Here is a 57,671-nt window from a genome sequence, read left to right as displayed (position 1 = left end):
CAGATTCTTAGTTTGTCATAGATTGGGTCGTCTTTGTCAATCTTGCCATCATTATTGGAATCATAAATGCTCAAGTCTTTGAATCCATCACCACTTTGTGTGCCAAAAAGCTCACTGCCATCATTGATTTTACCATCGCCATTTTTATCAAGTGCCAAGAATCCAGAACCTTTTTTGAGTGTGGAGATTTGGTCAGGAGTGCCATCGCTGTCCAAATCAAAACGCATTTTGGTATCGCTAAGCTCTGTGCCACTGCCCTCATAATCAATCACAAGCGGGTCAATGACTTTTTTATTTACATCTTCAGGGATTTTGGTAGCATTTGAGCTACTTATTTGTAGATTTTGCATAAAGCTTTGAGAAACGCTAATGCTTAAATCTAAGCTTTTTTCTATTCCATCGCTTCCTATTATTTTACCAGAGATTGAAACCTCTAAACTTGTTGAGAATCCTTGAGAAAGACTGATTCCACTTCCTATGATTTGACTTGCAAAGTTTTTGTTATAGAGCAAATCAGACATTGTGATTGTTGTGGTTTGTGATGAACTTGTGCTATTGTTTGCGCTTGGGAATAATTGTTCCCAAGTTTTCATCATTTCATCTTGAATTTCTGAAATTTTACTCAATGCCCGATTTAAAATAGTTTTTTGAAAATCTCCCAACCTATCACCAAGCAAAGAGTTGCTAGCTACGATACTAGTCGTGCTTCCTCCTGCGTCTTGATTAATAGTTGATTGTGGAACACTATTTGCTTGATTGTTTGTAAGCTCTTCTTTAACAGCACTCCATTGCGTGGTAGTATATGAGGCTTGCAAAGAAGAGAGACTAAAACTTGCTTGCATTTTTTCTCCTTTTTATAAATTAATACTGACTATATCGGCTGTTTTTTAAAAAACTAAAATAAATTTTTTATAAATTTTATCAATTTTAAAATCTTTAAGAATTGTAAAAATGTTTTAAGAGTTGATTTTGCGTTACTTATAAAAAAATTATTAAATATAAAACTTAAAAAAAATTTTTAATTCTATAAGATTATATTAATTAAAGTTTTAATACAATGCCGATGTTAAATTTCACAAAAGGAGAATAAAATGTCTTACACACAAGATGTTATTGAAAAAGTCCAAAGACTTTATCCCGACCAAGTAGAGTTTCATCAAGCAGTTAAAGAAGTGTTGGAATCTATTGAGCCTGCACTAAAAAAAGATAAAAGATATGAAACTTATAAAGTTTTAGACCGTATTGTAATTCCAGAGCGTCAAATTAACTTTCGCGTAACTTGGGAAAATGATAAAGGTGAGATTCAAGTTAATCGTGGTTATCGTATTGAGTTTAGCTCTTTGCTTGGACCCTATAAAGGAGGCTTGAGATTTCATCCTAGTGTAACAGAAGGCATTATTAAATTCTTGGGATTTGAGCAAATTTTTAAAAATTCTTTGACAGGGCTTGCAATGGGTGGTGGCAAAGGTGGAAGCGACTTTGACCCCAAAGGCAAAAGTGATAGAGAAGTGATGCGATTTTGTCAAGCGTTTATGAATGAATTGTATCGTCATATTGGAGCACATACAGATGTGCCAGCAGGAGACATTGGAGTAGGTGGGCGTGAGATTGGTTATTTGTTTGGACAATACAAAAAACTAACGAATCGCTACGAGGGTGTTTTGACAGGTAAATCTTTGCTTTGGGGCGGAAGTTTGGTGCGCACAGAAGCAACAGGCTATGGAAGTGTGTATTTTGCACAAGAAATGTTAAAAAATAGCAATTTTGGAGAGCTAGAGGGCAAAACTTGCTTAGTTTCAGGAAGTGGAAATGTTGCGATTTATACGGTAGAAAAACTCCAACAACTTGGAGCAAAACCTGTAACAATCAGTGATTCTAAGGGTATGATTTATGATGAAAAAGGCATTGATTTAGCGTTATTAAAAGAGATTAAAGAAGTAAGACGTGAGAGCTTAGAGTCTTATGCTAAAGAACGTAGCAGTGCAAAATGGACAAGTGTAAAAGAATATCCAAAAGATTCTAATCCATTGTGGGCAATTCCAGCATTTGCGGCATTTCCAAGTGCAACGCAGAATGAAATTAATGCAAAAGATGCAGATAATTTACTTAAAAATGGTTGTAAATGTGTAAGTGAAGGTGCAAATATGCCTTCAACAATTGAAGCAGTGCATAAATTCTTGAATGCAAAAATTTGTTATGGTCCGGGCAAAGCAGCAAATGCTGGTGGTGTAGCGACAAGCGGGCTTGAAATGAGCCAAAATGCAGCAATGACTGCTTGGACTTTTGAGGAAGTGGATAAAAAATTGCATAATATTATGAAAAATATCTATGCAAATGCAAGCGAAACTGCAAAAGAGTTTGGCGAGCCTACAAATCTTGTGCTTGGAGCAAATATCGCAGGATTTAGAAAAGTTGCAAATGCAATGATTGAGCAAGGTTTATAATAGCTTTTCTTAGCCAAAGAATGATATTTTGAAGCTGTTAAAAATTTCTCTCTTTATTCTTATTGGTTGGAATCTCACTTTATATGCGGAGATTCCGCACTTTAAACCCTATGCACAAAACTTAATCTCCAAAGGAGAATTAACACAATTTGTAATGAGTGAGAAACTAGATGGCGTGCGTGGGATTTGGAATGGCAAAAACTTAAAAACTCGCAAAGATAACCTTATTCAAGTCCCGAAGTTTTGGCTTGTGAATTTTCCTCCTTTTGTTCTTGATGGCGAATTGTGGCTGACTTACAATCACTTTGAAAAAATTTCAAGTATTGTAAGGGATTCTGTCTCTGATGAATCCAAATGGCAAGAGATGACTTATCAAGTTTTTGATGTGCGTGGGGTTTGTGAAAAATGCTCTTTAAGTGAGCGTTTAAATTATTTGGAAAATTATTTAAAGGATTTTCCGAATCCTTATATTAAAATTATCCCCCAAATTCCCATAAAAAATCATCAACATTTAGAATCTTATTATCAAGAAATCTTAAGCAAGGGTGGGGAGGGTGTAATCTTGCGTAGGAATTCTTTCTCTGATATTGGTTACAAGCTGAAACCTTTTGCGGACGCAGAATGTATCGTGAGAGGTTATACACAAGGCAAAGGAAAAAATATTAATGGAATCGGTGCAATTTGGTGTGAGGGTGAGGTTTTAGGAGAGAAGAAATATTTTAAAATTGGTTCGGGATTTTCTTCTGCAATGCGTCTCAATCCTCCTAAAATAGACACAATAATTACTTATAAATATCAAGGCTATACCAAAAATAAACTTCCTAGATTCCCTATATTTTTAAGAATCAGAGAAGATGGAATCTAAACAAGTCTTTTGATGATTGTGAATGAATCTTTTAGAGTGCTTAAATTTTTTTGCAAAATTTAATGGAAATGATGTAAAATACACTTTTTAAATATCTTTAGGATTAATTTTGAGAATCAAGAATTTCTTATTTCACAGCTTTGCGCAAATCTTTTTTCCTATTTTTTTAGTATTATTTTTTATTGCTTCAGTAGTAATTTTTATCCGCATTGCAAGCGTTACTTTTGTTATTAAAATCAGTTTTTTTGAATTGCTCTCCCTTTATTTTTATACACTTCCTACAATGATTTTTTTTGTGATACCGCTTAGTTTTTTTATTGCTTGCGTGCTTGGATTGTCTCGCCTTAGCTTTGATTATGAATTACCTGTTCTATTTGCACTTGGAATGAATCCGCAAGTGATTATTAAGATTTTTTTGCCCATTGCATTGTTGGCTAGCTTTAGCCTTTTGATTTTATCGTTAGTCTTGACACCTTTAAGTGATGTGGCGTATCGGCAGTTTTTAGAAGAGCGCAAAAATAGTATCAATATCAATCTGCAAGCAGGTGAGTTTGGACAAAAGCTTGACAAATGGCTTGTTTATGTGCAAAAAGGCAAGGAAGACACAAATGTTTATGAAAATATTGTGCTTTTATCCCTTGCAAAAGAAAACAACAAAGAAAATCAAGGATTAATCTTTGCAAAAGAAGCGAAAATCGTTAATTCAAATGGCACAATGGAAGTTATTTTAGAAAATGGCAAGGTTTATCGTAAGCTGGGTGAATATTTTGAGAGAATCGGATTTGAACAATTGATTTTAAGAAACGCGATTCAAGCTTTTGATGGGGCGAAGTTAGGGCTGATAGAATACTGGCAGCAAGCATTTTATTCTAATAAAAGACAAGAAAAAACAAAAAGGAATCTTAGTATGTCTATCTTGCTTTCTCTTTTTCCTTTGATGAGTCTATTTTATTATCCATTTTTAGGCATCAAGAATCCTCGCTATCAGAAAAATTATACAATTTTACAGGCAATGGCGATTGTAGGATTATTTTATGCTTTAATGTATCTTTGCGCTAGTTATATTCCTTTGTTTGGTCTTGTGCTGTTGCCACTTGTTTGGATAGTGGTTGGTTATTGGCTCTATTGGCACTATATTAAACGATTCTATTAGTTTATTTAAGCTATATAAAAGAATGGGTTTTGCACAAGATTCTATCAAGATTGCAATGCGGATAGCTTACAATGGAGGGGCATTTTTTGGGTTTCAAAGCCAAAAAGATGTTTTGAGTGTTAGTGGAACAATAGAAGCTGCATTGCAGAGTGTTGGAATCTTTAGTAATTTTGTTGGAAGTGGGCGCACAGATAAGGGAGTGCATGCAAGTGCGCAAGTGATTTCTTTAGAGATTCCATCTTATTGGCACAATTTGGAGCTTTTGAAACAGCATTTGAACGCAAAACTTTTCCCCTTTATTAAAATCAAGCAAATTTGGATTGTTTCGGAGGATTTTAATGCGCGATTCTCTGCTAAAAGAAGAGGATATTGTTATGTGTTAAGCAAGCAAAATTCTCCCTTTTTAAATGCTTTTAGTTTGCCTTATTCTATTCAAAATGTTGCATTATTCAAACAAGCTTTAGAGATTCTTGTGGGCACTTATGATTTTAGGGCTTTTATGAAAGTGGGCGGTTGTGGCGATGAGGATATAAACCTCCAATGCAAAGAATACAAAGCAAAATACAAGGAAATAAAAGGGCGGAGTGTGCGCACAATATATAGGACAAGGTTGCTAGAGAGGAGGCATTTTTGGATTTTGTCTTTTTGGGGAAATGGATTCTTGCGCTCGCAGATTCGTTTAATGGTTGGATTTTTGCTAGAAATTGATAAAGGGCATTTGGGTTTAGAGGAGCTTAAGGCACAATTAATGGGTAAAAAAATTTATAGAATCCCTGTCGCACCCAATGGATTATTTTTGACACGCGTAGATTATAAATAAAAGGGATTGACCTTAAGCATAAAAGTTTCAAGCCAAAGTTATTTTGGCTTGAAAGCAAGAATCGCAAATTATAATTCTGGTTTAGGTGTTTTATCTGTAGCAATAGGTAGTTGTGGATAAATAACTTGTGGTTTTTCACCGCTTAGGCTTTGCAAGAAAGTTGCAATTTGTTTAGCTTCTTTGTTGCTGATATTGATTCCAAGTTGAATGCTCCCCATTTCTTTGATTGCGTCAGTTAAGCTCCAAATTGCTCCATTATGGAAGTAAGGCGCAGTTTCAGCAATATTTCTTAAAGTAGGTGTTTTAACCATACCATTTGCATCCCCTTTGAAATCTCCTAAATCCGCAAATTTATATTTTCCTGCGACCTCAAAAGATTGCATACTTCCACCAAGATTTACGCCTGTATGACATGCAGCACAACCTTTGTCTAAGAAAACTTGCAAACCTTCTTTTTCTGCTTTACTAAGTGCTTTGTCATCACCATTTAAAAACGCATCGTAGCGAGAAGGAGTGATTAATGTGCGCTCAAAAGTTGCAATTGCATCTGCGATATTATCGAAAGTTACTCCACTTCTGCCATAGATTTTTTTAAATTCTGATTGATATTCTGGTAGAGAAGAGATTTTTTGAACAGCAAGTTTCGCAGGTGTTGCCATTTCTGGTTCTGCTTCAATAGGTCCTTTGGCTTGGTCAGCTAAATCTCCTGCGCGTCCGTCCCAAAATTGTGCAGAGTTTAGCACAGAATTATAAACTGTAGGTGAGTTGAGATGGTGTGGATTGGCTACCCATTTGTGTCCAACTGCTGCAGAAATTCCGTCTGCGCCACCTAAGCCCAAGTTATGACAGGTATTACAAGAAATCAAACCACTTTTAGAAAGACGAGGTTCGAAATAAAGTTTTTTACCTAATTCTGCTTTTTCTTGAGAGAATGCACTAAACTTTACCCCATACTCTTTAAGCATAGCTTCTATGCCCGCTTGGTCTTTTGGTAGTGGCACTAATCCACTATCTTTTGCTTGACTAAGAAGGTCAGCTGCACTAAGTGTGAGAGTGGAAGCAACTAAGATTGATGACAATGAGACAATAAAATGTTTCATTTAAACTCCTTTTTGAAAGTATTGCATTGATTGATAAGACAATCAAAAAATTTTATCTTATATAGACTTTTGAAAATATTAATTAAAGAATAAAAATTTTCTTTTGTAATTTATGGATTTTAGGATAAGAAAGCGGAATATTCATAAATTTAAAAAGTTGGCTTTAAGAATAAGAAATTTGGAATCTAGGAAAGTTCCTAAATTCCAAATAGAATCAAACTAAAGTGTAATCTTCAATGAGATTGAAGTTTAAATAGCGGTAGATTTGGGATTCTTTCCCTTCTATTTTTTTAGGAATCAAATCTAGATATTCTTGTTTAGTTGGAATCTTGCCTAATAATGCACAGATAGCCGCTAATTCCGCACTTCCAAGATAGACTTGCGCACCTTTGCCCATACGATTGTCAAAATTTCTAGTAGAAGTTGAGAAAACTACTGCTTCATCTCGGACGCGTGCTTGATTTCCCATACATAGACTACAACCCGGAATCTCAATCCTTGCCCCTGCCGCTCCAAAGAGCGAATAATACCCCTCATCTACTAATTGTTTTGCGTCCATTTTGGTAGGTGGTGTTACCCAAAGCGTTGTGGGTACCATACCTTCGTCTTTCAATACTTCCCCTAGTGCGCGATAATGTCCAATGTTTGTCATACAGCTTCCCACGAAAACTTCATCAATTTTGTGTGGTCGTTTGGAATCTGCTAGAATCTCGCTTAGTGTAGCAACATCATCGGGGTCATTTGGGCAAGCCAAGATTGGTTCGGTAATTTCGTTTAGATTAATTTCAATCACAGCAGCATATTCGGCATTGGAATCTGCTTTGAGAAGAGTTGGATTGTCAATCCAATCTTGCATTCTTTTTGCTCTACGTTCTAATGTTTTTGCATCTTGATAGCCTGCCTGAATCATTGCATTAATAAGAGTAATGTTGGATTTTAGATATTCAATAATAGGCTCTTTGTTGAGAGCAACGGTGCAGGCTGCCGCACTTCTTTCTGCGCTTGCATCACTTAATTCAAAAGCTTGTTCTACTTTTAAATCTGGCAAACCCTCAATTTCCAAGATTTTTCCGCTAAAAATATTCTTTTTGCCCTTTTTTTCCACCGTGAGCAAGCCTTTTTTGATTGCATAATAAGGAATCGCATTGACTAAATCACGCAAAGTAATGCCGGGTTGGAGTTTGCCACTGAAGCGCACGAGTACGGATTCAGGCATATCTAATGGCATAGAACCTGTAACAGCGGCAAAAGCAACTAATCCACTTCCAGCAGGAAAACTAATGCCAATAGGGAATCTCGTGTGAGAATCTCCTCCTGTTCCCACAGTGTCTGGTAGCACCATACGATTCAACCACGAGTGAATTACTCCATCCCCGGGACGCAATGCAACACCTCCGCGACTACTCATAAATTGTGGCAAACTAGCGTGAAGTTTGACATCTGCAGGTTTTGGGTATGCTGCGGTATGGCAGAAGCTTTGTAATACAAAATCTGCACTAAATCCTAATGATGCAAGTTCTTTCACTTCATCTCTTGTCATTGCTCCTGTGGTATCTTGACTACCAACGGTTGTAACAAGTGGCTCACAATAAGTTCCGGGTAAAATTCCTTCTACTCCGCAAGCGCGTCCTACCATTTTTTGTGCCAATGTAAAGCCTTTTGCGTTAGACTTTGGAGTTTGTGGTTTAGCAAAAATTTCTTCTTTTGGCATTCCTAGTGCTTCTCTTGCTTTTGCAGTAAGTCCTCTTCCAATAATGAGATTGATTCTGCCACCCGCGCGAATCTCATCGGCTAAAGTAGTGGGCTTGAAATCAAATTTAGATACAACAGCACCATTTTTGTGGATTTCACCTTTGAAAGGATAAATTTCAATTACATCTCCCTCGTTTAGCTCTGTTACAGGTGCGATGATTGGCAAACAACCACTATCTTCACAAGTATTAAAGAAAATTGGGGCAATCACTCCACCAATGACTAATCCCCCAGCTTTTTTATTGGGAATATAGGGGATTTCGCGCCCCATATGCCACACAAGTGAATTGCAAGCAGATTTTCTTGAGCTACCTGTGCCGACAACATCTCCAACATAGACAAGCGGATGTCCTTTTTTCTTGAGTTCCGCGATTCTACCAAAAGCATTTTGTGTGCGACTTTTTAGCATTGCTTGTGCGTGCAATGGAATATCACTACGCGTAAAGGCATCTCCTGCTGGGCTTAAGTCGTCCGTGTTTGTCTCGCCATCTATTTTGAAAACAGTTGCAGTGATTTTTTCTTCTAATGCGGGTTTATTTAAAAACCACTCTGCATTTGCCCAAGATTGCAAAACTTCCTTTGCAAAAGTGTTACTTTTTGAAATCTCTACGATTTCATTAAAAGCATCATACACAAGCAAAGTATGCTTAAGTGCCTCTGCTGCTGTTTTTGCGGAATCTTTGTCGCTAGATTTTAGGGCTTTGATAAGCGGTTGAATATTGTATCCTCCAAGCATTGTGCCAAGTAGTTGAATCGCAGATGTTTTAGAGATTCCCTCTACATTGATTTTGCCCTCTACAATAGAATCTAAAAATTCTGCTTTGACTTTTGCTGCCTCATCTACTCCGGGATTAACGCGATGGGAGAGCAACTCTATTAATTCTTTTGTATGCTCACCTTTTTTGAGCAATTCAATAATTTCTAAAGTTTGTTCTTTGCTCAATGGAAGTGGTGGAATATTTTGTTTCGCACGCTCATTGACTAATTTATTATATTCTTCAAAAAAACTCATTTGTTCCCCTTGTTAGTAATGTCAAATCTAATAATACAAAATTTTCCATTCAATTATGCACATTTAGATAAATTTTTTTTAATCTTTTTTAGTGAATTGTGTAAAATCGTTAATTATTTTAATTTTATTTTAATTTTTAATATAATATAAAATATATGAAATAATAAAATATGATAAGTAAGCCTTAAAGGAGATTCAGTTAATGCTGTATTACAGAATTATTATTTTAATAAATTTACTTTTTAAGGATAGAAAATGAAAGTGATTCATTCCATTGCAGAAGTGATTGGTAAAACTCCCCTTTTGAAAATGCGCACATTGTCCAATGAGGCAGGGGCAAATATTTATGCTAAATGCGAATTTTTAAATCCTAGTGGTTCGGTCAAAGATAGAATCGCACTTGGTATGATTGAAGAAGCGTTAAAGAGTGGCACGATTCATCAAAATACTACAATCATTGAGCCAACAAGCGGGAACACGGGAATTGGACTTGCGTCTATTTGTGCAGCAAAAGGTATTAAGTTAATCCTTACAATGCCAGAATCTATGAGTATTGAACGTAGAAGATTAATGGCGGCATTGGGCGCAAAACTTGTTTTAACCCCAAAAGAGCAAGGAATGAAAGGAGCAGTTAATCGTGCAGCAGAATTACATAAAGAAATTGAAAATTCATTTATTTTGCAACAATTTGAAAATTTTGCTAATCCTAAAAGCCATCGTGAAACCACTGCATCAGAGATTTTAAACGCGCTAGAAAAAGTAGATGTACTTGTTTCTGCTGTGGGCACAGGGGGGACATTAAGCGGTGTAGGTGAGGTGTTAAAGAAAAAAAATCCAAATGCTAAAATTATCGCCGTAGAACCCATTAACTCTCCTGTGCTTAGTGGTGGGCAGCCCGGAGCACATAAGATTCAAGGAATTGGAGCGGGATTTGTTCCAAAAATTTTGCAAACAGATTTGATTGATGAAATTTTGAAAGTAGATGTGGAGTGGGCGATTGCAGAATCTCGTAAAGCGGCGTTGCAAGAAGGAATCTTGATTGGAATCTCAAGTGGTGCAAATTTATGGGCGGCAAGGGAAATAGCCAAAAAATATCCAAATGCCAATATTGTAACATTCCTTTGCGATACTGGTGAGAGATATTTAAGCACGGATTTATACGAAGTAGGGGAGTAATCTCTTGAAGACTTCAAAAAGTATCCTTGTAAGTTAAACCAAATTTGCTTTAAAATTTTTGCTGTTTGTAATGAATATTAGTAACATTGTTAATTGAAATTTTTAACTTTTTTAATTATTTATTGACAAGAAAAAGCAAATTTGTTAGTCTTTAAAGACACTAACTAAAATTAGGAGGATATTATGAAAGAAGTTCAAGAGGTAAAGGTTTTAGTGGCAGATCCTTCTGCATTAGGTCTGTTTGGTTTAGCAGTGATTACATTGGTTGCTTCTTCTAGCAAGCTTGGAATTACCTTAGGAGTTTCTTTGGTGATTCCTTGGGCAATTTTTCTTGGTGCGACAGCACAACTCATTGCGTGTTTCAATGATTTCAAACATAATAATACCTTTGGAGCAACTGCTTTTGGGGCGTATGCGCTTTTTTGGTATGCAATGGGAATGACTTGGTTAATACAAAATGGAGTTTTTGGTGAGAAGTTAGTAAGTAGTGCTGATGCAAAACAATTGGGATTTGCTTTTGTGGCTTATTTGATTTTTACACTATTTATGACGATTGGCGCGTTAAGAACACATAAAGTTTTATTTCTCATTTTTGTTTTGATAGATTTTTTGTTTATTGGCTTATCTTTGGATTCCTTTAATATTCTATCTGGGTTTGCACATAGCTTGGCAGCTTATTCTGAATTTGGTATTGCTTTATTATCGTTTTATGGCTGTGGGGCTTCTGTATTGAATATTCATTTTGGCAAAGTTGTTTTGCCTGTGGGAAAATTCCAATAATCCCAAAAATACACCATAAAGAATCCTTGAGTAAATTTTTACTTAAGGATTCAAGCTTCTTTGAAATAAAAATCTTTTGGAATACTTTTTGCTTGGTTAAGTTTTAAAAATAAGGAATTAAAGTTTCGTCAAGGATAGACTTTCTTAAAAAAGAGGTATAAAATGTCTTATTCATATTCAAAACAATTTGGTGTGCAGTCTTATGTAGCAGGTGTGAATTATTCAGATTGGATGAAAGAAGCTCTCAATCCAGAAAATAAATCTGGCGAAAATAAGCGGTTGAGTATTACTTCAAGTCAAGAAGATTATTTTAAGAAGCAAAGATTAATTCAGGAAGCAATAGCGCAACTGCAAAGACAAGGTAGTGTAGATGCAAAAATTGCTAAAGAAGTAGATGTAGAATCTCTCAAAAAAAGCTTAAAAGACGCAGAAAATGGGGAATCTAATGCGCTTAGTATCGGGGAGGGTTCGGAATCTAGCGAAGCAAGAAAGCAAAGCCAACTAAGCGCAAAAACCCAAAATGCAGCACTCAAATCCGCTGTAAATGTGCTAGACAAGCAGCAAAATGCGATTCCTAATGTTTTACAACAAGCAACAAGCAATGATGCAGAGGAAGCCAAAAAATCAAAACAAATCATAGAGCAAAGTATAGAAAACGAATCACTTACAAAAAAAATGGCAGATAGAACAAGTGGAGGACTTTTTGATAAGCATATTTTCACGACTTCTTCTGTGCCTCCAAGCAATCTAAGCGAACAAGACAAAGTTGCTTATAATCCTTTGGAAATTCAAGCAGAATCTGCGGTACAGGATTCCACTACAAGCGGAACACAAGAATCTTTTGCGGTAGAATTTACAGATGAAGTAAGCGGCAAGCAGGTGCGTGTACCATTGACACAAGAAAATGCACAAAAGCTAACAGAGCAGTTTGGAAGCCTTGAATCCGCAAGTGATTATGTTAAGGGATTCTACTATGATGCAGCCTACAAAATGGGCTATCTTAGCAGTGATACAGATGGTGATGGCAAGATTAGCTTAGAGGAGGGTGTGAATCTCAAAACTCTTGTGAGCTTGATGAATGGGAACTATTCTTCTGTATCAGAGCAGTTTGGTGGCAATGTAGAAATGCAAAAGAAATTCTTAGAACAAGTAGGATTTATTGATAATTTGAGTGATTTTATCAATCATTCTATTGCGCAAGATAGTAACTTTGATGGCGGTTTGAGCTTAAATGAGATTCTTAACAACACAAATGAAGCAGTTTTCCTAAAAACCGCACAAAGTGCTAATACTAGCAGTGTAGAAGTGCTACTGATTCAGAGCTTTAAAATGGAATTTAATAGGGAATCTTTGAATGATACTCTGCTCAATCTTGGGGCAAGCGCAGAGGATTCTGCAAAAATTCTTGATAGCAGAAAGTTAAAAGATATGCTAGACGAGAATTTCTTGGAATCACTAGATGAGGAGTCGCGTGAAAATTGGCTCAAAAGCGAAGTTTTGTTGAAAAATATGCTAGAGAGTGTCTAATAAGCTACAGCTCTTGTGGCTTGAATCCATATTTTGTAATCTACATATAAAATCCAAGCTTACTTTGTTATGGTATTCTCTTGCAAGGAATAGGGATTCTAACCTAGAATCCCACAGATTTTTTATTTCGCAACAATGCTAAAGATTCTGCCACCACGATTAATTAACATTCGTTTGGTTTGCCCTTTATAACGATTCATAGCCTCGTGGAAGCTTTTGATGTCTTGAATGATAAAGCTTTCAATTTGTATAATAATATCCCCATTGCTAAATCCTAATTCCTCTGCTCTGCTGTTTGCTTGAACATTTGTAATCAATATGCCTTGAACATTGTTTGGGATTCCATATTTGGATTTTGTTTCCGTGCTTAAGGCACTGATTTCAAGCCCAGCAATCCCACTATTTTCTTTTACATTGCTTACTTGTGCTTCGTTGGGTGCTTTGGCGAGTGAGAGACTAAGAGTTTGTTCCTTTTTGTCTCTAAGGATTGTGAGTGTTACCTTTTCTTTTGGATTGAAAGTTCCAATGATGTTTTTTAAATCCGCTGCACCCTTGATTTCCTTGTGATTGACTTTGGTAATCAAATCCCAAACCTTTAAGCCGCTTTTGTCTGCGGGTGAATCTTTTTCAATCGCAATGACAACTGCACCCTTTTGATTTTTATAAACCTCTTGTAAGTCTCCACTGACATCTTGAATGCTCACACCCAAATATCCGCGCTCAATCACTCCATCTTCAATTAAGGCTTTGGAGATTTTTTTTACCATTTCAGAGGGAATCGCAAATCCGATTCCGTGATTTCCACCTGTGCGAGAAAGAATTGCGGTATTGATTCCAATCAAGCCCCCGCGACTATCTACAAGTGCGCCACCGCTATTACCCGGATTAATAGAGGCGTCTGTTTGGATAAAATTTTCATAATCATTGATTCCGATTCCATTTTTGTTGAGTGCAGAAATAATACCCTGCGTAATACTTTCGCCCACACCAAAAGGATTTCCAATCGCAAAGACAACATCGCCTACTTGTAAATCATTGCTAGAAGCAAATTTTAAAAATGGTAGATTTTTTGCATTGATTTTGATAATAGCCAAATCACTTTTGGAATCTTTACCAATCACTTTGGCTTCGTATTCTTTGTTGCTTTCGGGCAAAGAAACAAGGATTTTATCTGCCCCGTCAATCACATGGTTGTTTGTTACAATATAGCCATCATTGGAGATGATTACTCCGCTCCCTAAGCTTCGTTCTACGCGGTCTTTTGGAATCATCGCACCAAAGGCATCTCCGAAAAATTGCTTGAAAAATGGGTCATTTAGCAAGGGGTGTCCTTGAATATTGGGTGCTTTGACTTTCTTTTGTGTGGAAATATTTACCACTGCATTTTTGGCTTCCTTAATGGAATCGTAATAAGAATAGATTTTTGTTTGTGAAATATCCGGAGTTACTCTCTCGTGGATATTTGGTAATTCTGCAACTTCAAAGGCAAAAACATTGCCTGCAAGTAATGTGCTTAAAAGTAAAGTTTTAGCATTCATTTTGTATCTCCTTTTTTATTTGGATTCTAGTCTTTAATCTTTTTATTTTAATGAGCAAAAGTTTTATTTTTTCAATACTCATTAAAAATTTATGTTGAAATTATGGCAAAAAAATGTAAATCAATAAATAATAAAGAAAATATCTAATGAAAAATTAAAGTTTGCGTCTCGTATAATCCCTAACTTCTTGGTCTAAGGCAATCATTTCTTCTTTGCTTTTAAAATGGATTTTATTAAAGGTTTGCATAGAATCTTGCACAATTTGTGTCATTGTGCCAAAAGAAATAGAATCTTGCAAAAAGGCTTCTACGGCGATTTCATTGGCGGCATTTAGCACTAAACCAAGCTTAGGATTCTCCAATAATACAGATTTGAGATTCCATAGGGGATAGCGCGCACTTTCAATCTTTTGGAGTTGATAATTTTTGTTTTGAAAGTCTAGTTGCGAAATAATAGAATCTGGAATTGCTTTGTTGGTGTGGAATGAATGTAAAAAAGATTCAGGTAACCCAAGTCCAAGCTGTATTGCATACGCAATAGGTAATTGCATATTTGCATTGGCAAAATGTGCCACAACGCTGCCGTCCCAAAACTCTACAAGAGCGTGAATGTGGGAGTTACGCTCTATAAAGGCATCAATGTTTTTGTTTCCAAAGAGCCAATAGGCTTCTAGAATTTCAAAAAGTTTATTAACCATCGTTGCCGAATCAATTGTGATTTTTTTGCCCATTTGCCAATTTGGGTGTTTTAGGGCATTGAGTGCATTTTGATGCGGAATCTCGTTTAAATCCATATCGCGAAATGCCCCACCGCTTGCAGTGATGTAGAGATTCCTAAAAGGACGAGAGGTTTTGGGGAATCCCAACAAATAACTAAGACTAAAATGTTCGCTATCAATGGGGATAATTTTTGAAATATCAATCAATTCCCCGCCAGCTACTAGACTTTCTTTGTTGGCTAAAGCGACTTTTTTGCCACAATGGATTGCACAAAGTGTCGGTTCTAAACCTAAAAATCCTGTGAGTGCATTGAGGACTAATTTGGATTTAGAATCCAAAATTGCTTGGAGGATTCCTTCTTTGCCGATATAGATTTTTCCTTGGAATGCAGGAGTAATTTTAGGAATATCTTGTGCATCGGCAATCGCAATGGCTTTAGGGTGATGTTCTGAAATCTGTTTGTTTAAAAGAGAAATATTTTTTCCTGCGCCTAGCACTTCAATTTCTAAACAGAATCGTTTGGCGATTTCTAAAGCATTGACGCCAATAGAGCCACTACAACCAAGAATAATCATAGGTTAATAATTTGTAAAAGAGTATAAAGAATGATGACAGCAAAGAAATAGCCATCTAGTCGGTCAAGGATTCCGCCGTGTCCAGGCAGAATAGAGCCACTATCTTTTACCCCTGCCTTGCGCTTTAAGTAGCTTTCATACAAGTCGCCAAATACGCTTGTAATGCTTGTAATAAATGTTAGGATTAAAGAAGCAAAGAATCCACAAACCCCAAGCCCAATCAATGAGCCAATGAGGGTTGCAATTCCAACCCCAACAAGCACCCCCTCTTTGGTTTTATTAGGAGAAGTGGGGCAGAAAGCGGGATTGCTAAAAAGTTTGCCTCCTAAGAGTTTGCCTCCAAAATAGGCAAAACTATCCGTGAGCCCTACGATGACAATCAGCCAAATTAAGGCATTAATGGAATTGTCCAAATAGAGTAAATATAAGAAAATAAATGGAATCGTAGGATAAATAAAGGGCAGCATTTGCTCTATTGCTCCCTTTTTAGTATAACTTTGGTATGCTCCCAAAAGCACCAAAATGCAAAAAACACCAAGCGGAGATTCCAAAAGATAGACACTTAACCATATTATAAGCGCAAAGGACAGGAATAGGGGGCTTGGAGTTATTTTGTTGCAGAGTTTATAGGATTCATAAAAGCCAATGATAAAGGCTATTCCAAGCACTGCCCATAAGAGCAAAGGGTGATGAAAGAAAATAATCAAGAGGATTGCAACAAGTATAAAAAATGCTGTATAAAGACGTGTTGGCTCAATAAACTTCAAATTTTTGGGCATAAAGATTCCTGAAATTTCTTAAAATCTAAATTAATTTAAGCTTTGATTATAGCTCAAAAAGCTTTTAAAGTGCTTGAAAATATATTTCTTTGTGATTTTTGTCGTGCGATTCTGCTTGTAAAATCGTAAGGGAGCAATCACAGAGGATTGCCGATTCTATGTCTTATTCTGCGGAAATAGTAATATTTAGAATCTTATCGCCTTGTTGGATAGAATCTAGCACCGCAAGGCTTGCCTTATCGTTAGGAGCAATTTGTCCAAAGATAGTGTGTTCTCCGTCAAGATGTGGTTGCGGTGCAAAGCAAATAAAAAATTGACTTCCTCCTGTATCTCTTCCCGCGTGCGCCATAGAGAGCGAGCCTTTGAAATGCTTGTGCGGATTGTTTTCTAATTCGCATTTAATATGATAGCCCGGTCCTCCGCGCCCGTTATTTTCAGGACAACCACCTTGTGCGACAAATCCACGAATGACGCGGTGAAAATTTAAATGATTATAGAATCCGCTTTGGGCGAGACTTGTAAAATTTGCCACCGTGTTGGGTGCTTCTTTGGGAAAGAGTTTGAATTTCATTTCCCCTTTTTCTGTTGCAATGGTTGCATATTGCATTGAGTTAAATTCTTCTTGTGTTGGATTAAATTCTTTTAATTCCATTTTTAAATCCTTAGTGTAAAATTAAATTTTTTATTGTAGTATTTTAAGCATTAAAAATTGCAAAAGGACAAGTATGGCAAAAATTATCTTTATCGTGCTTTTGGCATTGAGTGCGAATGCAAAATATCCGCAATGGTTACAAGATAGCGTCAAAGTCGTTGCAGAGTTTGAACAACCCAATCGGTATATACCAAGCTATGTTGAGGGCTATGGCTTTGTGATAAATTATAATTTAGTCCTTACAAGTGCGAAGATTGTTTTTAATAAGAAAAAAGCAGACGAGATTACGCTCTACCACACAGAAGTTTTGGGACAGCCGATTGCTTGTTTGAGCCACGCTAAAATTTTGGCATTAGATGATAATTTAGATTTAGCTGTGCTAGAAGTGGAGCGATTTACGGATATTTATTGCAATATTTTGCCTACACCAAATTTTCGTGAATTGAGTTTCCAAAAAACTTATTTTAATCTCTTTAAAAAACCTATCCAAACCTCTTTGCAAACACTTTTAGGGGAGAATTTGAAAATCTCTTATTTTAGCGAACAAGATTGGTCAGAATTTCTACGTAGTAGAATCGCATTCAGAGACTTTTTAGATTTTTCCAAAGAGGAAAAAGAAAAAATGCTAGGTATGCCATTGTTTATAGAAAATGATTTTTTGGGCTTAAAGGTAAAAGAGTTCCCCAATGCTTCAAGTGAGAGCTTAAAAGTAGGAATTCTAACACACAAGGAAATTTTGGATTTTTTGTGCAAATTAGAAAATGAAACTTTAGTTTTCAAAAATAAAAAAGATTTGAAAGAATTTTGCAAACAACCTTAAAAAAATTCAAGCTTCATTAGCAAGATTAAAGTAAAATAAAGATAAAATCGCGAATTTCAAGCAAGTATAAATATAAAGAAAAGGGAAGGAATGTCAGACCTACTTAATCAAGATATTCAAAATGTTAATATAGAGGATTCCATTAAAGAAAGCTATTTGGATTATTCTATGAGCGTTATTGTAGGACGCGCATTGCCTGATGCAAGAGACGGATTGAAACCTGTGCATCGTAGGATTCTATATGCGATGTATGAACTAGGTGTTACTTCAAGAGTTGCTTATAAAAAAAGTGCAAGAATCGTAGGAGATGTTATCGGTAAATACCATCCACACGGAGATACCGCAGTTTATGACGCATTAGTTCGAATGGCGCAAGATTTTTCTATGCGATTAGAGCTTGTAGATGGGCAAGGAAACTTCGGAAGTATTGATGGTGATAGTGCGGCGGCAATGCGTTATACTGAAGCAAGAATGACGCAAGCAGCCGAGGAGTTACTCCGTGATATTGATAAAGACACCGTGGATTTCTTGCCAAACTATGATGACACTTTGCAAGAGCCAGATATTTTGCCAAGTCGCTTGCCAAATTTATTGATTAATGGTTCTAATGGAATCGCAGTAGGAATGGCGACAAACATTCCGCCCCACCGCGTAGATGAGATTATAGACGCGTTAGTTTATTTGATTGATAACCCCAAAGCTCCATTAGAAGAGGTTTTGCAGTTTATTGAGGGTCCAGATTTTCCAACCGGTGGGATTATTTATGGCAAAAGTGGAATTCGCGAAGCCTATGAGGGCGGACGCGGACGCATTAAAATCCGCGCGAAAACGCATATTGAAAAAACTAAAACCAAAGATATTATCGTAATTGATGAGATTCCTTATCAAGTTAATAAAGCGCGCCTTGTAGAGCAGATTGCCGAACTCGCTAAAGACAAGGTAATTGAGGGAATCTCTGAAGTGCGTGATGAATCCGATCGCGACGGAATCCGAGTCGTTGTAGAGTTAAAGCGCGAAGCAATGAGCGAAATCGTGCTAAATCATCTCTTTAAATCCACGCCAATGGAATCTACTTTTGGAATCATTTTGCTTGCAATCCACAACAAAGAACCAAAGGTTTTCACACTTTTAGAATTGTTGGAACTTTTTATTTCTCATCGCAAAAGTGTAGTGATTCGCCGAAGCATTTTTGAACTAGAGAAGGCTAAAGCTAGAGCGCATATTTTAGAGGGCTTAAAGGTTGCCTTAGAAAATATAGATGAGATTGTAGCTTTAATCCGCGCAAGTAGCGACCCAAAAGTCGCTAAAGAGGGCTTAGTAAGCAAGTTTAATCTAAGTGAGATTCAAGCACAGGCTATTTTAGATATGCGTTTGCAAAGATTAACAGGCTTAGAGCGCGATAAAATAGAAAATGAATATCAGGAGCTTTTAAAGGAGATTGCACGATTGAGTGAAATCTTGAAAAGTGAGGCGAAATTAAATGCAATTATCAAAGAGGAATTGTCAGAATCCAAAGAGAAGTTTTCAACAAAGCGAAAAACTGCGATTGAAGAGGATTATGAGAACATTGATATGGAGGATTTGATTCCTAATGAGCCTGTTGTCGTAACAATGAGCCATCGCGGCTATGTTAAACGCGTGCCAGTGCGCACTTATGAGAAACAAAACCGCGGAGGTAAGGGAAAAATCTCCGCAAATACGCACGAGGACGACTTTATTGAGAGCTTTTTTGTATCTGATACACACGATACGATTATGTTTATTACTAACAAAGGGCAGCTTTATTGGCTCAAGGTTTATAGAATCCCAGAGGCGAGCAGGACAGCAATTGGTAAGGCAGTGGTGAATCTCATTAATCTAAGCTCTGACGAAAAGATTATGGCAACAATTACAACAAAAGATTTTAATGAGGATAAATCTATTGCGTTTTTTACCAAAAATGGAATCATTAAGCGCACAAATTTGAGTGAATTTAAAAATATCCGAAGTGTAGGCGTCCGAGCTATTAATTTAGACGAAAATGATGAGCTTGTTACAGCAAAAATCATCTATCCCAGCATTAAAGAAATTTTAGTCGTAACTTACGAGGGAATGTGTGTGCGTTTTGGCGTAGAAAATGTGCGTGAAATTGGGCGTGTGGCACGCGGTGTTACAGCAATTAAATTCAAAATGCCAAACGATTATGTGATTGGTGCGACTGCAATCATAGATGAAAATGAAGAGATTTTGAGTGTAAGCGAAAAAGGAATCGGTAAGCGTACAGAAGTGAATGAGTATAGAATTACGAATCGTGGAGGCAAGGGTGTGATTGCGATGAAGCTTACAGGTAAGACAGGTAAGCTTGTAGGGGTTGTCAATGTAGATGAAAAAATGGACCTTATGGTGCTTACAAGTAGTGGCAAGATGATTCGTGTAGATATGCAAAGCATTCGTAAGGCAGGACGAGCAACAAGTGGTGTGATTATCGTCAATGTAGATGACGACAAGGTTGTCTCTATTGCGCGTTGTCCTAAAGAAGAAAAGGAATCGGAAGTAAGAGAGGGTGATGAGGGCGAAGAGGCAAAATTGCTTGGAGGCGATAATTTAGAATAATGTGGAGGATTCTGTTAGGGATAGTGTATTTGACTGCTTTTTGTGAGGCATCAGAATATATTTTTTCTTATAGGGTTGCAGCAAGAAATGGTATGCTTTTAAACGAAAAATATTATTTTTCTCCTGCAATGGTGGGCGCAAATATTTTGCGTCAAACAAAGAATCCTTATAAAAAATGCACAATTAGCCACGAGGCAAAAACTGAAAAAGCTTTGCTTCGCGACTATAAAGAGAAAATTTTAGAATGTTTTTTAAAATGGGGAGTGAGACTAGAGGATAACACGCAAGTGCAGAATTTACAAGGCAAATCCATAACTTATTTGGCGATTCCACCGACACGCATACAAATAGAGTATGCTGATGGAATCGCAACGATTTACGCACTCACTCACGACATAAATAAGACAATAAAAGCAATAAAGGAGTAAAGATGAAATTAGCTATCGTTGAAGATGATATTAATATGCGAAAATCTCTTGAAATTGCATTAGGGGAATACGATGAATTTGAGGTTGTAAGCTTCAAAAGTGCGAAAGATGCGCTTAAAAAGCTTGATGATAGTATAGATTTAGTCATCACAGATATTAATATGCCCCAAATGGACGGCTTGGAGTTTTTAAAAGTCCTAAATGGGCGTTATGAGGCACTCATTATCACAGGGAATGCAACTTTGAGTAAGGCGATTGATTCCATTCGTTTAGGCGTGAAAGATTTTTTGACGAAGCCATTTGAGATTGAAACTCTCGTGGAAGCGATTTTGCGTGCTAAAAAAGCACAAGAAGTAATAGCAAAGGCAAGCAAGAAACCAGTAAAAGCTGGAAAATCAAACGATAAAATCACTGAAAATAAGCAGTTTATCTCAAGCTCACCTGCGTTAGAAAAATCGCTTAAACTCGCAAATAAAGCTGCCAAAACCGCTGCTTCTGTGCTTTTGCTTGGAGAAAGTGGAGTGGGAAAAGAATTGTTTGCAAATTATATTCATCAAAACTCTCCTAGAGCGCAAATGCCCTTTGTTGCGCTAAATATGGCTGCGATTCCAGATAATTTGCTAGAATCTGAACTTTTTGGTTATGAAAAGGGAGCATTTACAGATGCCACAGAGGGCAGGGCTGGGAAGTTTGAAGTAGCCAATGGCGGAAGCATTTTTTTAGATGAAATCGGCGAAATGCCCGCTTCCTTGCAAGCGAAACTTTTGCGTGTTTTACAAGAAAAAGAAGTTGTGCGTTTGGGAAGTTCAAAGCCTATCAAGGTGGATATTCGCTTCATTGCCGCAACAAATGCAGATATTCAAAAAAAGATTCAAAAAGGCGAATTTCGGGAGGATTTGTTTTTTAGATTGCAAACGATTCCGATTCGTATTCCACCTTTGCGGGAGAGGGCAGAAGAGATTATTCCGCTGTGCGAATGGAAATTAGAGCAAGTGGATAAACAATATGGCGTAGGCAAAAAACATTGGGGAAAGGGAGCGCAAGAACAATTACTTGCTTATCGTTGGCCCGGTAATATTCGTGAGTTACTCTCTGTGATAGAGCGCGCAGCAATTCTATGTGAGGGAGAGGAGATTATGGTAGAGGATTTGTTCTTAAGCTCTCGCGAGAGTGGAGGTAAAAAGAAAATTGCTAATTTAGAGGAAGAGCTGATTTATGAAGCTCTTAAGGCGAGTGATTCTGATGTAGATAGTGCAGCAGGGTTATTGGGATTCAAAAAAGAGTTGCTTTTAAGCAAAATGGAACGTTATAATATTAAACTCTAAAGGAGAAAAAATGAAAAAATTTAATATTGCTGTTGTAGGTGCAACTGGCGCGGTAGGAGAAGAAATTTTTAGGGTTTTGGGTGAGCGCAATTTGCCGATTAACAAACTTGTGCCATTAGCAAGTGCGCGCAGTGTGGGCAAAGAGGTAGAGTTTGGAGATGAGAGGATTAAAGTCAAAGAGCTAACCCACGAAATTTTTGAAGAAGAGAACATTGAGATTGCTTTCTTTTCTGCTGGTGGAAGCATTAGTGCGGAGTTTGCTCCAAGTGCGGCGAGGGCTGGTGCGGTCGTGATTGATAACACAAGCCATTTTAGAATGCAAGAAGATGTGCCACTTGTCGTACCTGAAGTCAATCCACAAGATATTGCCTTATGGGAGAAAACAGGAATTATTGCAAATCCTAATTGCTCCACAATCCAAATGGTACAAGTCTTAGAGCCACTGCATAGAGCCTTTGGAATCAAGCGTGTAGATGTTAGCACTTATCAAGCGGTTTCGGGTGCAGGTAAAAAGGGAATGGAAGAGCTTGTAACACAAATGCAAAAATTCTTTGATTTTAGCTTAGAGGAATGCGAGCCAAAGGCATTTCCACACAGAATTGCATTAAATGTGATTCCGCATATTGATGTATTTTTGGGCAATGACTATACCAAAGAAGAAATGAAAATGGTGAATGAAACAAATAAAATTATGCATAGTGATTTTGCAGTAAGTGCGACTTGTGTGCGTGTGCCTGTGCTTAGAAGTCATAGTGAAGCTATTACTATTAAATTTGCGCGTGAAGTGAGTGCCAAAGAAGCACAAGAAGTGTTGAGGAAAGCGGAAAGTGTTGTATTGATTGATAATCCACAAGAAAAATCTTATCCTATGCCGATTATTGCTACAGATAGAGACGAAACCTATGTGGGTAGAATCCGTGTAGATAATTATGATAAACGCATTTTACATCTTTGGTGTGTTGCAGACCAAATCCGCGTGGGTGCAGCAACAAATGCAGTGAGAATTGCACAAAAATGGATTGCAATGCAGAGTTAAGGGGAGGTTTGCAGATATCTTAAGGAATTTTATGGCGATTCATTCTATTTTGTTTGTGTGTTTGGGAAATATTTGTCGCTCGCCTTTGGCAGAAGGAATTGCGAGGAAGCTTGTAAAAGAAGCGGGATTGTCTTTGTATATAGATTCTGCAGGAACGAGTGGGTGGCATATTGACGAGCCACCCTGCGAGCATTCTATTATGGTAGGTAAGCGACACGGGATTGATATTTCCCATCTTAAAGGGCGCAAAGTTAGTGTGTATGGCGATTTGGATTTTGATTTGATTATTGCAATGGATAAGCAAAACTATCACGACTTATTGCAGTTAGGTTTTCCAAAAGAAAAACTTGCTTTAATGGGAGATTTTGGCTTAAAAGGAAAAGAGATTCCAGACCCTTATTATTTTAAGGATTTAGACGGCTTTGAAAAAGTCTATTCTATGTTAGAAAGTGCAATTTACGAGTTAATTTCTGTTGTTGTAAAAAAATATTGAATCCTGTTGCCGTTATTAAAAGAGAATTCGTGGCAATCTATAATTTTATATCGCAAGTATTTTTGATTGCTAAGGTTATGGATTTGCTTCGTTTCTTCGCTGAAAGATTAGTGTGTATTCTTGTGTGCTGATTTTTATCCTTACAGCACACGCTTGCTTTAGTGCAAATTGAGAATTTGGATTACAAGAAAAACTTATAAACAACACTTGTAATTGTCAAAAGTCCCGTGATGAATACGAATCCGTCCAATAAGGGATTTTTATATTTTTTGAGTTTTCCTACACTCCAAATTGCGATGATGGGCATTAAAAACAAAATTGCTGCAATGATTGGACCTCCTAAATCTTCAATGAAGCCCAAAATGCTAGGATTAAGATAAGCAACAAGAATAATTGTAAAATACATAAATAAAGTGCTAAAAATTTTGATACTGCGGAGATCTGGTGCTTCATTGCCGCTTAGTTTAATGGCTTTTCTTATGATTCCATTCAAGCCCTCAAATGCTCCAAAATAATGTCCAAAAAATGAGCTAACAATCGCCAAAAATGCCACAAGTGGTGCGCCTAAAGCAATAATGGGCGTTTGGAATTGATTTGCAAAATAAGAAAGAATTGGAATATTTGCCTCCCTTGCTTGGGCGAAATCCTCCGCATTGAGACACAAAATACAAGAAAAGACAAAGAACATCACAAAAACAAGCAATAAAATTGCGGTGCGAAAGAGAATTTGATTTGCCTTTTCTTGTGAGTTATGATAGGTTTTGCGCACGTTAAGTGTGAAGGTGGAAATTGCAGGGGAATGATTGAAAGCAAATACAAGCACAGGCAAAGTAAGCCAAACAACTTGGATTAGTTCCTCAAAACTTGGTATTTTTTGTAGCGATTCTAGTTTCCAATAGGGAATTAGGTAGAGAGAAAATGCGAAAAGCACTGCACACAAAGGATAGACGAGTGCATTACAAGCTTTGGTAATTGTTTCTACTTTGAATACCATTATTGCCATCATCGCACTTACGAGCACAAAAGCAAGTCCAGCACGCGCAAGAGGATAAAGCGTCATCGTGTTTGGGTCATAAAGACTAATAAGGTTTAGCTGATGAACGAAAAAACTTGCAAAAGTGTTGGTAATGCCCACTCCATAGGCAAGACAAATAGGATAAATCGCAAAGAAATAAAGAAGTGTGATAAAAAAACTGATTCCGCGTCCCCAATATTCCTCTGCCGCGTGTGTAATGTCGTGTTCTGTATTTTTGGATTCATTGACGAAGCGACTAAGTGCGCGGTGTGAGAGCCACACCATAGGAAAGATGAGAAAACTCATTAACACCACAGGATAGAATCCTCCAGTGCCTGCGCGAATAGGTAAAAACAATATTCCAGCACCTACTGCAGTGCCAAAAAGTGAGAGTGTCCAACGTGTGTCAAAGCGATTCCATTGCATTTGAGATTCCTTTTGTTTGAAAATAAAAGTTTATAATGCCAAGCAAAAGAGATTGCTTAAAAATTGGAAATTTTGGGATAATTTTGTATTTATTGGGAGATGAAACAATTTGTAATACAGAATCTCGCTTTTTAAATTCCATTGTAAAGGTTAATTTATACGGAATTATAGATTGTTGTGAAAGTTGCATTTAGCAATTTCTCGCAAGGGCGATAGAATGAAGCTATAAGTATGCGGGTTATGGGTTGCTTCACTGCATTTGTGAGAGAGAGGATAAAGGTTATCCTTGCGAGATTCTATAAATAAACCCCTATCGGTAGGCAATTTCTCCGTGTAAAGACTGGTCTAAACCATTTTCCTCTTGCACTTCCTCTACACGCAAGAGCACAAAAACACTCATTATTTTTAGCACCACAAAACTAACCACAGCCGAAAGCGCGAAGCACGCGATAATTGCGACAATCTGCACGCAGAGCAAACTCCAATCTCCGCCATATAGCAAACCCTCACCTGCAGCTTCCTTGCTTACGATTTCATTAACCGAGCTTGTCGCAAAAAGTCCTGTTGCGATTCCACCCCAAATCCCTCCTACTCCGTGCAATCCGAATGCGTCAAGCGTATCATCATAACCAAACTTAGACTTCATCGCACTAATGGCAAAAAAGCAAATAGGAGAAACAAAAAACCCAATCACGATTGCAGAAAATGGTGTTACGAATCCCGCAGAGGGAGTAATCGCCACAAGCCCTGCCACAATCCCTGTAATACTGCCTAGCAAAGTAGGTTTGCCATATTTCGTCCATTCTATAATCATCCACGAAATCATCGCACCTGCTACTGCAAAGTTTGTTGTCAAAAACGCATTGACTGCGACAGAATTTACACTAAGCGCACTTCCTGTGTTGAATCCAAGCCAACCAATCCATAAGAAAATCGCGCCGACAAAAGAGAGGGGCAAACTATGCGGGAGGATTCCTTTTTTGAATTTGCGTTTGCCAAGCATTAAACAGCCTACAAGCCCCGCTACACCTGCTGCAATATGCACTACACCGCCACCTGCAAAATCAAGAGAGCCAATCTTCATAAGCCAACCTCCACCCCATACCCAATGCGCCAAAACATCATAAACTAAAGTACTCCAACAAAGGATAAAAATCAGCAACACTCCAAAGCGCATACGCTCTACAAATGAACCCGTGATAATCGCCGCGCCAATCACAGCAAAAAGCATTTGAAAAAATACAAAAAGATTTTCAGAAACTAAACCAATCGTAGAATCTTGGATATTGCCCAAAAAAAGATGATTTAGATTTCCAATCAACTGCCCTATATCATCTCCAAACGCAAGAGTATAGCCCAAAATAACCCATTGAATGCAAATTAGCGCAAAAAACACCACACAATTTATCATTGTGCTCAAGACACTGCCGCGATTCACCATTCCACCATAAAACATTCCAAGTGCCGGCGTCATCAATAGCACCAACCCCGAACACCCTATCAAAAACAAAGTATCCACAGCAGAAACTTCGGAATCTGCACCAAAGACAAAGCCATATAAACCGAAAAATAATAAGATTGCTTTCATTGTATTCCTTTCACTGCGTCTTAAGATTGGACATTAAATTGCATCTTCTCCCTCTTGACCTGTGCGAATCCTAATCACATTGCTAACAGGCAAAATAATAATCTTGCCGTCCCCTGCGCTCCCTGTTTTTAAAGTCGTTTTTGCCACCTCAATAATTGCTTGAAGCAGGCTTTCTTTGGTGATGATTTCTATGCGAATTTTTGGCAACAAATCAATCGTCGTTTCATTACCGCGATAGATTTCCGTTTTACCTTTTTGATTTCCTGCACCCATTACATTACTCACAGTCATTCCCTTGATACCTTTTTGAGCCAAAGAATCTTTCAAAATATTTAGTTTCTCCGAACGCGTAATAATCTCAACTTTGCAAATTTTATTCATTCTGTCTCCTTATTTGAAATTCCAAAAGAAATTTTACAAAATTTAAACTTAAATTTTAAAATTAAATTTAATTTTTAAGTAATAATCTAAATTTTTGCTACAATAAGGAGGCGAGGAATTATTCTTGCGTAATTTTAGATTGTGTATTTGCATATAGAAAAATTACCTACATTTGCAAATCTATAATGTCGGTTAAAAGCAAAAGATTCTATGGAATTACAAAAAAATGTATTTTCTGCTTTTATGTTATAATCTAATCTTTTTCGTCCTCTTCTACGATACCCAAATGTCGTGCAGCAAATCCCAAAGTCGTTCCCTGCACCAATACAGACACAAGCACCATAAAAAAGACTATATTAAAAATTAATTGTGATTGTTCCAACTCATACACAAAAGGATAAGTTGCAAGAATAATCGGCACTGCTCCACGCAAACCAACCCACGAAATGAATGCTTTTTCATTTTTGTTATATTTGCTGTTTGCCAAAGACACAAATACACTCACAGGACGTGCGACAAACATCAATACCAAAACCAAGCACAAGGCTGGAAGCGCAATTTCTGGGAGCTGCGAAGGAAAAACAAGCAATCCAAGCACCAAAAACACAAGGATTTGCATCATCCACGCAATCGCGTCGTGGAATGCAATAATATGAGATTTGTAAGGAAAGGCAAATTTGTTTGTTAGAATCCCTGCAATATAAATGCTTAAATAACCATTTCCATTAAGAGTTATAGAAAGCCCAAAAATCATAAAAAGCCACGCAATGCTAATCAAAGGATAAAGACCGGGTTGAGAAATATTTAATCGCTCGCAAATCTTTGGAAAAATATAACCACAAAGCAAGCCTATCGCTCCTCCAATCGCAAATTGTGCTACAAACTGCACAATCCATTCTGCAACAGAAGTTACATTGTGCATTACGATTAATTGCAAGATTGTAATCGTTAAAAAAATTGCCATAGGGTCATTACTGCCGGATTCCAATTCCAAAAGTGGCTTAATATTGTGCTTAAGCCTGATTTGATGTGAGCGAAAAATCATAAACACTGCTGCAGCGTCGGTAGAAGAGATGATAGAGCCTAGTAGCAAGGCTTCTAAAATCGTAATATCCAACATCAAGTAAATAAAGCAAGCCAAAATCACTGCTGTAATCAAAACCCCAAATGTTGCCAACATTACCCCGCTAACAACCACTGGCTTAATCTGTCCCCAATGCGTATCCAATCCCCCGCTATAAAGAATAAAAATCAGTGAAACCGAACCAACCGCTTGTGCTAAAAGTGCATTGTCAAATTTGATTCCAACAATCCCCTCACTTCCTAACAGCATTCCTAAAATCAAGAATATAAGCAATAGAGGAAATCCAATTTTTTCTGAAACTTTACTCGCATAAACACTAATAAATAGAATAGCTCCAATCGCAATGATATAAAGATGTAAATTATTCACAATTTCTGTCAAAATTTCTCCTTTTAAAAATCCTAAATTTTGACTCGGGATTGTAAGGCGCGAATAATTGAGAGCTGGTCAATATTTTCTAAACTCACGCCTGTAGGAATACCTTGTGCAATTTTGGTAAATTGCAATCCCAAATATTCTAATTTATCCTCCAAATACAACATCACACTTTCATTGCCCAAAGTTGGGCTAAAAGCAAAAATTATCTCTTTTGTATGATTTTTTTGTATGATTTTCTCTAAATGTTTCAAATCCAATTTCTCAAGACTTTCTATTACAAAATATTTACCCAAAAACTCTCCACTCTCCTCTAACAAAAAAATCTCTCTAGGATTCGCAACAATGCACAATTCGCCATTATTGCGCATATTATCACTACAAATAGAGCATAAAAAATCATTGGAGATTCCACCACATTCCTCGCAAATTCGTAGTTGTTGGACACAGCATTCAATATTATGCGCCAAACTTAACGCGCTAAACTTATCCTCAAATGCCAAAAAATATGCTAAACGCGTAGCAGATTTTCTGCCAATACTTGGAAGTTTCTCTAAAGATTCTACAAGTTTTGCAAAATTTTCAGGATAAGATTTCATTGTCTATTGGTTCTCCTCTTCCCTATTGATTCCCATTTCTTTAGATTCTTTAATAGCTTCTAAGGCAGAATTTGCCAATATTTCTGCAATCTCGCGACTGCCATTAATGACTGCATAAAGTCCAATTCCTCTTAAGTCTGCCTCTATTGTCTCCTCATCGGTTTGGGCAATTACTCTTACAAGATGTGAAATATCCATAATATGCCGACAAGCCTTTTCAATTGCTAAAGGAGATTCTACACATAAGATGACAACTTTTGTTTTTTGGATTCCAATTTCTCTAAAAATCATTTTATCCGTGATATTGCCATACACAATATTGCAACCCTTTTTGATTCCCTCTTCTACGCGTTCATAATTGGAATCCACCACAAGTGTTGTAACATCACAACCACTAAAAAACTCTAATACTTTTTTGCCCAAAGCTCCATATCCGCAAATCACAACTTCATAGGAATGCTCTGTCTGCGATTTTTGATTAAGTCCAACCTTGCTACCAATTTTTGCAATCTTAAGCGGAATCCTAAAAATTTTTAGAGCAAATTTAACACACAAATCTAATCTATCCAAGATAAAAGGTGTCGCAATCATTGAGAAAATTACCATTAAGGTTAAGAATTGATAAATTTCGTTTGGAGTAATAGAAGCGACAAACTCACTTCCAAAAATCCCATTCAAAATTCCGCCATCTAATCCTAAATTTAAAATCTTATGTTGGCTAGCAAGTAAGAAAATAGCGAAAGAAAATTCTCCAATTTGCGAGAGAGAAAGAGCAATGCGCATTGCAACTTTTGCCTTTCTTAAGAGGCTTAAAAATGCGAACATAATCAAGGTTTTAATCAGTAACATCAAAGCAACAAGCAAGAGAACAACGATAAAATATTTTGCCAAGAAAATTGCATCTACTTGCATACCAATCGTGATAAAAAAAACTCCTAAAAGCAAATCACGAAAATACACTAAAACGCTTGCTACTTGATGTTTAAAGGGTGAATTAGAGACAAGCATTCCTGCTAAAAATGCTCCAAGAGAGAGAGAGAAGCCAAAGTATTTACTAAGATATGCTGAACCTAGCACTATTAAAAACACCGTCCCGACAAAAATTTCATCTGTTTTCATCTTGGCACTTGAGCGCAATACGATACGCGCAAGGAATCTCCCGGGCAACATCAAAAGCAATAAAACAATTACCGCAGAAACGCCTGTGCTTAACAGCATTTCACTCATACTTAAATCTTGATTGCTCAAAAGTTTAATCATTAGCAAAATGGGAATCACCGCAATATCTTGAAAAACTAAAATGCCTACTGCTGCCATTCCATAAGGAGTTTTGGTTTGATTTGTTTCGTTGAGACTTTTTAAAACGATTGCCGTAGAGGACAAACTCACCGCACTCGCCAAAATAATAGAAGTGTCAAGATTGAATCCTATCAGATAATGACAAATAGCATAAAATACGGCTATGGAGATTCCAATTTGCAACCCGCCAAAGAGCAAAACCTCTTGCTTCATCTGTGTGATTTTTTTGAAGCTAAAATCAAGTCCTATCATAAACATCAAAAACACGATTCCAAGCTCCGCAGCTTCGTTTAAATCCACAGAATCCTCAACGCGAAATCCAAAAATATAAGCCGTCAGTGTTCCTGTAACAATGTAGCCAATAATCGCGGGAATTTTGAGTTTATTTAAAATAATTCCAGAAACTACTGCCATAGCCAAAACACAGATAATAATAAGTAAGTTGTCTATTTCACACCTCTAAAAATAAAATTTTGAAATTATATATAAAATTTATTAATTTTTAAAAATTCACTTCAAATCTTTTGTAATTTTATTTTTTGGATTCTATTTTCATAGAATCTTAATGAGCGAGGTTTCACATTATAAATTGCTTCAGCGTTTCCTAATAACTTGGTTTGTTAATCGTCCTTGCGAGAAAAGTCTTGGCTTTTCATTGTGTAGCTGTGAAATCCTCATTAGCGAGATTAAACTTTTGCTTTTAAAAACTCTTGATACAAAGTCTCTAGTTTCTTGCGAGATTCTATAAATTCTATATTTTTGGGTGCGACAGATTCTAACAATTCCAAACGCTTTTGCAGATAATTAAAAAGCTGATATTGAATGTCTGGAATCTTATTTAAGTCATCGCTCATTCCTTTGATAATCGTCTTTGCAGGGATTCCAACTGCTGTGGAATTAGGAGGAACAGGACGAATCACAACAGAATTTGCCCCAATTTTTGAATGTGCCCCTACGACGATATTTCCTAGCACCTTAGCTCCCGCTCCAATAATCACAAAATCTTCAATCGTGGGGTGTCGCTTAGTGCGTTCCAAACTCACTCCCCCAAGGCTTACGCCTTGATAAATCACGACTTCATTGCCTACTTCTGCCGTCTCACCAATCACTACGCCGTGCCCGTGGTCAATAAACACTCTATGTCCAATTTTACACGCAGGGTGAATATCCACATTTGTAAGCCATTGCGTGATTCCCATAAAGATTCTTGCTACAACTTTAAAGCCCTGATGATAAAGTTTGTGCGCAATTCTATAATGCACCAAAGCAATTAATCCGGGATAATTAAAAAACAATTCAATTTTAGAATTAATTGCGGGGTCTTTTTCTAAAATCACTGCAAAATCTTCTTTGATAGTGCCAAAAAGTGTAGTGGCATAACTCAAGATTTTTCTCCCTCACTCTTAAATACTGTTCTTAAATAGCCATTTTCACTAAGCATTACATAAAGCTGCCCCAAAACTTCCTTTTTGGCGTCTTCTGCAATCTCTTTGCTCTCTTCTAGTCGCTGCTTAAGACAACGTTCAATCTCTTTGGTATCATAATCCAAATCCTCTAACACATCTAGGATTGTTTGTGATTCTAGTAGATTTTCAATCTTATATCCACCTTCTTCCTCGTCAAAAACGACGCTAAATTCTGTGGGGTGCGTGAAGAGATTATGACGCATTCCTAACACTTCTTGATATGCGCCCACCAAAAAGAATCCCAAGAAATATTCCTCTTCATTGACATCAATATCGTGTAAGAATAAGGGAGTATTTTTGTCAAATGCCACTTCTCCGTCGCTATCACAAGTAATATCCCAAAGGCTTGCAGAACGCGTAGGGCGACGATTCAACCTATCTAATGGCATTACAGGGAATTTCTGTGCCAATCCCCAATAATCAGGCAAACTTTGAAAAAAGCTACAATTCAGCAAGTATCTTTCTTGCACTTGCTCTTGAATCCGAATAATATCACTATGGTTTTTGTGTTTTAGAATCTTAATTACCTTTTTGATAATCAAATGCACAAGCACTTCGGTATTGCTTCTATCTTGCAAATCAATATAACCCAAATCAAAAAGTGTTAGCAAAGATTCCATATGCTCTAAGCTATCGTGCAGATATTCTATTGCGTAACGCTCATTAATCGTATTGTATAAGTCAAAAAGCTCCTCTATCAAAGGGGGATTTTTTTCCTTTAAGCGCAACGCCTTTTCATCATATTCTTGAGAAAATAGCTCCAAAACAGGCGCAATCAACACCGCGTGGCTAGCGGAAACATAGCGTCCAGATTCTATGAAAATATTTGGCTCGGGTTCTTTTTTGTTTTTGGCAATTTCTTTGAGAGTAAAAACAACATCTCCGCTAAATTCTGCAAGTGTATAGTTGCGATTCTGCTGATTTTCGTGCTGTGCATATTCCACCGCAAGCCCACCGCCAATATTGACATTATTAAGATTCTTTGCTCCCATTTTGCGCAACTCTGCGTAAATGTTCCCTGCTTCTCTTAGGGCTTTTTTGAGCGGAGAAATATCACTGATTTGACTACCAATATGAAAATGAATCATCGTAAATTTGTTTAGTAAATCGTTTTTGCGTAGTAACGCAATTGCTTCTACAAGCTCACTTGCAGTCAAACCAAACTTGGAATTAATCCCCCCACTTTTTGCCCAGATTCCGATTCCTGTGCTATGCAAGCGGATTCTAAGCCCGATTTTTGGATAAGGCTTACCGAGCGTTTTTGCAACCTCAATAATCGTCTCAAGCTCGTTTAATCCCTCAATCGTCAAAGTAATATCGTGTCCCATTTTCGCAGCAATAAAGCCTAAGGAAATCATTTCTTTATCTTTAAAGCCATTCACCGTAATAGGTGCATTCTCATTCGTATAAGCCATAGCGACAATTAGCTCTGATTTACTTCCTGCTTCTAAACCATAGCAGCGATGCGTTGTGTTTTCCATAAGGGGCAGGATAAAATTAGGATAATGATTGACTTTTATAGGAAAAACTGCTTTAAATTTGCCCTTGTAATGATATTCTTTAATAGCACTCTCAAAGCTTGTAAAAATTTTTTCTACTTGTTTTTTCATCAAATGGGGAAAGCGCACCAAAAGCGGACCACGATAACCATCTTCTCGCACTTGCTTAACAATATTAATCAATGCAGGCTTATTTTGATGATTGACTTTTACTTGCCCATCTTCAATAATAAAATCATCTTTTCCCCAATATTCAATCCCATAATCTACCATTTATCAACCTTTATTGCGCTTGATTTTACTTTAACCCGCTTATGCTTTTATATCTAATAAAGTCTGAAACATAGAATCCTCTGTTTGAATGCTTTTCACATTCGCCTCCGCTCCTCTTTGCGCCACAATTTGCCCTGTCATTTCGCGCGTCAAATCTACATTAGAACTCTCCAAAGCCCCTTGTGAAACATTTGTTGAATCTGCCGCAGTGGTATTTGTTGTATTTTGTCCAACACCCACAGCATAAAAACTACCATAACTCCCAATATTTTGGCTATTCATCGTTTATCCTTTAGATTGCATATTAAAGATTGCAAAACTATAACCAAAAAATCTAAAATTTATTTTTAAAATTAATATTTTGCAAAAAGTTCTTAATAAACTCGTTTCATTCAAACACATTAATTTAATACACTAAACTTTGTTGCAACAAATCTAACATTTTAATCTCTTTTCCAAACTTCTTTTGATAAATGACATAATTCGCTAGCACCTTTTTGCCATATACGCGTGATTCCTCATAAGGAATCATCTCCATACTAAACCAAGGGTCTAAGGGATTATTCTTTTTGAACAAATGGTTTTTCCCCAATAACCTACGCGTAAATCCCGGACCTCCATTATACGCATAAGCAATAAAGAGCGGGTGGTTAAATTCTCGCACGAGCGGACGCGTAAAATATTCCGCATAAGGCACATTCACAGCAGGGTCAAACATATCAAAATATCCCACCTTATCCTCTTCTTTTAGCTCCTTAGCAATCGCCTTGACATTAAAGGGCATAAGCTGCATAAGACCTAGTGCATATGAAGTAGAAATTGCGGTGGGAATAAACAAACTTTCTTGCCTTGCCAGCGCATAGAGCAAAGCCTGTTTGTCTTGAGGAAAACGCGAAAAAACTTCCTTATAAGGCATCAAAAAATATTCGGTATCTTTTTGACGCGCAAGCCAGATATAATGTGCTTTTGTCTCTTCGCTATCTACTTTCGCTAATAACTGCCGACGACGAGAATTTGCGTCTTTGCCTTTAATAGACTTAAAAGAATCGCGAATGCGCTCCCATTCAAAAGGATTCTTAAAATTCCAACTTGCATTTTTTTGTTGTGTTGGCACATCATACAAAAGAGTAAATTTAGGTTCAGCCTGTATAATCTCAAGGCTTGCAAGCACATAGACATCTACCATTTTAGAATCACTTAAGATTTGCAGGTATTTTTTGTCCCCACTCGCTAAATATGCCCAAAAATTTGCACGATTCTTATTGAAAGTATGTTTTGCAGTTCTTTGTGAATGTAAAAAAAAGTTAAGGGCTTGTTGATTTTTCTGATACCTCATTGCATTTAAACCTAAATAAAATGCACTTTCTGCGTCCAATGCACTCAAAATTTCTTCTGAATTTAGCGCAGTTAAAGAGCGATTGAAGTTATCTAAATTTGTGTGTATAATCAAACTTTTAAGTGCGCGATTAAAGGTTGCATTCTGTTCTTTTAATAGTCTTGTTAAGGTTTCTTTGGAAATTGCAAAGTCTAAACGATTGCGATAACTTGGTGAAATTGCAAAATAAAAATCTCCAAAAGTTTTTGCATCTTGCGTAATAAGATGTGCAAAAGGGTCTTTAGCGGCTAAAATTTGTAAATTTTTTGCAAGTTTTTGGTTATGAGATTGCACATTCTGTGAAAGTTTTTTCAATGTTTTTTTATCTAAGGATTCTGCTTTTTTTGTGGTGAGTGCAAGGGCAATACATTTAGAATCCTCCTTTAAAAGTTTTTCTAAACTCATTCTCTGACAAATTGTTTTGCGCGAAAGTGTTTTATTGCTTCCTTTTTTAAAATACAATCCAAAAAGTTTTGCATTTTTGCGAATCGCAAGGTTATAAGCTTCTTTTGCTTCTTGTGGAGTAATCTCTTGCTGCAAAAACAACCAAATATAAAAATCACGCGAAACCCCAGCGGGTTGCTTTTTTAGATAATCTAAAGTAATCTTTTGGTTGAGCGTTGGAGTTGCGTTTGTCTTTTTGGATTGAGTTGCCTTTGTAGATTTGGGTTCTTTTTTGGTTGTGGTTTGCTTGCTTGAAGTGTGCTTTGGATTCTGCTTTGCTTCTTGAGCATTTTGTGCAAAAAGCGAACCAATAAAAATCAATAAAAATAAAAAATTTTTCATCTACTCACCCTTTATAAACTATGCGCTAAGCCAAAAAGTAGCTTGACAACAAATAAATCTATAAATTTCAATGCCAAAATTACAATAATTGGTGCGATATCAATGCCACCAATTAGCGTGGGAATGACTTTGCGAATCTTTGCATATAAAGGTTCTGTGAGTTTGTAGAGAATCTGCACAATCGGATTATAAGGGTCAGGACGCACCCAAGTAATCAGTGCAGCAATAATCACAACCCAAATATAAATGTTAATCACCATACTTAAAATCTGCGCAAGAGCTTCAATTAATGTGCTTAAAACCATTCTAACTCCTTACAATCTCTTTTAGATATAGACGCAAAATAGGAAACAAATCGCTTAATTCTGGTCCGTGCGTAAAGCCGGTAAGCAAAAAGCGCAAGGGTTTAAAAAACTTCTTGCCTTTCAAAGTGCTTTTTTGCATTGCGATTTCTTTAAATGCGTTAAACTCTCCTCTTGTCCAATCTTGCTCCTCTAGCATTTCCAAAAGAGTTTTTTGCAAACTCAAGATTTCTGCTTTAAATCCCAAAATCTCTGCGCTTTGGGATTCTACCCCCGATAAATCTTTTTTATCCAAAGATTCTATTTGATTTAAAATCAATGTTTTTTTGACAAAGATTCTATCAATTTTCTCTCGTATTTCATTTAATGTGCTTGCCTCTTGCAAATAAATTTTTGCCAATGCGCCAATAGAGGAATCTTTGTAGCCCAAAAGCACCGCCAAATCTTGCTCACAGAGCCGCTTAAAATGCTCACGATTAAGGAATTTTAGTTTATCAATGTCAAACCGTGCTGGAGCCTTGGCGATTTTACTTATATCAAACCATTCCAAAGATTCTTGCAATGTGAAAACTTCACAAGGCGTTTTATTTCCCATTAAAATGAGATAATTCACAATGGCTTGTGGCAAAAATCCAGAATCTAGCAACCATTGCACGCTAGACGCATTATCGCGTTTGCTCATCTTTTTGCCCTCATCATTTAGCAAAATGGGCAAATGCGCAAATTTAATTTCTTTGGCATAACCCAAACTTTGATGAATCAATATTTGTTTGGGAGTATTACTCACATGGTCTTCACCACGCACGATAAAATCTATATCATAAAGCATATCGTCTGCAGCACAAGCAAAATTATAAGTCGGGATTCCATCTTCTTTTAAAATTACGAAACTATCTATTTCATTGGGTGCAAATTCAATTTCGCCTTTGATACAATCTACAAATTTCATTTCCACTTGAGAGCCACGCAAGCGCACGACAGGTTTAGGATTCGTTGTTTTTTCTAGCTCTGCCCAAGAATCATCATAGCGAAACGCTTCGTGTCGCGCCTTTGCTTCCTCGCGTTTATTTTCCAAAAACTCTTTGGTGCAATAGCAATAAAACGCGCTACCCTGTGCCAATAAATATTCGGCAAGCTGACGATGATGTGGAAAATTATTGCTCTGATAGACGAGATTATCCCAAGTGATTCCAAAGAGATGAAGCAAAAACATAATATCTTTATCTTTACCCTCAATATTTCTTGCGGTGTCTGTATCCTCAATGCGAAGCAAAAATTTTTCATTTCTTTGTTTGGCTAAAATATAATTAAATACTGCTGCACGCAAATTTCCTGTGTGCATATCTCCTGTGGGAGAGGGCGCAAATCGCAACATTTATTAACCTTTGTGATATTTTAGGAAATTCAAATTTTATCATAAGCAAGATTAAAATATTCAATTATTTTGCATAGGATATAGAATCTTGCTTTTTAAGATTCCATTGTAAAAGTTGATTTATACAAGATGATAAATTGCTTCGCTTTGTTCATAAGGATTGAAGTTGAATCTTTTGAGTTGTTTAAATTATAGATTATTTCAGGCAAAGCCCTTGCAAAGAAAATAAGAAAGATGATGAGGGAGAAACCCTCATCAAAGAAGAAACTAGAAGCTGTATTTGACTTCTACTCTTGCTCTTGCACGAGTTTCATCGTCATATTGAGCACCAGATGGAGCGTCAGTCATCAAGTAAGCATAGTAACCACTGATTGTAAGGTTTTTGTTGTGCTTCCAGCTGATTCTTGGAGTGATTTCTTGGAAATCAGTATCTTTTGTTGTTACATTTCCTGAAGTAACTTCGTTGTTACCCCAAACATAATCTAAACCGATTCTTAATCTGTTATCTACCATAGTGTAACCGATTGCACCATAGAATACGCTGATTTCTTGCTCAGTTCCGAAACCATGCACGCCTGTTGGTAATAATGCAGAAGTGCTGATTCCTGTTGCAGCATTTTGCCACCAGATTGCTCCAGCGTATTTGAATGCTGTGCCATCATCATTAAGTGTAACAGCTGTTCCGTCTTGGAAGTTTGTAACCCAACCAAGTTTAACATCTAGTGGAACATTATACTCTTGAGCGAAGTTTGCACCTAAGTTAAGAACGAATAAGTCGTTTGCTTCTGCAATGTCTGATTTTATTGCAGAACCCGGAGCAGGAAAGCCATGTAATGCACCCAATACAGAATCCGAATCATTATTTAATGAAGCAATTGCATATTGTAATGCAACATCAAAGGTAGCATTATTCCAGCTTAATTCACCAAATCCTAGTGCATCTACTGCATCTTGGATATAGAATCCCCAAAGTTGAGCACCAAAGTGTCCATAGTCTGTATCTACACCATAAATACCTGCTAGAGCATAAAGAGGTTTAGTTACAGAACCACCTGTGTTATCACCTGTGAGATAGCCTTTTTGAACATCATCAATACTCCAAGAGTCAAATGCACCTGCTGCAAAAGTAAAGCCTTCTAAATCACTATTAAGAGCTAGGATACCTGTTCCTCTATCGTCATCGCCTGCATTTGTTACAGGAGTAGCTAATCTTTGCTTACCAATGATAACAGTTGTAGCTGTGCTATCAGGAGTAATCACTGCATTGAATGTGCTTACACCAAAGCTTCCGTCTTTACCTGAACCAAAACCAGTGCCTAAGCCACCTGTTCCTTGAACATTATTTTGCTCATTGTTGTAAAGAATCCCGAAGTTGAATGCTACATTGTCTGCCACAGGAGCTTTGAAGTCTGCTACTGCTTTCCAGCGGTGAGTGTTTGTGTCATCTCCACCATCTTTTTTAGCGAAGCCTTTATTTTCATAGTAATCACTGTTGTAGCGGTATCTTAAGTAACCACTAACATCAATTCCTTTAATTGCATCTTCTAAAGGTTGAGCAAAACTTGCAGTAGAGAATGCACCCAAAGCAACACTTGCTGCTAAACTAAGTTTTAGAAATTTCATTTTAATCTCCTTGATTGAATTTCGAAATTACAATCTGATTTTAAATCAAAAGCGAAAAAATCTGAAACGAATGTTTCTATTTTCCCTATTGATTATCCATCAAATAACCTCAACTTTGACTTTAGGTTAGAATTCAGCCAAAGCTAAAAGATATTTTATCATAAAAAATAAAAAATGCAAAGTATTTGCGCAATAGAATTATGTATTCCTTATATTATATATAATGTTTTATGCAAAGATTATTTGCGTAGGCAATGTGCAATTTGCTTGTAATGTGCGTTGATTTCCGATTCTTTTTCACGTTCTTCTAGTGTGATTTGTTCTATAATTTCCTTTGCTTTGGCGCAATCTTTGAGTTTGTAGTATCCCCACGCTAGAGAATCCAAATAATAGGTATTTTGTGGTTCTTTCTCTAGTGCGAGTTGCACATATTGCATTCCTTCGTGGATTCGTGTAGAATCCTTAAAATCGTGTTCAATCATCAAATACCCTAAATAGTTCCAATAAAGTGCGTCATCTAAGCTTTGGGCAGCAGTTTTTAAGTCGCGTTCAATTTCTGTTAATTTGGTGCGCGGGTGAGATTTGAGATTTTCGTAACGCATCATTGCATAATAAGCAAGATAGTTTAAATCGTGCGTGTTTTGATAAAGTAATTTTGCCTGTTTGATACTATTTGAAAAGTCTTTTTGGAGACGATAGACTTCTAATAATATTTCATCGCGGGAGTCAATTTTGGGATTTTGTAGTAAAAATGCTTTGGCTAAATCAAGTCTTTTGAGTCTAAAATATAGTTCTAATGCGAATTTTGCATAATTTTGGTCGCCTAAAGTTGTGTAGAGATTCGTATAAATTCGCGCCGCTTCAAGATAGTTTTTGGATTCTGTGTAAATAATCGCAAGTTTTTCGCCAATGAGTTTAGAGATTCCGTGTATTCGGATATGTGTTTCATAAAGTGTAATGGTTTTTTGTGGTTCTCTTAAGAATAGCAAATAAATTGCACCTAGTTTGTCTAAAATCATTTCATTTTGCGTGAGTGTATAGGCGTGATTTAGTGTTTGTGCTGCGTTTTTAAAATCTTCACGCAAGAAATAAACAGAAGCAAGCGTTTCGTAGTTTTGCGCACTTTTATTATAAGAGATGAGAATTTTTGCTTCTTTTAATGCCTCATCAAAACTTTTGGTGCTTGTAAGAATCCCTACTAATGCTCCGCGCACATCGTCGTCTTTGGGGTATTTTGCTAGATATTCATACGCTTGTTTTTTGGCGTTTTCAAAATCTTGTTGCGCGACTAGAATCCCTAGAATCTCTTTTAGATAGTTTTTGTCAGGGTGGATTGCGTAAGCTTTGGCAAAGGATTCTTTGGCATTTTGTAAGTCTTGTGTATCTAGTGCCGCATAACCTTGCATAATATAAATATCTTCCTCGTTTTCTGGAAAATTTGTATTCACGAAAGAGAATTTAAAATCATTTGTCCTAAGACAACCTACAAGCCCTAAAACTAAAATTAAAACAATACTGAAACTTATCAAAAGTTTATTTTTTGACCACACCGATACATTCCTTTAATAAATCTGCCCATTCTTCTTTGTAGCAATCCCAAAAAGGGAATCGCACGCATTGCGCAGGACGCTTTTGGTAGATTTGACATCTGCCATTTTTGAAAAATACGCAAGAATACGCACCATTGCTTTCTAAAATCTCGCATAAAGAATAACGATAGCCAACTTTTTTGACAAATTTTTGACAAAATGTGTCAAACTCTAAGCCTAAAAATTGCGCGATTCCTTGTATTTCTTGCGGTGTTACAAAGATATAGCCTGCTTCTCCTGTGCAACATTTGCCTCCGCATTGTTCGCATTTGCTTGAATCAAAGCCAAAGGAAAAGTCTGAATCTTTCAACATTTGATACTCCAAGTTTTGGCTTTTTTGTAAATCTCAAGCACTTCTTGCGTGAAATTTAAGTCAATATGGGTAATCAGCGGAGGCAGAATCTTGCATTGACTTTTAGAATTTTTTTTGCAACGACACAATACCAAAGTTGCGCTTTTATCTAGCTTTGGATAAACAAAACGCAAGCAAATTGGACGAATTTTGTAAGAATGTAACACACAAAAGAGATGAAAAATAGCTTTTGCGTCGTAGCAAAAAATAAATTCTCCTGTGGGCTTGAGCAGGGAATTCACTTTGCGAGCGAAATCTAAAAAGGGTAAGTTTTGGGCATAACGCGCGCTAAAAATATCGGAATTTTGGGATTTTATCACATCGTCGTGATAAAAAGGGGGATTGCTTAAAATAATGTCAAAAGCTATTTGGGTTGTAGAATGTGTTTTTTGGGATTTTGTGTTTTGGGCTAGTTGGGAGTTGAAATCGTATTCTAAAAAGTCCGCACAAATCAAATGTGCTTTGGTGTGATTTATCCGTAGATTGTGTGAGCAAAACTCCGCCATTTTGGGATTTTTTTCTATCATTGTTAGTCTGCATTTAGAATCTCTTGCGCACAATAAACCTAGCACTCCGCAACCCGCACCAACTTCTAAGAGATGATGACGCATTTTCAAGAAAGGAAGTGCGAAATCATAGAGAAAGAGTGTATCGCTGTTGTAACAATAGCCATTTTTGGGTTGATAGATTTGCATTGTGGATTCTTTTAGGGTAGTGTGCTGATTTCTAGCGAGAATTTCTTTTGCTTTTGTGAATCTTGAATGTGTAGGGTGATAGAATCACTCTGCACTTGGTAAGATAAAGAATGGTTGCCTCGCTTGAGGTTTTGTGTAAAACCGCTTGCATTGGGGAGTTTGTTTTGTCCAAAAAAGATTTCATTGCCCAAGAGGACAGCTTGTAAATCTAGGTCATCAAAATGGCTGTCTCCTAATAGTCGCCGCATAAAAGAATCTTTAGAATAACAGGTCTGATTTAAACAAACTTTGTTTGCATAGCATTCCATTTGAAGTAGCAAAACACCTGCATTGAAAATCTCTAAAGTTGTGTGGTTAGGATAGGTTTTGATAAATCCTAAATCATAGAATTTGAAGTCTTTTGTGGAAAAAAAGATTGTTTTGGAGGTAGAATTTTGTATGTTTTGGGGCGTTTTTGCGCACCCAAAAACTACAAATAGAGTAAGTCCTAAGAAAGCGAGACTTAGAATTGTTCGCCTGTTAAGATACGATACCATCTTTTTCCGTCAAGTTTAAGTTCCATACTGACTTGGCAAAGTCCGTCTTTATAAACGGTTTCTACGATTTCTGCATTACGAATCACCGCTAATACTTTTGTTTTCACGGTTGAGTTTTTAAGCACCATATCTCGCACGGTGTCTTGTGCATTGACGCGGATTCCATACATTTTCTCACCGATTTGTCGGTAAGCATCTACGATTGCTGCGCGTTTTGCTAATGCTAGAGCTTGTGCTGGAGAGAGTGTAGATTCTGGTGCGACACCCATACCAATTGCGCTAATTTCAATAATGCTTGAAGGAGTGATGATTGGCGCGTTTGGAATCACAATATCGTCGCCTCCTACTTCAATACCTTGCAAACCTGCTGGAGAGTTAGAGTTTCTTCCGTGTGAGCTTGCATAAGGGCTTTGAGGATTTGAGTTTGCCACCACTGTATTGCCTGCTTTGCCAATAGGGCTAATGGTCTCACTTGTGGATACAGAATCAATTTGCTGTGCTGCAAATAAACTACCTGCTAAAAGCGTTCCCGCTAAAACTAATGAAATAGATGTTTTTCTTGTCATTTCAATCCTTTTTGACATTTGAGATAAAAATCTTGAAGCAATTAGTGTTCCACTTTTGACAAAAGCACTTCTCGCAAATAAGTTATCATTGCTTCTATGCCCTCTATATAGAGTGCTTGTGCCTTTTGCCAAAGGTTTTGCATATTGTTATGAGGCAAATGCAAGCTTGCTAGGGCAATAGCATAGAGAAAATGGCTTAAAGTCCCACCAAATAGAATCCCAATAAAAGGATTGTTTTGTCCCTCTTTGGAAATGATTTCAAAGATTTTGTCTAGCGCGATAAAAAGGGATTTTTTGGATTCTACCTTGACTTTGAAGCTGTCTTGAATTTTGTTTTTAAATGCAAGAATCTCAAAGAAATACTTTTGTGTTTCTTTGGTGTAAAAATCTCCTTGAAGCGGGTCTTTAAAAAGAGATTTAAGGTTTTTAATCTCTTGGGCTTTGTCAATAGGCTTTAGCTCAAAGTCTTGATAATGCACAGCTTGTGCGCCTGTGATTTTTGCTCCGTCATTGAGATTTAGGATATTAAAGGGTTTTAATGCCCTAAAAGCTTCCTCTAAAGCGGTGCGTGAGAGAGAATAAAGAGCGTCAGAATAAATATCTTCGCTGAAATTTCCCGCCACAGGGTAGGCGTCCTCTGGAATCCGTGCCTCTTCCTCTTCATAATAGGAGTTTTGTGCGTGTTTTTTCGCACCTTTTTTGTATCCACAATCCAAGCCACACAAAATCACATCACTCCCCAAATAACTTGCAAGCGATGCTCCCGCATTGCCTACCAAAGGCGCGGTGAAACGCACTTTAAAACGCGGTGCATTGAGATTTGCGGCACTTGAGCCGTCGCGTTCAAAGAGATAAATTTCTTTTGCAAGGCTTTTTGCCTTTTTGTCCAACACGGTTGCACAAAGTAATGGAATCTCTCCTAATGGTGCGGCTTTTAATACTTCATCTAAATAATCATGTCGCTCAATTTCTATTTGAAAATCTGGAGTAATGCCTGCCTTAAGAAGCGGTTTTAGTGCAGTTCCACAACTAAAAAGAATCATTTTGTGTTGGTTTTGCTTAATAAAAGGAAGCAAGAAATCAAGGCTAGGACCATTTGCAATGACGCAAATAGGAGCATTAACGCGTTTAGGCTCTAAAAGCATAGGTGCAAGAGGAAAGCTTAGTTTATTGACGATTCCGCGCATTTCATCTTCAAAAGTTCCCCAACCGCGCAAGATTTGTGAGTGCATTTCAAAAACGATTCCGCGCACGCTTTGATTGAGCGGAGTTTGATACATCATCAGTTCAAAGCGCACGATAGAAGTGCTGATTTTGCGCGTTAAAAAGAAATGATTGATATAATCTCTGTGCATCATGCTTTCTAAGAAAATATAACCCGCTCTGTGTTCGGTTTTGCTAAAAAGCAAGGCAAAATCCACAAAAAAACACGCAATTCTAAACAAATCAAAGGATTCCTCAAAAATAAAGAAATTATGAATCATCGTATAGTTTTCTGCTAAAATCTGCAAAAAAATCCCTCCTCCTAAGCCAAAGAGATTGAGGCTTGGCAAAAAATCACTTGGCAAGTGATAGGCGGTAACCCCGCCATTGTCTATGGCAAATTCAAGGATTCCATTGACTAAAATGCTACTATAAGGAAATTTTTCATTCATCATTTCTGCGCGCGTGCCATAAATACGATTCCATTTCTCATTAATTGGAGGATTATAAGCGCAATTTTGATGCACTTCTATCATACTTGATTTGCCATCAATTAAAGGGAAAAGAAAGCTATTTTGTGCAAAATTAAGAATGTTGATTCCCTCTTTTCCAATATAAAGTTGATACTCTTTTGCGGGTTGTTGTAGCCTTTCAAATAAATTAGGATAATCGGCTTGAAAAAAGGCAAGGTTTTGGTGGAATCGCGAGGTTACAAAGGCTTCAATTTCTTCACAACTGCTATTTTTTAAGACTTCTAAAATTCCTCTGTATTTTTGGTTTTGATTTGTCATTGCGATTCCTAAAATTTTAATGCGCACATTTTAGCAAAAATTTTAAAAAGCAAAGACAAAAAAGCAAAATTTTTGAGTTTGTAGTCTATAATATGTGCTTTGAAATTTTTTTAAAGGCAGCTTATGCAAGATTACAAGATTTTTACAGGAACTGCGCACCCAGAGTTTTCTCAACGCGTTGCAAAAGAGTTGGATATTGAGCTATCCCAAGCGGAAGTAACGCGCTTTAGTGATGGAGAGATTGGGATTCGTATTTGTGAAAGTGTGCGAGGGAAAGATGTGTTTGTGATTCAATCCACTTGCGCTCCTGCGAATGATAATTTAATGGAATTACTCATTATGATTGATGCACTCAAACGCAGTTCGGCAAAATCTATTAATATCATTATGCCTTATTTTGGTTATGCAAGACAAGACCGCAAAGCTTCCCCACGCGTCCCTATTAGCGCAAAATTGGTTGCAGATTTGTTGCAATGTGCAGGTATTACGCGACTTGTTGCAATGGATTTGCACGCTGGACAGATTCAAGGTTTTTTTGATATTCCCGTGGATAATCTTTATGGTTCTATTGTTTTTAAAGAATACATTATCTCCAAGAATTTCAAGAATCCTATTGTGGCAAGTCCGGATATTGGCGGAGTGGCGCGCGCAAGATATTTTGCTAAACTTTTGGGGTTGGACATTGTCATTATTGACAAACGACGCGAAAAGGCAAATGAAAGTGAAGTAATGAATGTGATTGGAAATGTTGAGGGCAAAGATGTGATACTTATTGATGATATAATTGATACTGCGGGCACAATGGTAAAGGCAGCAAGTGCGTTTAAGCAAAAAGGTGCAACAAGTGTGATTGCGCTTGGCACTCACGCAGTTTTTAGCGGAGTGGCTTATGATAGAATCCAAACAAGTGAGATTGATGAAGTGATTGTTACAGATACGATTCCTTTAAAACAACATTGTGAAAAAATCAAGATTTTAAGTGTTGCGCCTTTGTTTGCTGAAGTCATTAAAAGGATTAATAAAGATGAGAGCGTTAATTCACTTTTTGCTTAGTTTGTTGTGCGCAGGAATCTTATGCGCACAAGAAAATGTGCAAAGTATGGAATCGCAAAAGATTCAAGTTGTTTTGGAAACTACTTCGGGCAAGATTGTGCTAGATTTGTTTCCGCAAGTTGCACCCAAAGCGGTAGAAAATTTTGTTACACATACCAACGAAGGCTATTATAATGGCACGATTTTTCATCGCGTGATTCGCAGGTTTATGATTCAAGGAGGCGACCCAAGTGGCACAGGAAGTGGAGGAGAATCTATTTGGGGAGAAGATTTTGAAGATGAGATTGTAAAAGGTTATGCGTTTGATAGGGCGGGGATTTTGGCAATGGCAAATGCTGGGGAAAATACGAATGGAAGTCAATTTTTTATTACCACGACGCGCACTCCGCATTTGAATGGCAAGCACACGATTTTTGGCGAGATTAGTGAGGATTCCAAAGAGGAGAGTTTTAAAACTTTGCGTAAAATAGAATATACTCCGACTAATTCGCAAGATAAGCCTATCAAAGAACAAAAAATCTTAAAAGCTTATGTTATTCAAAATACTACAATGCAATGAAGCGGTAATAAATTATGGATTTGCAGTTCAAAGCGTGCGTGCATTGCATAGCTTCGCACATAGCTTGCACAGCTGCTTTGTAAGTCGTGTGCCACGAATTGCAAGGACATAAGAATTCGGTTTCTTGTTGATGTTATTGTATTTTAATCTTTTTGTCTTATAATTCTTATTTATTTTCTAAAAATTTGGGGATATTTTGCAAACACTCCATCAAGCGTTATTGCTAAAAAAGCTCTATTTATTGCAATCTTTTGGATTTGATTATTGTAATCCGCAGTTTTTAGTGCCTACACAAAAAAGATTCCAAAGTCAAAATCAAGGAGATTTGAGGCAATTAATAGAATCTTGCAAGTTGTGCGCACAAAAAACTTCCTCGCCAAGTGCGGGATTGTGCCATCAAAACTCTAAGCTTGTTTTTCTCTCACTTATGCCTTTATTAGATGCGCAGCTACGTTTTGCTTCTAAAAGTGCGCAAATGTTGAAAAATATCGTTGAACGCGTTTTTGATATGAGATTGCAAGAGGTTTCTATTTTGTCGCTCTTAAAATGTGAGATTCCGCAAAATTCTCAACAAATTTGCATAGAATCGTGTATGGGATATTTTCTCAAACAAATTGAATTTACACAAAGCCCAATCCTTGTTTTGCTTGGAGCAGAAGCTTATTTTTATCTTACACAAGATGGAAGTGATTATAGAAATGTGCAAGGTAAATTGCTAAAATGGAATCATTTAAAGCTTTTTCCGACCTTTAGCTTAAACCAACTCCTAAGGCAGCCAAAATTAAAAATCAATGCGCACAAGGAGTTTTTACACCTTAAAGAATTATTAAAGGAAGAGAAACAATGCAATTAAAAAACAATTTTAAAAGAGGTTTAAAAAATCTGTGGATTGCACTCATTATCAGTGCATTAGTGATTCCTCCTTTTGCAAATGCAAGCGGTAAATATCTTTCGCCTCTGCCACTTCCAAATATGGAAGTGCTGAATGTGGAATCGCAAAAATGTAGCACTAGCTGCCTAAAGGAACTTTTAGAAAAAGAACAGGTTTTTTCTTTTATTGCAAAAATTGATGAAAACAATCAAAATAAAGAAATGATTGAACAGCTTAATCAGTTTTTATCGCAGCTTGAAATTTCGGAAATTCCTTATTTTTTGGGTTTGCAAAAATCCTTGTTTCATATTGCCTTGCTATTTCCACGCAAAGCAATTGGACGTTATTCTAGCACAACAATGAATACTATTTTGAGTTATCTTTTGCTTCAAAGGGGGGGTTTTAACTTTGAAGTTTTTGACTCTCAAGGAGAATCTTTGGAGGATTTGCAAGCAGCATTAGAAAAAATATATGCTAAGGGACATCGTCAAGTGATTGCAGTTTTGACGCAAGAGGGAGCGAATCATCTTGCGACAATGCGCACAGATTTGTCTATTTTTATTCCAAGCGTGCATAAATCTCAAATTTTGTCCAATGCTAACGATTCCTCTCATCTTATTTTTGGTGGAATTAGCTATGAAGAACAAATTAAAAAATTATCCGAGATTCAACCCCATATTCGTGCGGCAAGCTTTTATGATTCTGGGAATATTGGTAAGCAAATGCAGCAATACACGCAAGCCTCAAATGAAAATTTACAACTTTCTAAAAGTTTTAGCCTCAAACAAGGTTCTGAATTGCCAAAGGAAATTAAGGCATTAAGGGGAGCTTTACAAGGAACAAGAATCTTTTTGAATACGCCCATTACAAATTCTAGCATTATTCTTTCGCAGCTGACTTATAATAGCATTCGCCCCAATGGAATCTACTCTACGCAAATCAACTACAATCCAAGCTTGCTTTCTATTACGCAAGAGAGGGATAGAAAAAATATGTTTATTGCCAATTCCATTGCCCCGCTGGATAGTTTGTTTGTGGAGCAGGCAAAGTTGTTAGATGTGGATTTGGAATATGATTGGATTAATTATGCTACGGCTTTTGGGATTGAATATTTTTATCGCAAGAGTTCCCCCGGTGCTAAACGATATTTCAAAGAAAGAATCAAGGACAATCAGGTGCAATATAATATTGAGATTCTTACACCTACAAACAATCGTTTCGCGCCTCTTTAATGCTGAAAAACTTTAAATTACCTACTGGTTTTCCGCCAAGTCTCGTTTTGAAAGTGGTTCAAAAAAGGCATTTTAAGCATTTAAAAATGCGATTCTGCGCGGATTCTACCTTGATTGTGAATTTGCCAAGATATGTTAGCAAAAGGGCTTGTGAGGAATTTATCGCAACAAATTTACAATGGATTTTGAAACATTTTGACACAATCAAGCAACAAGAAGCGAATATTTCTTTGAATCAATTTTATTTGTTTGGGCAGTGGGTAGAGTTTGAGACGCTTTTGCTTGATAGAGAATTAGAATCTTATTTGCAAAAAAGATTGCAAGATTTTGGCTTTGAGGGAGATTGTGCGATTCTTATGCAATTATGGCAAGCGGTGATGCAAGAGAATTTGCTAATGAATCCGATAGGGGCAAAGTCAAAGCTCCAATCTCTTTTGAGAATGGTTTATCAAAAAGCTTTGGAATCATATATTTCTTTGCATATTAATGCAATTTCTCAAAAAATGCAGCTTTTTCCAAAGTCTATTTGTTATGGTAAGAGTTATCGTCAATTGGGCTGTTGTAGAGTTAAAGACCAATCCGTTCGCTTTAGTTTGCGCTTGGCATTAATGCCGTATTTTTGCATTGATTCTGTGATAATTCACGAGTTAGCGCATTTGCGTTATCCTCATCACGGGCAGGATTTTTGGAATCTTGTGCGGACATTTGATGACAATCCTCAAGGCATTCAAGAGTGGCTACAAGCCAATTATTCACTTAATGCAAGACTTTATCAAAAAATTTTTAAGTAAAGTCTATTGATTTTGTTCTTATGCAAAACTATGGATTGTTACGAATCACACGCAATTCTTGCAATGATGAAAAGCGAATCCAATAAATTAATTTAATGAAACTTTGGTGTTAAAAATAATATGTTCTGCTATAGCGCAGATTAGAGGGTGGTTTGCGTATTTTTTCAGATAGGTAAGATAAAGCTTGCGTTTGAGTTTCACGCCCGGGACTTTTGTGCTAAAAAATATGCGAGATTGTAGCTCGCTTTTAACTTGTGTATAAGGCAAAAAGGCAATATAAGGTATTTTTGATTCTTTGTTTTCTAGCATAAATTGTTTAATCTCATTGAGGCTATCAAAACGCATTTTAACATTTAGCTGTTCTCTGTTTAGATTGAATGCTTTTAAGTATTTATAAATTTCTGGAATCACTTGTTTTGTCATTTCTAATCCCAACCAAGTATAAGAGTAGAGCTGTTCATATCGGATAAGTCGCGGAGGTAGGCTTAGATTGCTAATCAAAACCATTTCATCTTCTAGCCACTCACGATAAATGATTTCTTCATTAGGAATATACGATTCCACTAAAGCAAGATTGCAAAGATTATTTTGTAAATCCCTAATGGCTTGCAAGGAAGTGGAAATATAGAAATGTGTGTTGGAATAAATTTTTTGTTGCAAAGTAGGGAGACATTTAGGAAAAATAGAATGTCCAATTGTGTGAGAACAAGCAATACGAATCGGTTCATCATAATGAATGATTTGCATTATTTGGTGTTGGTATTTGTGTAAGTTTTTAAGAATTTCTTGCGCAATGAGGAGCAAAATCTCACCCTCTTGCGTGAGGCGAATTTCATTTTTTTTGCGGATAATGATTTTTGTATTGTAATATTCTTCAATGAATTTGATTTGTTGTGTTACAGCAGGTTGAGAAATACCAAGTTTTGCGGAGGCTTTGGAGAAGCTTTTTTCTTGGACTACAACAATAAATGTCTGCAATTTGGTAAAATCACGTAACATCATTTAGAGCCTTTTTAAAATATCTTGAATCTTATTTTAACAAAAAATAATTTATTCTTATATTAATATTTAATATTCATTGATGCAAAGATTTTACTTGGTATAATTTCCTTTTTGTTTTTACCAAAATACAAGGGGCTTTATGCAAGATTCTTTTTTAGAGCAGCTTAATAGTGCGCAACTTGAAGCCGTCAAAACCATTGATGGTGCACTTTTGATTCTCGCAGGGGCAGGCAGTGGCAAGACCAAAACGATTACTACGCGTCTTGCTTATTTGATTGATGCAGTTGGGATTCCACCGGAATCTTGTTTGACGCTTACCTTTACGAATAAAGCCGCAGGAGAAATGCAACGACGTGCTTTAAGTATGATTGATAATCTCTCAACACACCCTCCGTTGCTTTGCACTTTTCATAAGTTTGGTTTGTTGTTTTTGAAGTTTTATATTGTAGAGCTTGGACGCAAGGCAAATTTTATTTTAGCAGATAGTGAGGATAGCAAACGCATCATTAAAGAGCTTAATAACGATTTAGCACCTTTGCCTTTAGTGATTAGCGAGATTTCGCGCTATAAAAACTCTCAAATCACTCCGCAAGAGGCTTTAAAAAACGCATATAATGCAAATTATGAGCATATTGCCAAAGTGTATAAGGAATATCAGGAATTTTTGGTGCAAAAAAATATGGTAGATTTTGATGATTTGCTGCTGCTTCCTTTGGAAATTATGCAAAAAAATCCAAAAATTGCAGAAAATGAGAGTAAAAAATATCAATACATTATGGTAGATGAGTATCAAGATACCAATCATTTGCAATATTTACTGCTCAAACAACTTTGCTCTACGCACCAAAATCTTTGCGTTGTGGGGGACGATGACCAGAGCATTTATAGTTGGCGTGGGGCAAATATCCAAAATATCTTGCAATTTAGCAAACAATTTCAGGGTGCAAAAGTGATTAAACTAGAAAAAAATTATCGCTCCACGCAAGCGATTCTAAAGGCAGCAAATCAACTGATTGCAAACAATAAAGAGCGTTTAGGAAAAGAACTCAAGACGACTTTGGAAAAGGGCAAACCTGTGGAGATTCTGCATTCTAGTGATGAGCAAGCAGAAGTGCGTAGAGTGGCAACTATCCTTAAAGGTTTGCTAAGTCGTGGAATCTCACCCAAGCAAATTGCAGTTTTGTTTCGTGTCAATGCGCTTTCTCGTTCTTTAGAGGAGGGGTTTAACCGCGAAAAGATTCCTTATGTGTTGGTAGGAGCAATTCGATTTTATGAAAGAAGCGAGATTAAAGATGTGTTGAGCTATTTGCGTGTGTTAGTGAATTTAGATGATGATTTTTCGCTTACACGCATTCTTAATAAACCCAAACGCGGAATTGGAAAAACAACAATAGACAAGTTATTGACTTTAACACAAAAATATAATACTAGCATTTTTGGCTTGTTTAACGAATCGCAAGAAAATGCGCAGAGGCTGCAAGATGTGCAAAACACTTTGAGCCAAAAGGCTTATAAAACGATGAAGGAATTTTTTATCACATTACAAGAATTGCAACATAACCTCCAAGAGGCGAGTTTAAACTTCCCTGATGAATTTGAGCGAAGAATTAAGCTTTGTGAGGCATTGGGGCAAAGCCACGAGGAGATTGATAGGGTAAGCAATATTGAGGAATTTTATGGTGTTTATCGTGAGTTTTTTAAGCAGAATCCCTTAAGCAATTTGGAGGATTTTTTGAATGATTTGGCATTAAGGAGCGACCAAGAGGATACAGAAATGCGCCAAGAGAGCAAAGGTATAGAGGGAGTGTCTTGTATGAGTGTGCATTCTAGCAAAGGATTAGAGTTTGATTATGTTTTTGTGATTGGGCTTGAGGAGGGGTTTTTTCCAATGACGCGAGAGGATAGTAGCCTAGAGGAGGAGAGGCGGTTGGCTTATGTGGCTTTTACAAGAGCTAAAAAAGAGCTTTATTTGAGTTTTGTGGATTCAAGGTTTTATAGGGGCAATCGGGCGACTTTGCCACCCTCTAAATTTTTAGCTGAAAGCGGAGTGGGTAATAAGGGGGAAGCAAAACAGCCCAAGCAAAACAGCTTCGCTCCTACGATTCGTCGTAGTTTTGTCAATACTTCTAGTGAAAGTGGATTTTCAAAGGGGGATTGTGTAATGCACAAAATACTTGGTGCGGGTAGGATAGTAGAAGTTAGGCAAGAGGGCAAGACGACTCGGCTGAAAATCAATTTTGGTGGCTTAGAAAAAGAAATTTTTAGCGATTTTGTAACAAAGGTATAAAAATTATAATAATTTGGGATTTGTCCTTGTAGGAGTTTAATATGCCCTCACAGGTGTTAGCGGAGCAATTTATGTTTTAGAATCTTGCTTTAAGATTTCATTATGGAATCCTTTTTGCTAGAAAGAATGAAAAAGCTAAAAGGATTTTTTTATGATACGCGGATTGTTGCTGTTGGTATGTTTGATGTCATTTGGACTAGGTTATGATGAAAGAAGTGGCGAATATTACGCTCCTCAAAGCACCTATCACCCGCTTTATGAAGAGAGACGCAATCGTCTTTTGGGGATTTATGGGAGTTATAGCAAGTCCGATTCCGACGCAGATTTGCATATTGCTGGCTATGAATCGCAAACGCATAGTTTGAGTGAAAAGCAATTTGGATTTGGTGTGCAGGCAGGTTATCTTTTGAGTGAAAATCATAGAATCTTGGCGAATTTTGAACATCATTTGAAAAAAAATGGATTCTCTTATCAAGTTTTGACACTTGGATTTGCTTGGACGCCAAAGATTCCAAATACCACAGATTGGCGCGCTTTGCTAGGATTAAATGCGGGTTTGGCACAGGCAAAATTTGATAGCGGAAGTTTCGTGATTGCAGAAAGTGCAATGGGTTCTCTTGATTATATGGGATTTACTTATGGCGTCAAAGCGGGCGCAATTTATGCTTTGGGTAATGGTGAGTTGGAGTTTGGAATCCAAGCAAGACGTTTGAATTTTGGCGAAGAAAAAAGTTCTGTTAATATCAATGGCACGGAATCCGCAACAAAACTTGATTTAAGTCAAACTTCTTCCATTGATGTGTATGTAGGATATAACTTCTTGTTTTAGATTCTACGATGAAGTTTGATTTCTGCGGGATTTTGGAATCTTGCCCTTTCGTAGGAAAAGAGCACGCGTCCTCGCCAAGCGAATCTATAATCAAGTATCAAGAAATCTTTGCAATGGAATCTTAAAAAGATTTCAACATTATAGATTGCTACGACTCCTTTAATGTTCTTCCAAAAGCGCAATGGTTTGCTTGGAAGCCTCTTCAATATCTTCAAAAGTTTTTACAATGCTTTCGGCAATTTCTTTTGTCAGCGGGCTTTTGAGTTTTTCTAAGGCTTGATTGGTGTTTTCTAACAAGGTTGCTTTGACTTTATTAAGGCTTGTAATGTCCAAATTTCCGATTTGGCTAATAGAATGTTCGTCGTCTAAATATTTAGAAATCGGATTGATTTCTTGGAAATCACATGTTTCTTGCTTGAGATTAAAGCTCAAGTAAAGATTGGATTTATACACAATGTGTTCTAGTTTGGATACACTCAAAAGGAGCTTGCTTGAGAGCTTGTTAAAGACTTGTTGCAATGTTTGTGTGGTGGATTCCATACTGCTAAAGATTTCATTGAAGTCTGTAATAGATTTGTGTGTAGAGTTGGCGAATTCTGATACTTTGCCAAAATTATCTTGGATTCCTGCAATTTCTTGTTGCATTGTTTGCACAACAATGGAAATATCATTGGTTGCTTTTTGTGTTTTTTCCGCGAGCTTGCGCACCTCATCAGCTACGACAGCGAATCCTCTTCCGTGTTCTCCTGCGCGCGCGGCTTCAATGCTGGCATTGAGCGCAAGTAAATTAGTTTGATTGGCGATGTCTGCGATGATTTCTACGACGGAATTAATGTCTTTGGACTTTTGCGTGAAGCTTTCTATTGTTGTTTGATTGTCATTGATAATGTCTGTTAATCTGTCAATAGATTGTGTGATGGAGAGGACATCTTGTTGGGAGTTTTTGGCTGAAGTTGTAATGTTTATAACATTTTCATCTACAATTCCCATTTGCTGCATATCGCCGTCCAAATCAGAGGAAATTTTGGTTAAATTTTCATTTTGGCTACCCAAACTCATATCCATAAGCGACTTTGCGAGCGCATTGGAAATATTGTCTTTTGCATTTTCTTTGATTTGTAAAAGGGCGTGGTTGATTGCGTTAATGTTTGAGATAAATGCACCTTTTAAGCCTTGTGGAATCGCTAGGCGAAAATATTTGCCCTCATTGGAGTATTTAATTGCAGTGGAGATTTCTCGCATAAAAGCTTCTAAGTTGTCCGCAACATTGTTTAGGGTATTAGCAATCGTGCAGAGGTCTATATCTCCCTCTACCCTTAAAACGCGCGCTTCAAATTTACCTTGTTGATAAAGTCTTGAGACTTGTAGTATGGTTTGAATAAGTTGCTCACGTTTTCTAAACTTAAAATATGCCAATGCAAAAATAACACAGGTTAAAACAAAAAATGCAAGATTGATACTGACGCCTTTTAAAATAACCTCTACGATAAATCCTATCAAACTGACTACGATTCCGCTAAGCAAAAAGATTTTCATCGGTAGCCTCCTTCTTTCCCTTCGTTTTGTAGGTTAATCATCAACTCGTCCCACGAAATTTTGTTTTGTTCCAAGAAATTTAGCACAAACTGCACTCCAGCTTCCATTCCCTTTTCTTTTTCAATCTCTAAGAGTTTTTGATAAATGCCTAAGCAAGTTTCCACTCCTTTTTTACTTGGGCGTCTGCGCACAGAATAGTAGCTAATGACTTCGCCTTTTTCATTATAAGAGGGGGTAATATTTGCAAAAACCCAATAGGTTTTGCCTTGTTTGTTAAGATTGCATACAAAAGCAAAAAATTCAAGTTTCAATGCCAAAAAATCCCACAATAGTTTAAAAGCACAGCGAGGCATTATGGGGTGGCGAATCAAATTGTGTGGTTTGTGTAAAAACTCCTTTTCGCTAAAGCCACTAAAAGCGACAAAGTCTTGATTTCCATAAGTAATTCTGCCTTGTAAATCTGTTTTAGAGGTGATGAGTGTATCATCTGCCAAAAAGATTTCATCTTGTAAGTCAAAAGCGCGAGTTGTATGCATAGTTTATTTCCCAATCTTGTTAAGAATTAAAATTATAATTATTTCACAGACTTGATAAAATGATAATAAAAGCAATTTTATTTTGGTATTTTATATGGAAGAAACTTTACAAATCCTAACGAAAGTTAAAGCAATTTTTGTATAATTTTGCAAACTAAAATTCACAAATAAAATGAAGGTTAATAATGAGTGAGCAGAATCCCTTAAAGCAATTTTTAGAACCCAAAGAAGCTTTAAAGCTCTATGATTTGGATATTTTTACGCTTGGGAAAATGGCGGATTCTATACGCAAAGATTATTTTGGTAAGAAAGTCTTTTTTAATTCCAACCGCCATATTAATCCAACAAATGATTGTGCAGATGTTTGTAAGTTTTGCGGTTTTTCTGCACATCGTAAGAATCCCAATGTCTATACAATGGATAAGGAGAAGATTTTAAGAGTTGCCAAAGATTCCATAGAGGCAGGTGCGCTAGAATTGCATATCGTAGGGGCGCACAATCCCAAGTTAAACCTAGAATGGTATTTGGAGCTTTTTAGAACGCTTAAGGCAGAATTTCCAAATATTCATCTTAAAGCACTAACCGCAGCGGAAGTAAATTTCTTAAGCCAGCTTAGTGGTAAATCCTATCATGAAGTTTTAAGTTTAATGGCAGAAAATGGTGTGGATTCTATGCCCGGCGGTGGCGCAGAGATTTTTGATGAAAAGGTGCGTAGCTTTATTTGTAAAGGAAAAGTGGATTCCACAGATTGGTTAAAAATTCATAAAATTTGGCATTCTTTGGGCAAAAAATCTAATGCTACTATGCTTTTTGGGCATATAGAATCGCGGGAACATCGGATTGACCATCTCTTGCGCCTTTATCAAACACAAGAGGAGAGCGGAGGGTTTAATGCCTTTATTCCGCTTGTTTATCAAAAAGAAAATAACTTTTTGAGTGTCAAGGAGTTTCCAAGTGGGCAAGAGATTCTCAAAACGATTGCTATTGCAAGAATCTTGTTGCCAAATATTCCCCATATTAAGGCGTATTGGGCAACTTTGGGCTTGAATTTGGCGATTTTAGCTCAAGAATTTGGAGCAGATGATATTGATGGCACGATTCAACGCGAGGCGATTCAAAGCGCAAGTGGAAGCAAAAGCGCAAATGGAATTGCTAAGGAGGAATTGATTGCTCAAATCAAGAATGCAGGATTTTTGCCAGTGGAGAGGGATAGTTTGTATAATGAAATTCACGCATATTAAGGAGTAAAAGATGCAATATTATAGCTATGAAATGTTTAGAGAGGATATGAAAGAGCTAGTAGATAAGATTGATTTTAATCCCGATGGGATTGTGGCGATTTCGCGCGGTGGGCTGACAATGGCGCATTTTCTAGGAATTGCATTGGATTTAAGGCGTGTCTATACGATTAATGCTTCTTCGTTTTTTAATAAAGTGCAACAAGAGATTCAAATCTCAAATATTCCAGAACTTGGGGGAAATCAGCGCATTTTGATTGTAGATGAGATTGTAGATAGTGGCACGAGTATGGAGAAAGTTTATAGTATCTTAAGTGCTGTTAATTCTAGCATTGATTTTAAAACCGCGTGCATTTTTCATAAGCCAACAGCGCAGTTTAAGCCGGATTTTATTTTGCGTGAAGCAAGTGATTGGGTGGAATTTTTTTGGGAAGTTGATGTTGTGAAATCTTTGCGCGAAGAGCAAAAGTGAGGTAAAATGCAAAAATTTGAAGCGGAAAATGGCAATGTAATTTATGGGGATTTGCAATGCAAGGATTCTAAAATAGAGTTTATGGGCAAAAATAATATTTTGTTTTTAAGCGAAAAGGCAAACCTTAGGAATGCGCAAATTACTTTTGTAGGTAGCAATGCACTTGTGTTTATTGGTAAAAGTTGTTTTAGGGGAAGGATTATGATTTTTACAAATTGCGTGTGCTATATTGGGAATGCCTTAGGACAGAGTGCTAGCGATATGTTTTTGAATATTACGAGTGAGAGCTATTGTATTATTGGCGATGATTGTTTGTTTTCGTGGGGAGTTGTTCTTGAAAGCAGCGACCATCACCCAATTTTTGATTTTAAAACTCATCAATGCCTTAATCCTAGCAAAAGCATTTATCTAGGCGACCATATTTGGGTGGGGCAAGAAGTGGGATTCTTAAAAGGTTGCTTTATTGCTTCGGGTTCTGTCA

The 57,671-nt window shown here is 37.0% G+C and carries 52 protein-coding genes and 1 pseudogene (1 of these 53 running past the window's edge); 23 read left to right on the top strand and 30 right to left on the bottom strand.

Annotated elements, in window-relative coordinates; genetic code table 11:
* On the bottom strand, positions 1–842 hold the 5' portion of the coding sequence (locus CQA43_RS04985; RefSeq protein ID WP_115551517.1) for an EF-hand domain-containing protein. The gene continues 679 nt to the left of window position 1, outside the view; only the first 842 of its 1,521 coding nucleotides appear in the window; its start codon is at positions 840–842; its stop codon lies off the left edge, out of view.
* 249 nt (positions 843–1,091) lie between these two features.
* On the opposite strand from CQA43_RS04985, the gene gdhA reads away from it, so the two are divergent.
* From gdhA to truA, 4 genes are all read left to right on the top strand, one after another.
* Positions 1,092–2,444, top strand: coding sequence for an NADP-specific glutamate dehydrogenase (gdhA, locus tag CQA43_RS04980; RefSeq protein ID WP_115551516.1), 1,353 nt, complete (start codon positions 1,092–1,094; stop codon positions 2,442–2,444).
* 28 nt (positions 2,445–2,472) lie between these two features.
* A complete protein-coding gene (locus tag CQA43_RS04975) occupies positions 2,473–3,309 on the top strand; it encodes a DNA ligase (RefSeq protein ID WP_245944221.1) in 837 nt (278 codons plus the stop codon).
* 109 nt (positions 3,310–3,418) lie between these two features.
* Positions 3,419–4,462, top strand: a complete 1,044-nt coding sequence (locus CQA43_RS04970; protein WP_115551515.1) for an LptF/LptG family permease — start codon at positions 3,419–3,421, stop codon at positions 4,460–4,462.
* A 22-nt stretch (positions 4,463–4,484) separates the two neighbouring features.
* A complete protein-coding gene (gene truA, locus CQA43_RS04965) occupies positions 4,485–5,282 on the top strand; it encodes a tRNA pseudouridine(38-40) synthase TruA (RefSeq protein WP_115551614.1) in 798 nt (265 codons plus the stop codon).
* A 68-nt stretch (positions 5,283–5,350) separates the two neighbouring features.
* On the opposite strand, the gene CQA43_RS04960 is transcribed toward truA, so the two are convergent.
* Together CQA43_RS04960 and acnB are read right to left on the bottom strand one after the other, a co-directional pair.
* Positions 5,351–6,382 (bottom strand): cytochrome-c peroxidase, encoded by a 1,032-nt coding sequence (locus CQA43_RS04960; RefSeq protein ID WP_115551514.1) that lies wholly within the window; start codon positions 6,380–6,382, stop codon positions 5,351–5,353.
* 214 nt (positions 6,383–6,596) lie between these two features.
* On the bottom strand, positions 6,597–9,146 hold the full coding sequence (gene acnB / locus CQA43_RS04955; RefSeq protein WP_115551513.1) for a bifunctional aconitate hydratase 2/2-methylisocitrate dehydratase: 2,550 nt from the start codon (positions 9,144–9,146) through the stop codon (positions 6,597–6,599).
* 255 nt (positions 9,147–9,401) lie between these two features.
* Here acnB and cysK point away from each other — a divergent pair, with 255 nt between their 5' ends.
* The 3 genes from cysK to CQA43_RS04940 all read left to right on the top strand — a co-directional run bounded on the left by cysK (position 9,402) and on the right by CQA43_RS04940 (position 12,629).
* Positions 9,402–10,322 (top strand): cysteine synthase A, encoded by a 921-nt coding sequence (gene cysK, locus CQA43_RS04950; RefSeq protein WP_115551512.1) that lies wholly within the window; start codon positions 9,402–9,404, stop codon positions 10,320–10,322.
* Positions 10,323–10,505: 183 nt separating this feature from the next.
* Positions 10,506–11,102, top strand: coding sequence for an acetate uptake transporter (locus tag CQA43_RS04945; protein ID WP_115551511.1), 597 nt, complete (start codon positions 10,506–10,508; stop codon positions 11,100–11,102).
* A 162-nt stretch (positions 11,103–11,264) separates the two neighbouring features.
* Positions 11,265–12,629 (top strand): hypothetical protein, encoded by a 1,365-nt coding sequence (locus CQA43_RS04940; RefSeq protein ID WP_115551510.1) that lies wholly within the window; start codon positions 11,265–11,267, stop codon positions 12,627–12,629.
* A 122-nt stretch (positions 12,630–12,751) separates the two neighbouring features.
* On the opposite strand, the gene CQA43_RS04935 is transcribed toward CQA43_RS04940, so the two are convergent.
* From CQA43_RS04935 to CQA43_RS04920, 4 genes are all read right to left on the bottom strand, one after another.
* Positions 12,752–14,167 carry a Do family serine endopeptidase gene (locus tag CQA43_RS04935; protein ID WP_115551509.1) on the bottom strand — a complete coding sequence of 472 codons (1,416 nt, stop codon included), beginning with the start codon at positions 14,165–14,167 and terminating at the stop codon, positions 12,752–12,754.
* A gap of 154 nt (positions 14,168–14,321) precedes the next feature.
* Positions 14,322–15,461, bottom strand: a complete 1,140-nt coding sequence (gene dxr, locus CQA43_RS04930) for a 1-deoxy-D-xylulose-5-phosphate reductoisomerase (protein ID WP_115551508.1) — start codon at positions 15,459–15,461, stop codon at positions 14,322–14,324.
* Complete coding sequence (locus tag CQA43_RS04925; RefSeq protein ID WP_115551507.1) at positions 15,458–16,240, bottom strand: phosphatidate cytidylyltransferase; 783 nt, start codon at positions 16,238–16,240, stop codon at positions 15,458–15,460. Before CQA43_RS04925 ends, dxr begins: the two co-directional genes overlap by 4 nt.
* 163 nt (positions 16,241–16,403) lie before the next feature.
* Entirely contained in the window at positions 16,404–16,892 is a 489-nt protein-coding gene (locus CQA43_RS04920; protein WP_115551506.1) for a peptidylprolyl isomerase, read from the bottom strand.
* A 73-nt stretch (positions 16,893–16,965) separates the two neighbouring features.
* On the opposite strand from CQA43_RS04920, the gene CQA43_RS04915 reads away from it, so the two are divergent.
* The 6 genes from CQA43_RS04915 to CQA43_RS04890 all read left to right on the top strand — a co-directional run bounded on the left by CQA43_RS04915 (position 16,966) and on the right by CQA43_RS04890 (position 23,586).
* Positions 16,966–17,712 carry a hypothetical protein gene (locus CQA43_RS04915; RefSeq protein WP_115551505.1) on the top strand — a complete coding sequence of 249 codons (747 nt, stop codon included), beginning with the start codon at positions 16,966–16,968 and terminating at the stop codon, positions 17,710–17,712.
* Between the two features lie 90 nt (positions 17,713–17,802).
* On the top strand, positions 17,803–20,304 hold the full coding sequence (gyrA, locus tag CQA43_RS04910; RefSeq protein WP_115551504.1) for a DNA gyrase subunit A: 2,502 nt from the start codon (positions 17,803–17,805) through the stop codon (positions 20,302–20,304).
* Entirely contained in the window at positions 20,304–20,732 is a 429-nt protein-coding gene (locus tag CQA43_RS04905; RefSeq protein WP_115551503.1) for a hypothetical protein, read from the top strand. Before gyrA ends, CQA43_RS04905 begins: the two co-directional genes overlap by 1 nt.
* Positions 20,733–20,734: 2 nt before the next feature.
* Complete coding sequence (locus CQA43_RS04900; protein WP_115551502.1) at positions 20,735–22,057, top strand: sigma-54-dependent transcriptional regulator; 1,323 nt, start codon at positions 20,735–20,737, stop codon at positions 22,055–22,057.
* Between the two features lie 10 nt (positions 22,058–22,067).
* The gene (locus tag CQA43_RS04895; protein ID WP_115551501.1) at positions 22,068–23,093 is read left to right on the top strand and encodes an aspartate-semialdehyde dehydrogenase; all 1,026 of its coding nucleotides are present in this window, start codon (positions 22,068–22,070) and stop codon (positions 23,091–23,093) included.
* Positions 23,094–23,124: 31 nt separating this feature from the next.
* A complete protein-coding gene (locus CQA43_RS04890; RefSeq protein ID WP_115551500.1) occupies positions 23,125–23,586 on the top strand; it encodes a low molecular weight protein-tyrosine-phosphatase in 462 nt (153 codons plus the stop codon).
* Positions 23,587–23,767: 181 nt separating this feature from the next.
* Here CQA43_RS04890 and CQA43_RS04885 read toward each other — a convergent pair whose 3' ends face one another.
* The 19 genes and pseudogenes from CQA43_RS04885 to CQA43_RS04795 all read right to left on the bottom strand — a co-directional run bounded on the left by CQA43_RS04885 (position 23,768) and on the right by CQA43_RS04795 (position 44,784).
* Positions 23,768–25,027, bottom strand: coding sequence for an SLC5/6 family protein (locus CQA43_RS04885; RefSeq protein ID WP_115551499.1), 1,260 nt, complete (start codon positions 25,025–25,027; stop codon positions 23,768–23,770).
* A 310-nt stretch (positions 25,028–25,337) separates the two neighbouring features.
* Complete coding sequence (locus CQA43_RS04880) at positions 25,338–26,615, bottom strand: ammonium transporter (protein ID WP_115551498.1); 1,278 nt, start codon at positions 26,613–26,615, stop codon at positions 25,338–25,340.
* A 33-nt stretch (positions 26,616–26,648) separates the two neighbouring features.
* Entirely contained in the window at positions 26,649–26,996 is a 348-nt protein-coding gene (locus CQA43_RS04875; RefSeq protein ID WP_115551497.1) for a P-II family nitrogen regulator, read from the bottom strand.
* Positions 26,997–27,249: 253 nt separating this feature from the next.
* Entirely contained in the window at positions 27,250–28,461 is a 1,212-nt protein-coding gene (locus CQA43_RS04870; RefSeq protein WP_115551496.1) for a potassium/proton antiporter, read from the bottom strand.
* A gap of 20 nt (positions 28,462–28,481) precedes the next feature.
* Complete coding sequence (recR, locus tag CQA43_RS04865) at positions 28,482–29,054, bottom strand: recombination mediator RecR (protein WP_115551495.1); 573 nt, start codon at positions 29,052–29,054, stop codon at positions 28,482–28,484.
* Between the two features lie 3 nt (positions 29,055–29,057).
* The gene (locus tag CQA43_RS04860; RefSeq protein ID WP_115551613.1) at positions 29,058–30,767 is read right to left on the bottom strand and encodes a cation:proton antiporter domain-containing protein; all 1,710 of its coding nucleotides are present in this window, start codon (positions 30,765–30,767) and stop codon (positions 29,058–29,060) included.
* Between the two features lie 272 nt (positions 30,768–31,039).
* Complete coding sequence (gene cysE / locus CQA43_RS04855; RefSeq protein WP_115551494.1) at positions 31,040–31,738, bottom strand: serine O-acetyltransferase; 699 nt, start codon at positions 31,736–31,738, stop codon at positions 31,040–31,042.
* Positions 31,735–33,591, bottom strand: coding sequence for an arginine decarboxylase (speA, locus tag CQA43_RS04850; protein ID WP_115551493.1), 1,857 nt, complete (start codon positions 33,589–33,591; stop codon positions 31,735–31,737). The genes cysE and speA overlap by 4 nt, the downstream gene beginning before the upstream one ends.
* Before the next feature lie 39 nt (positions 33,592–33,630).
* Positions 33,631–33,873 (bottom strand): flagellar basal body rod C-terminal domain-containing protein, encoded by a 243-nt coding sequence (locus CQA43_RS04845; protein WP_115551492.1) that lies wholly within the window; start codon positions 33,871–33,873, stop codon positions 33,631–33,633.
* A gap of 124 nt (positions 33,874–33,997) precedes the next feature.
* Positions 33,998–35,752 carry a lytic transglycosylase domain-containing protein gene (locus CQA43_RS04840; protein WP_115551491.1) on the bottom strand — a complete coding sequence of 585 codons (1,755 nt, stop codon included), beginning with the start codon at positions 35,750–35,752 and terminating at the stop codon, positions 33,998–34,000.
* Between the two features lie 11 nt (positions 35,753–35,763).
* Entirely contained in the window at positions 35,764–36,057 is a 294-nt protein-coding gene (locus tag CQA43_RS04835; RefSeq protein WP_115551490.1) for a YggT family protein, read from the bottom strand.
* A 1-nt stretch (position 36,058) separates the two neighbouring features.
* On the bottom strand, positions 36,059–37,429 hold the full coding sequence (gene gltX / locus CQA43_RS04830; protein WP_115551489.1) for a glutamate--tRNA ligase: 1,371 nt from the start codon (positions 37,427–37,429) through the stop codon (positions 36,059–36,061).
* A 267-nt stretch (positions 37,430–37,696) separates the two neighbouring features.
* Positions 37,697–39,052: a major outer membrane protein gene (locus CQA43_RS04825; RefSeq protein ID WP_115551488.1), complete on the bottom strand. Its 1,356-nt coding sequence runs from the start codon at positions 39,050–39,052 to the stop codon at positions 37,697–37,699.
* A 239-nt stretch (positions 39,053–39,291) separates the two neighbouring features.
* Complete coding sequence (locus CQA43_RS04820; RefSeq protein WP_115551487.1) at positions 39,292–40,602, bottom strand: tetratricopeptide repeat protein; 1,311 nt, start codon at positions 40,600–40,602, stop codon at positions 39,292–39,294.
* Positions 40,586–40,954 carry a YkgJ family cysteine cluster protein gene (locus CQA43_RS04815; RefSeq protein WP_115551486.1) on the bottom strand — a complete coding sequence of 123 codons (369 nt, stop codon included), beginning with the start codon at positions 40,952–40,954 and terminating at the stop codon, positions 40,586–40,588. The genes CQA43_RS04820 and CQA43_RS04815 overlap by 17 nt, the downstream gene beginning before the upstream one ends.
* A complete protein-coding gene (locus CQA43_RS04810; protein ID WP_115551485.1) occupies positions 40,948–41,688 on the bottom strand; it encodes a tRNA1(Val) (adenine(37)-N6)-methyltransferase in 741 nt (246 codons plus the stop codon). Before CQA43_RS04810 ends, CQA43_RS04815 begins: the two co-directional genes overlap by 7 nt.
* A gap of 11 nt (positions 41,689–41,699) precedes the next feature.
* Complete coding sequence (locus CQA43_RS04805; RefSeq protein ID WP_115551484.1) at positions 41,700–42,224, bottom strand: hypothetical protein; 525 nt, start codon at positions 42,222–42,224, stop codon at positions 41,700–41,702.
* Positions 42,191–42,553 (bottom strand): annotated as a pseudogene (locus CQA43_RS10025) (LPP20 family lipoprotein); the annotation flags it as partial. The pseudogene CQA43_RS10025 and the gene CQA43_RS04805, both read right to left, overlap by 34 nt.
* Positions 42,554–42,831: 278 nt before the next feature.
* Positions 42,832–44,784, bottom strand: coding sequence for a motility associated factor glycosyltransferase family protein (locus CQA43_RS04795; RefSeq protein ID WP_115551482.1), 1,953 nt, complete (start codon positions 44,782–44,784; stop codon positions 42,832–42,834).
* Between the two features lie 123 nt (positions 44,785–44,907).
* Between CQA43_RS04795 and CQA43_RS04790 the strand changes: the two genes are divergently transcribed.
* The 5 genes from CQA43_RS04790 (at position 44,908) to CQA43_RS04770 (ending at position 49,290) form a co-directional block, all read left to right on the top strand.
* Positions 44,908–45,837 carry a ribose-phosphate pyrophosphokinase gene (locus CQA43_RS04790; protein ID WP_115551481.1) on the top strand — a complete coding sequence of 310 codons (930 nt, stop codon included), beginning with the start codon at positions 44,908–44,910 and terminating at the stop codon, positions 45,835–45,837.
* A complete protein-coding gene (locus CQA43_RS04785; protein ID WP_115551480.1) occupies positions 45,809–46,396 on the top strand; it encodes a peptidylprolyl isomerase in 588 nt (195 codons plus the stop codon). The genes CQA43_RS04790 and CQA43_RS04785 overlap by 29 nt, the downstream gene beginning before the upstream one ends.
* 196 nt (positions 46,397–46,592) lie before the next feature.
* Positions 46,593–47,249, top strand: coding sequence for a uracil-DNA glycosylase family protein (locus tag CQA43_RS04780; protein WP_115551479.1), 657 nt, complete (start codon positions 46,593–46,595; stop codon positions 47,247–47,249).
* A complete protein-coding gene (locus CQA43_RS04775; protein WP_245944220.1) occupies positions 47,240–48,499 on the top strand; it encodes a hypothetical protein in 1,260 nt (419 codons plus the stop codon). The genes CQA43_RS04780 and CQA43_RS04775 overlap by 10 nt, the downstream gene beginning before the upstream one ends.
* An 86-nt stretch (positions 48,500–48,585) precedes the next feature.
* Complete coding sequence (locus CQA43_RS04770; RefSeq protein WP_181881626.1) at positions 48,586–49,290, top strand: M48 family metallopeptidase; 705 nt, start codon at positions 48,586–48,588, stop codon at positions 49,288–49,290.
* 87 nt (positions 49,291–49,377) lie between these two features.
* Here CQA43_RS04770 and CQA43_RS04765 read toward each other — a convergent pair whose 3' ends face one another.
* Positions 49,378–50,292 carry a LysR family transcriptional regulator gene (locus tag CQA43_RS04765; RefSeq protein ID WP_115551477.1) on the bottom strand — a complete coding sequence of 305 codons (915 nt, stop codon included), beginning with the start codon at positions 50,290–50,292 and terminating at the stop codon, positions 49,378–49,380.
* Between the two features lie 139 nt (positions 50,293–50,431).
* Here CQA43_RS04765 and CQA43_RS04760 point away from each other — a divergent pair, with 139 nt between their 5' ends.
* Together CQA43_RS04760 and CQA43_RS04755 are read left to right on the top strand one after the other, a co-directional pair.
* A complete protein-coding gene (locus CQA43_RS04760) occupies positions 50,432–52,579 on the top strand; it encodes an ATP-dependent helicase (RefSeq protein ID WP_115551476.1) in 2,148 nt (715 codons plus the stop codon).
* Positions 52,580–52,730: 151 nt separating this feature from the next.
* The gene (locus CQA43_RS04755; protein ID WP_245944219.1) at positions 52,731–53,408 is read left to right on the top strand and encodes a hypothetical protein; all 678 of its coding nucleotides are present in this window, start codon (positions 52,731–52,733) and stop codon (positions 53,406–53,408) included.
* Here CQA43_RS04755 and CQA43_RS09390 read toward each other — a convergent pair.
* From CQA43_RS09390 to CQA43_RS04745, 3 genes are read right to left on the bottom strand one after another with little or no spacing between them, the layout of a single operon-like run.
* Complete coding sequence (locus CQA43_RS09390) at positions 53,405–53,590, bottom strand: hypothetical protein (protein WP_147290084.1); 186 nt, start codon at positions 53,588–53,590, stop codon at positions 53,405–53,407. The two genes, CQA43_RS04755 and CQA43_RS09390, sit on opposite strands and share 4 nt — an antisense overlap.
* On the bottom strand, positions 53,568–54,944 hold the full coding sequence (locus CQA43_RS09885) for a methyl-accepting chemotaxis protein (RefSeq protein WP_115551475.1): 1,377 nt from the start codon (positions 54,942–54,944) through the stop codon (positions 53,568–53,570). The genes CQA43_RS09390 and CQA43_RS09885 overlap by 23 nt, the downstream gene beginning before the upstream one ends.
* Complete coding sequence (locus CQA43_RS04745; RefSeq protein ID WP_115551474.1) at positions 54,941–55,480, bottom strand: PAS domain-containing protein; 540 nt, start codon at positions 55,478–55,480, stop codon at positions 54,941–54,943. The genes CQA43_RS09885 and CQA43_RS04745 overlap by 4 nt, the downstream gene beginning before the upstream one ends.
* A gap of 185 nt (positions 55,481–55,665) precedes the next feature.
* On the opposite strand from CQA43_RS04745, the gene mqnE reads away from it, so the two are divergent.
* The 3 genes from mqnE to CQA43_RS04730 form a co-directional block, all read left to right on the top strand.
* Complete coding sequence (gene mqnE, locus CQA43_RS04740; RefSeq protein ID WP_115551473.1) at positions 55,666–56,721, top strand: aminofutalosine synthase MqnE; 1,056 nt, start codon at positions 55,666–55,668, stop codon at positions 56,719–56,721.
* Positions 56,722–56,731: 10 nt separating this feature from the next.
* The gene (locus CQA43_RS04735; RefSeq protein WP_115551472.1) at positions 56,732–57,190 is read left to right on the top strand and encodes a phosphoribosyltransferase; all 459 of its coding nucleotides are present in this window, start codon (positions 56,732–56,734) and stop codon (positions 57,188–57,190) included.
* A 6-nt stretch (positions 57,191–57,196) separates the two neighbouring features.
* Positions 57,197–57,671, top strand: a 475-nt coding sequence (locus CQA43_RS04730; RefSeq protein WP_115551471.1) for an acyltransferase, incomplete at its 3' end; no start/stop codon positions are given.

It is taken from the genome of Helicobacter ganmani (assembly GCF_003364315.1).
Classification (GTDB): Bacteria; Campylobacterota; Campylobacteria; order Campylobacterales; family Helicobacteraceae; genus Helicobacter_D; species Helicobacter_D ganmani.
The sequence above is the reverse complement of the archived record's forward strand: the minus strand, read 5'-3'. Positions and strand labels throughout refer to the sequence as shown.

Excerpts from the sequence above, each read along its gene's own strand:
- speA (WP_115551493.1), bottom strand. The coding sequence starts at position 33,591 with ATGGTAGATTATGGGATTGAATATTGGGGAAAAGATGATTTTATTATT.
- recR (WP_115551495.1), bottom strand. The coding sequence starts at position 29,054 with ATGAAATCTTATCCTGAAAATTTTGCAAAACTTGTAGAATCTTTAGAG.
- CQA43_RS04920 (WP_115551506.1), bottom strand. The coding sequence starts at position 16,892 with ATGGAATTAAAAGAATTTAATCCAACACAAGAAGAATTTAACTCAATG.
- CQA43_RS04785 (WP_115551480.1), top strand. The coding sequence starts at position 45,809 with ATGAGAGCGTTAATTCACTTTTTGCTTAGTTTGTTGTGCGCAGGAATC.
- truA (WP_115551614.1), top strand. The coding sequence starts at position 4,485 with ATGGGTTTTGCACAAGATTCTATCAAGATTGCAATGCGGATAGCTTAC.
- CQA43_RS04960 (WP_115551514.1), bottom strand. The coding sequence starts at position 6,382 with ATGAAACATTTTATTGTCTCATTGTCATCAATCTTAGTTGCTTCCACT.
- CQA43_RS04735 (WP_115551472.1), top strand. The coding sequence starts at position 56,732 with ATGCAATATTATAGCTATGAAATGTTTAGAGAGGATATGAAAGAGCTA.
- CQA43_RS04760 (WP_115551476.1), top strand. The coding sequence starts at position 50,432 with ATGCAAGATTCTTTTTTAGAGCAGCTTAATAGTGCGCAACTTGAAGCC.
- gdhA (WP_115551516.1), top strand. The coding sequence starts at position 1,092 with ATGTCTTACACACAAGATGTTATTGAAAAAGTCCAAAGACTTTATCCC.
- CQA43_RS04840 (WP_115551491.1), bottom strand. The coding sequence starts at position 35,752 with ATGAAAAATTTTTTATTTTTATTGATTTTTATTGGTTCGCTTTTTGCA.
- CQA43_RS04835 (WP_115551490.1), bottom strand. The coding sequence starts at position 36,057 with ATGGTTTTAAGCACATTAATTGAAGCTCTTGCGCAGATTTTAAGTATG.
- CQA43_RS04935 (WP_115551509.1), bottom strand. The coding sequence starts at position 14,167 with ATGAATGCTAAAACTTTACTTTTAAGCACATTACTTGCAGGCAATGTT.
- CQA43_RS04815 (WP_115551486.1), bottom strand. The coding sequence starts at position 40,954 with ATGTTGAAAGATTCAGACTTTTCCTTTGGCTTTGATTCAAGCAAATGC.
- CQA43_RS04880 (WP_115551498.1), bottom strand. The coding sequence starts at position 26,615 with ATGAAAGCAATCTTATTATTTTTCGGTTTATATGGCTTTGTCTTTGGT.
- CQA43_RS04765 (WP_115551477.1), bottom strand. The coding sequence starts at position 50,292 with ATGATGTTACGTGATTTTACCAAATTGCAGACATTTATTGTTGTAGTC.
- CQA43_RS04875 (WP_115551497.1), bottom strand. The coding sequence starts at position 26,996 with ATGAATAAAATTTGCAAAGTTGAGATTATTACGCGTTCGGAGAAACTA.
- CQA43_RS04895 (WP_115551501.1), top strand. The coding sequence starts at position 22,068 with ATGAAAAAATTTAATATTGCTGTTGTAGGTGCAACTGGCGCGGTAGGA.
- gyrA (WP_115551504.1), top strand. The coding sequence starts at position 17,803 with ATGTCAGACCTACTTAATCAAGATATTCAAAATGTTAATATAGAGGAT.
- CQA43_RS04825 (WP_115551488.1), bottom strand. The coding sequence starts at position 39,052 with ATGAAATTTCTAAAACTTAGTTTAGCAGCAAGTGTTGCTTTGGGTGCA.
- CQA43_RS04755 (WP_245944219.1), top strand. The coding sequence starts at position 52,731 with ATGATACGCGGATTGTTGCTGTTGGTATGTTTGATGTCATTTGGACTA.
- CQA43_RS04770 (WP_181881626.1), top strand. The coding sequence starts at position 48,586 with ATGCGATTCTGCGCGGATTCTACCTTGATTGTGAATTTGCCAAGATAT.
- CQA43_RS04885 (WP_115551499.1), bottom strand. The coding sequence starts at position 25,027 with ATGCAATGGAATCGCTTTGACACACGTTGGACACTCTCACTTTTTGGC.
- CQA43_RS04805 (WP_115551484.1), bottom strand. The coding sequence starts at position 42,224 with ATGGTATCGTATCTTAACAGGCGAACAATTCTAAGTCTCGCTTTCTTA.
- CQA43_RS04925 (WP_115551507.1), bottom strand. The coding sequence starts at position 16,240 with ATGCCCAAAAATTTGAAGTTTATTGAGCCAACACGTCTTTATACAGCA.
- CQA43_RS04745 (WP_115551474.1), bottom strand. The coding sequence starts at position 55,480 with ATGCATACAACTCGCGCTTTTGACTTACAAGATGAAATCTTTTTGGCA.
- CQA43_RS04795 (WP_115551482.1), bottom strand. The coding sequence starts at position 44,784 with ATGACAAATCAAAACCAAAAATACAGAGGAATTTTAGAAGTCTTAAAA.
- CQA43_RS04900 (WP_115551502.1), top strand. The coding sequence starts at position 20,735 with ATGAAATTAGCTATCGTTGAAGATGATATTAATATGCGAAAATCTCTT.
- dxr (WP_115551508.1), bottom strand. The coding sequence starts at position 15,461 with ATGATTATTCTTGGTTGTAGTGGCTCTATTGGCGTCAATGCTTTAGAA.
- CQA43_RS04810 (WP_115551485.1), bottom strand. The coding sequence starts at position 41,688 with ATGCAAATCTATCAACCCAAAAATGGCTATTGTTACAACAGCGATACA.
- gltX (WP_115551489.1), bottom strand. The coding sequence starts at position 37,429 with ATGTTGCGATTTGCGCCCTCTCCCACAGGAGATATGCACACAGGAAAT.
- CQA43_RS04915 (WP_115551505.1), top strand. The coding sequence starts at position 16,966 with ATGGCAAAAATTATCTTTATCGTGCTTTTGGCATTGAGTGCGAATGCA.
- mqnE (WP_115551473.1), top strand. The coding sequence starts at position 55,666 with ATGAGTGAGCAGAATCCCTTAAAGCAATTTTTAGAACCCAAAGAAGCT.
- CQA43_RS04940 (WP_115551510.1), top strand. The coding sequence starts at position 11,265 with ATGTCTTATTCATATTCAAAACAATTTGGTGTGCAGTCTTATGTAGCA.
- CQA43_RS04775 (WP_245944220.1), top strand. The coding sequence starts at position 47,240 with ATGCAATTAAAAAACAATTTTAAAAGAGGTTTAAAAAATCTGTGGATT.
- CQA43_RS04845 (WP_115551492.1), bottom strand. The coding sequence starts at position 33,873 with ATGAATAGCCAAAATATTGGGAGTTATGGTAGTTTTTATGCTGTGGGT.
- CQA43_RS04860 (WP_115551613.1), bottom strand. The coding sequence starts at position 30,767 with ATGGCAGTAGTTTCTGGAATTATTTTAAATAAACTCAAAATTCCCGCG.
- CQA43_RS09885 (WP_115551475.1), bottom strand. The coding sequence starts at position 54,944 with ATGAAAATCTTTTTGCTTAGCGGAATCGTAGTCAGTTTGATAGGATTT.
- acnB (WP_115551513.1), bottom strand. The coding sequence starts at position 9,146 with ATGAGTTTTTTTGAAGAATATAATAAATTAGTCAATGAGCGTGCGAAA.
- CQA43_RS04890 (WP_115551500.1), top strand. The coding sequence starts at position 23,125 with ATGGCGATTCATTCTATTTTGTTTGTGTGTTTGGGAAATATTTGTCGC.
- CQA43_RS04945 (WP_115551511.1), top strand. The coding sequence starts at position 10,506 with ATGAAAGAAGTTCAAGAGGTAAAGGTTTTAGTGGCAGATCCTTCTGCA.
- cysK (WP_115551512.1), top strand. The coding sequence starts at position 9,402 with ATGAAAGTGATTCATTCCATTGCAGAAGTGATTGGTAAAACTCCCCTT.
- CQA43_RS04790 (WP_115551481.1), top strand. The coding sequence starts at position 44,908 with ATGCAAGATTACAAGATTTTTACAGGAACTGCGCACCCAGAGTTTTCT.
- CQA43_RS04905 (WP_115551503.1), top strand. The coding sequence starts at position 20,304 with ATGTGGAGGATTCTGTTAGGGATAGTGTATTTGACTGCTTTTTGTGAG.